This window comes from Psychrilyobacter atlanticus DSM 19335, from assembly GCF_000426625.1.
Taxonomy (GTDB): Bacteria; Fusobacteriota; Fusobacteriia; order Fusobacteriales; family Fusobacteriaceae; genus Psychrilyobacter; species Psychrilyobacter atlanticus.
The window spans coordinates 115,343-166,480 of the sequence record NZ_KE384547.1 but is presented as its reverse complement, the minus strand read 5'-3'; the positions used below and the strand labels follow the sequence as shown (position 1 = coordinate 166,480).

General features: G+C 33.2%; 38 protein-coding genes, 12 tRNA genes, 3 rRNA genes, 2 riboswitches and 1 other annotated feature (1 of these 56 running past the window's edge). Of the genes, 22 read left to right on the top strand and 31 right to left on the bottom strand.

Features of this window, described 5'->3' with window-relative positions; translation table 11 throughout:
- Nucleotides 1–456, bottom strand: a sequence feature (16S ribosomal RNA rRNA prediction is too short).
- Between the two features lie 991 nt (nt 457–1,447).
- From K337_RS0101255 to rpmH, 23 genes are all read right to left on the bottom strand, one after another.
- Nucleotides 1,448–1,524 (bottom strand) — tRNA-Asp (locus K337_RS0101255).
- 21 nt (nt 1,525–1,545) lie between these two features.
- Nucleotides 1,546–1,621: transfer RNA gene (locus K337_RS0101250), tRNA-Val, on the bottom strand.
- A gap of 5 nt (nt 1,622–1,626) precedes the next feature.
- Nucleotides 1,627–1,702: transfer RNA gene (locus K337_RS0101245), tRNA-Phe, on the bottom strand.
- Nucleotides 1,703–1,711: 9 nt separating this feature from the next.
- Nucleotides 1,712–1,799 (bottom strand) — tRNA-Ser (locus K337_RS0101240).
- A 24-nt stretch (nt 1,800–1,823) separates the two neighbouring features.
- Nucleotides 1,824–1,898, bottom strand: a tRNA-Glu gene (locus tag K337_RS0101235).
- A gap of 18 nt (nt 1,899–1,916) precedes the next feature.
- Nucleotides 1,917–1,992, bottom strand: a tRNA-Thr gene (locus tag K337_RS0101230).
- Between the two features lie 14 nt (nt 1,993–2,006).
- A tRNA-Lys gene (locus K337_RS0101225) sits at nt 2,007–2,082 on the bottom strand.
- A gap of 15 nt (nt 2,083–2,097) precedes the next feature.
- Nucleotides 2,098–2,173, bottom strand: a tRNA-His gene (locus tag K337_RS0101220).
- Between the two features lie 14 nt (nt 2,174–2,187).
- Nucleotides 2,188–2,264 (bottom strand) — tRNA-Arg (locus K337_RS0101215).
- An 18-nt stretch (nt 2,265–2,282) separates the two neighbouring features.
- Nucleotides 2,283–2,358, bottom strand: a tRNA-Gly gene (locus tag K337_RS0101210).
- A gap of 24 nt (nt 2,359–2,382) precedes the next feature.
- A tRNA-Pro gene (locus K337_RS0101205) sits at nt 2,383–2,459 on the bottom strand.
- A 5-nt stretch (nt 2,460–2,464) separates the two neighbouring features.
- Nucleotides 2,465–2,540 (bottom strand) — tRNA-Asn (locus tag K337_RS0101200).
- A gap of 10 nt (nt 2,541–2,550) precedes the next feature.
- Nucleotides 2,551–2,667 (bottom strand): 5S ribosomal RNA (gene rrf, locus K337_RS0101195).
- A gap of 151 nt (nt 2,668–2,818) precedes the next feature.
- A 23S ribosomal RNA gene (locus tag K337_RS0101190) occupies nt 2,819–5,762 on the bottom strand.
- Nucleotides 5,763–6,050: 288 nt separating this feature from the next.
- Nucleotides 6,051–7,569, bottom strand: a 16S ribosomal RNA gene (locus tag K337_RS0101185).
- Together the 16S, 23S and 5S rRNA genes with 12 tRNA genes alongside form the textbook arrangement of a ribosomal RNA operon.
- A 410-nt stretch (nt 7,570–7,979) precedes the next feature.
- On the bottom strand, nt 7,980–9,158 hold the full coding sequence (locus K337_RS0101180; RefSeq protein WP_028854980.1) for a cation:proton antiporter domain-containing protein: 1,179 nt from the start codon (nt 9,156–9,158) through the stop codon (nt 7,980–7,982).
- Nucleotides 9,159–9,214: 56 nt separating this feature from the next.
- A riboswitch (Fluoride riboswitch) is annotated at nt 9,215–9,292 on the bottom strand.
- Nucleotides 9,293–9,394: 102 nt separating this feature from the next.
- On the bottom strand, nt 9,395–11,245 hold the full coding sequence (mnmG, locus tag K337_RS0101175; RefSeq protein ID WP_028854979.1) for a tRNA uridine-5-carboxymethylaminomethyl(34) synthesis enzyme MnmG: 1,851 nt from the start codon (nt 11,243–11,245) through the stop codon (nt 9,395–9,397).
- A 129-nt stretch (nt 11,246–11,374) separates the two neighbouring features.
- Nucleotides 11,375–12,742, bottom strand: a complete 1,368-nt coding sequence (mnmE, locus tag K337_RS0101170) for a tRNA uridine-5-carboxymethylaminomethyl(34) synthesis GTPase MnmE (protein ID WP_028854978.1) — start codon at nt 12,740–12,742, stop codon at nt 11,375–11,377.
- Between the two features lie 4 nt (nt 12,743–12,746).
- Nucleotides 12,747–13,382 carry an RNA-binding cell elongation regulator Jag/EloR gene (gene jag, locus K337_RS0101165; RefSeq protein ID WP_028854977.1) on the bottom strand — a complete coding sequence of 212 codons (636 nt, stop codon included), beginning with the start codon at nt 13,380–13,382 and terminating at the stop codon, nt 12,747–12,749.
- A 1-nt stretch (nt 13,383) separates the two neighbouring features.
- Complete coding sequence (locus K337_RS0101160) at nt 13,384–13,980, bottom strand: YidC/Oxa1 family membrane protein insertase (protein WP_051251735.1); 597 nt, start codon at nt 13,978–13,980, stop codon at nt 13,384–13,386.
- A 73-nt stretch (nt 13,981–14,053) separates the two neighbouring features.
- Nucleotides 14,054–14,263: a membrane protein insertion efficiency factor YidD gene (gene yidD / locus K337_RS0101155; RefSeq protein ID WP_028854975.1), complete on the bottom strand. Its 210-nt coding sequence runs from the start codon at nt 14,261–14,263 to the stop codon at nt 14,054–14,056.
- Nucleotides 14,260–14,598, bottom strand: a complete 339-nt coding sequence (rnpA, locus tag K337_RS0101150) for a ribonuclease P protein component (protein ID WP_028854974.1) — start codon at nt 14,596–14,598, stop codon at nt 14,260–14,262. The genes yidD and rnpA overlap by 4 nt, the downstream gene beginning before the upstream one ends.
- Nucleotides 14,599–14,648: 50 nt before the next feature.
- Complete coding sequence (gene rpmH, locus K337_RS0101145; RefSeq protein ID WP_028854973.1) at nt 14,649–14,789, bottom strand: 50S ribosomal protein L34; 141 nt, start codon at nt 14,787–14,789, stop codon at nt 14,649–14,651.
- A 756-nt stretch (nt 14,790–15,545) separates the two neighbouring features.
- On the opposite strand from rpmH, the gene K337_RS0101140 reads away from it, so the two are divergent.
- The 7 genes from K337_RS0101140 to spoVG all read left to right on the top strand — a co-directional run bounded on the left by K337_RS0101140 (nt 15,546) and on the right by spoVG (nt 24,304).
- Nucleotides 15,546–17,417: a replication initiator protein A gene (locus tag K337_RS0101140; protein ID WP_028854972.1), complete on the top strand. Its 1,872-nt coding sequence runs from the start codon at nt 15,546–15,548 to the stop codon at nt 17,415–17,417.
- Nucleotides 17,418–17,863: 446 nt separating this feature from the next.
- Entirely contained in the window at nt 17,864–20,824 is a 2,961-nt protein-coding gene (mfd, locus tag K337_RS0101135) for a transcription-repair coupling factor (protein WP_037029039.1), read from the top strand.
- A 13-nt stretch (nt 20,825–20,837) separates the two neighbouring features.
- Nucleotides 20,838–21,698 carry a peptidylprolyl isomerase gene (locus K337_RS0101130; protein WP_028854970.1) on the top strand — a complete coding sequence of 287 codons (861 nt, stop codon included), beginning with the start codon at nt 20,838–20,840 and terminating at the stop codon, nt 21,696–21,698.
- Nucleotides 21,699–21,849: 151 nt separating this feature from the next.
- Entirely contained in the window at nt 21,850–22,602 is a 753-nt protein-coding gene (mazG, locus tag K337_RS0101125) for a nucleoside triphosphate pyrophosphohydrolase (RefSeq protein ID WP_028854969.1), read from the top strand.
- 98 nt (nt 22,603–22,700) lie between these two features.
- Nucleotides 22,701–22,970, top strand: a complete 270-nt coding sequence (locus K337_RS0101120; RefSeq protein ID WP_028854968.1) for an RNA-binding S4 domain-containing protein — start codon at nt 22,701–22,703, stop codon at nt 22,968–22,970.
- Nucleotides 22,971–23,105: 135 nt separating this feature from the next.
- Nucleotides 23,106–23,975: a 4-(cytidine 5'-diphospho)-2-C-methyl-D-erythritol kinase gene (ispE, locus tag K337_RS0101115; RefSeq protein WP_028854967.1), complete on the top strand. Its 870-nt coding sequence runs from the start codon at nt 23,106–23,108 to the stop codon at nt 23,973–23,975.
- Between the two features lie 26 nt (nt 23,976–24,001).
- Entirely contained in the window at nt 24,002–24,304 is a 303-nt protein-coding gene (gene spoVG / locus K337_RS0101110) for a septation regulator SpoVG (RefSeq protein WP_028854966.1), read from the top strand.
- A gap of 62 nt (nt 24,305–24,366) precedes the next feature.
- On the opposite strand, the gene K337_RS0101105 is transcribed toward spoVG, so the two are convergent.
- The 4 genes from K337_RS0101105 to K337_RS0101090 all read right to left on the bottom strand — a co-directional run bounded on the left by K337_RS0101105 (nt 24,367) and on the right by K337_RS0101090 (nt 29,020).
- Complete coding sequence (locus K337_RS0101105; RefSeq protein WP_084140754.1) at nt 24,367–25,614, bottom strand: glutamate-5-semialdehyde dehydrogenase; 1,248 nt, start codon at nt 25,612–25,614, stop codon at nt 24,367–24,369.
- 18 nt (nt 25,615–25,632) lie between these two features.
- Nucleotides 25,633–26,754: a glutamate 5-kinase gene (gene proB / locus K337_RS0101100; protein ID WP_028854964.1), complete on the bottom strand. Its 1,122-nt coding sequence runs from the start codon at nt 26,752–26,754 to the stop codon at nt 25,633–25,635.
- A 145-nt stretch (nt 26,755–26,899) separates the two neighbouring features.
- A complete protein-coding gene (locus tag K337_RS0101095; RefSeq protein ID WP_037029037.1) occupies nt 26,900–27,964 on the bottom strand; it encodes a YeiH family protein in 1,065 nt (354 codons plus the stop codon).
- A gap of 177 nt (nt 27,965–28,141) precedes the next feature.
- Nucleotides 28,142–29,020 carry a LysR substrate-binding domain-containing protein gene (locus K337_RS0101090; RefSeq protein WP_028854962.1) on the bottom strand — a complete coding sequence of 293 codons (879 nt, stop codon included), beginning with the start codon at nt 29,018–29,020 and terminating at the stop codon, nt 28,142–28,144.
- A gap of 226 nt (nt 29,021–29,246) precedes the next feature.
- Between K337_RS0101090 and K337_RS0101085 the strand changes: the two genes are divergently transcribed.
- From K337_RS0101085 to K337_RS0101055, 7 genes are all read left to right on the top strand, one after another.
- Nucleotides 29,247–30,098, top strand: a complete 852-nt coding sequence (locus K337_RS0101085) for a patatin-like phospholipase family protein (RefSeq protein WP_028854961.1) — start codon at nt 29,247–29,249, stop codon at nt 30,096–30,098.
- 173 nt (nt 30,099–30,271) lie between these two features.
- Nucleotides 30,272–30,700: a hypothetical protein gene (locus tag K337_RS0101080; RefSeq protein WP_028854960.1), complete on the top strand. Its 429-nt coding sequence runs from the start codon at nt 30,272–30,274 to the stop codon at nt 30,698–30,700.
- Nucleotides 30,701–30,747: 47 nt separating this feature from the next.
- A complete protein-coding gene (locus K337_RS0101075) occupies nt 30,748–32,094 on the top strand; it encodes a glucose-6-phosphate isomerase (RefSeq protein WP_028854959.1) in 1,347 nt (448 codons plus the stop codon).
- Between the two features lie 198 nt (nt 32,095–32,292).
- Nucleotides 32,293–33,090 (top strand): MerR family transcriptional regulator, encoded by a 798-nt coding sequence (locus tag K337_RS19030; protein WP_051251551.1) that lies wholly within the window; start codon nt 32,293–32,295, stop codon nt 33,088–33,090.
- Between the two features lie 205 nt (nt 33,091–33,295).
- Nucleotides 33,296–34,285, top strand: coding sequence for a DMT family transporter (locus K337_RS0101065; RefSeq protein ID WP_028854958.1), 990 nt, complete (start codon nt 33,296–33,298; stop codon nt 34,283–34,285).
- Between the two features lie 42 nt (nt 34,286–34,327).
- Entirely contained in the window at nt 34,328–36,907 is a 2,580-nt protein-coding gene (locus K337_RS0101060) for an FAD-dependent oxidoreductase (RefSeq protein WP_028854957.1), read from the top strand.
- Nucleotides 36,908–37,039: 132 nt separating this feature from the next.
- Nucleotides 37,040–37,525: a Spy/CpxP family protein refolding chaperone gene (locus K337_RS0101055; RefSeq protein WP_028854956.1), complete on the top strand. Its 486-nt coding sequence runs from the start codon at nt 37,040–37,042 to the stop codon at nt 37,523–37,525.
- Nucleotides 37,526–37,569: 44 nt separating this feature from the next.
- Here K337_RS0101055 and K337_RS0101050 read toward each other — a convergent pair whose 3' ends face one another.
- Nucleotides 37,570–38,184 carry a metal-sensing transcriptional repressor gene (locus tag K337_RS0101050; RefSeq protein WP_211226074.1) on the bottom strand — a complete coding sequence of 205 codons (615 nt, stop codon included), beginning with the start codon at nt 38,182–38,184 and terminating at the stop codon, nt 37,570–37,572.
- Nucleotides 38,185–38,557: 373 nt separating this feature from the next.
- On the opposite strand from K337_RS0101050, the gene K337_RS17410 reads away from it, so the two are divergent.
- The 4 genes from K337_RS17410 to K337_RS0101030 all read left to right on the top strand — a co-directional run bounded on the left by K337_RS17410 (nt 38,558) and on the right by K337_RS0101030 (nt 44,985).
- The gene (locus K337_RS17410) at nt 38,558–40,282 is read left to right on the top strand and encodes an FAD-dependent oxidoreductase (RefSeq protein ID WP_051251550.1); all 1,725 of its coding nucleotides are present in this window, start codon (nt 38,558–38,560) and stop codon (nt 40,280–40,282) included.
- A gap of 118 nt (nt 40,283–40,400) precedes the next feature.
- Nucleotides 40,401–41,699: a YeeE/YedE family protein gene (locus K337_RS0101040; RefSeq protein ID WP_028854954.1), complete on the top strand. Its 1,299-nt coding sequence runs from the start codon at nt 40,401–40,403 to the stop codon at nt 41,697–41,699.
- Between the two features lie 160 nt (nt 41,700–41,859).
- A riboswitch (Lysine riboswitch) is annotated at nt 41,860–42,034 on the top strand.
- A 125-nt stretch (nt 42,035–42,159) separates the two neighbouring features.
- Nucleotides 42,160–43,896 (top strand): Na+/H+ antiporter NhaC family protein, encoded by a 1,737-nt coding sequence (locus tag K337_RS0101035; protein ID WP_028854953.1) that lies wholly within the window; start codon nt 42,160–42,162, stop codon nt 43,894–43,896.
- Between the two features lie 96 nt (nt 43,897–43,992).
- The gene (locus K337_RS0101030) at nt 43,993–44,985 is read left to right on the top strand and encodes a glycosyltransferase family 9 protein (RefSeq protein ID WP_425414004.1); all 993 of its coding nucleotides are present in this window, start codon (nt 43,993–43,995) and stop codon (nt 44,983–44,985) included.
- 48 nt (nt 44,986–45,033) lie between these two features.
- Here K337_RS0101030 and K337_RS0101025 read toward each other — a convergent pair whose 3' ends face one another.
- The 3 genes from K337_RS0101025 to rpmB form a co-directional block, all read right to left on the bottom strand.
- Nucleotides 45,034–45,450, bottom strand: a complete 417-nt coding sequence (locus tag K337_RS0101025) for a DUF2721 domain-containing protein (protein WP_028854951.1) — start codon at nt 45,448–45,450, stop codon at nt 45,034–45,036.
- Nucleotides 45,441–45,830, bottom strand: coding sequence for a DUF2721 domain-containing protein (locus K337_RS0101020; RefSeq protein WP_028854950.1), 390 nt, complete (start codon nt 45,828–45,830; stop codon nt 45,441–45,443). Before K337_RS0101020 ends, K337_RS0101025 begins: the two co-directional genes overlap by 10 nt.
- Nucleotides 45,831–45,970: 140 nt before the next feature.
- Complete coding sequence (gene rpmB, locus K337_RS0101015; protein WP_028854949.1) at nt 45,971–46,228, bottom strand: 50S ribosomal protein L28; 258 nt, start codon at nt 46,226–46,228, stop codon at nt 45,971–45,973.
- 172 nt (nt 46,229–46,400) lie between these two features.
- Between rpmB and K337_RS0101010 the strand changes: the two genes are divergently transcribed.
- The 4 genes from K337_RS0101010 to K337_RS0100995 form a co-directional block, all read left to right on the top strand.
- Nucleotides 46,401–48,743, top strand: coding sequence for an endonuclease MutS2 (locus K337_RS0101010; RefSeq protein WP_028854948.1), 2,343 nt, complete (start codon nt 46,401–46,403; stop codon nt 48,741–48,743).
- Nucleotides 48,719–49,423: a 2-C-methyl-D-erythritol 4-phosphate cytidylyltransferase gene (gene ispD / locus K337_RS0101005; protein ID WP_028854947.1), complete on the top strand. Its 705-nt coding sequence runs from the start codon at nt 48,719–48,721 to the stop codon at nt 49,421–49,423. Before K337_RS0101010 ends, ispD begins: the two co-directional genes overlap by 25 nt.
- Nucleotides 49,424–49,446: 23 nt before the next feature.
- The gene (locus K337_RS0101000) at nt 49,447–50,262 is read left to right on the top strand and encodes a nitrilase-related carbon-nitrogen hydrolase (protein WP_028854946.1); all 816 of its coding nucleotides are present in this window, start codon (nt 49,447–49,449) and stop codon (nt 50,260–50,262) included.
- Nucleotides 50,263–50,337: 75 nt separating this feature from the next.
- Nucleotides 50,338–51,138: the 5' portion of a hypothetical protein gene (locus K337_RS0100995; RefSeq protein ID WP_028854945.1), read on the top strand. It continues 468 nt past the right edge of the window; only the first 801 of its 1,269 coding nucleotides appear in the window; the start codon lies at nt 50,338–50,340; the stop codon falls past the right edge of the window.

The window sequence follows — 51,138 nt, the reverse complement described above, 5'->3', positions numbered from 1 at the left end:
GGTACCGTCACTTTCTTCTTCCCACCTGAAAGCACTTTACAATCCGAAGACCTTCATCGTGCACACAGAATTGCTGGATCAGACTTTTGGTCCATTGTCCAATATTCCCCACTGCTGCCTCCCGTAGGAGTAAGGGCCGTGTCTCAGTCCCCTTGTGGCCGTTCACCCTCTCAGGCCGGCTATCCATCGTCGGCTTGGTAGGCCATTACCCTACCAACTACCTAATGGAACGCAAAGTTCTCCTTCAGCGCATATAGCTTTCATAAGTCCTTGATGCCAAGGTCTCATAATATCCGGTATTAGCTAACCTTTCGATTAGTTGTCCCAGTCTGAAGGGCAAATTCTTTACGCGTTACTCACCCGTCCGCCACCGTACTATCTTCCGAAGAAGAATTCCAGTCGACTTGCATGTGTTAAGCATTCTGTCAGCGTTCATCCTGAGCCAGGATCAAACTCTACATTCAAATTTATATCCTAACTTCATAAATGAAGTTTAGCTATCTATTAAAAGATAATTATTTTTATAGTGGTTCATTCCACTGTACACCTTAATCGATTGTTTAAAACAAAGTTTTAAACGACAATTGAGTTTTTAATTTACACTTTCTTTCTCTATTTAATTGCTAATGTCCTTTTGTTGGCTTCAAAGATGTTTCTCTGATGCACAAGAAGAAGTATACCGCGTTTACAGCTTTTCGTCAAGGATTTTTTTGTTTTTTTATTGTATTTTTTCAAAACATTTTCTAACCCCCAACTAAAAAACTAAACACCTCTATTTAACCACTAGTTTTATTGACTTGCAACCAATAAAACACATACGTTATTATTAAAAAAAAATTTTATAAGCAACAAATACCTTCAAAATAAAATAACACATCTGTCATCTTATTCTTTTAAATAACCTAATTTTTTTCATTTTTACCATGTCTCTCTCAAGGAGACGAGCATTAAAAAATACTAGCAAAAAGAACTGCAGTTTCTCTATGGCAGCGAGTTACAAAGTAGAGGTATGAGAGTTAACTTTAAAATTTTCATACTAGTTGAATAAAGCTCGCTTCTAGACTCCTATTTCAAAGTTTAATAGTCGTTATACTTTCTCTATAGTGGTTTTGGAATAACAATTGTTAATTATTCCATCCCCCCTATTATAGTTTTAACCTCTCTTTAATATTAAAACTATAAAGTAAAGAGGTAAACCTTTAAAATAAAATTATTTTATAGATAAGTTCATTATTAATTTTAAACTAAAAGAGGGTAACTTAGATAGAAAGTTTACTTATCAATTCCCCTTTTAGTTATACCTATTTTGAAGACTAACTCATTTTATTAGAGTTAAGTTTTTTCTATTTTATTATTATATATATACATAGATCAAGACTTGATTTAAAAGCTATATATATAATTTTATAAAAAAAAAGTCTCAAAAGAGACTTTAAAAATTTTTATATGGCGGGAGTGACGAGACTCGAACTCGCGACATCCTGCGTGACAGGCAGGCACTCTAACCAACTGAGCTACACCCCCATATAAATATTAAGTTTTAAATGGTGCTCACAACTGGACTTGAACCAGTGACCCCCTGCTTGTAAGGCAGGTGCTCTCCCAACTGAGCTATGCGAGCATAAATGGTGCCTTGACGCGGAATCGAACCACGGACACGAGGATTTTCAGTCCTCTGCTCTACCGACTGAGCTATCAAGGCATATATGTATGGCGATGGGACTGGGACTCGAACCCAGACCCCTTGCGGGTTCACCGGTTTTCAAGACCGGCTCCTTAGCCAGTTCGGACATCCCACCGTATACATATAATATTTTTAAATATGGTACTCCGTAGGGGAGTTGAACCCCTCCCGCTTGAGTGAAAACCAAGAATCCTAACCGATAGACGAACGGAGCATACTTAAAAATTATTTGTGGTGCCGCTTATCGGAGTCGAACCAATCACCTACTGATTACAAGTCAGTTGCTCTACCAGATGAGCTAAAGCGGCATATTTTGTTTTTATGGTGCGCCACACAGGGTTTGAACCTGTGACAACTCGATTAAAAGTCGAGTGCTCTACCAGCTGAGCTAGTGGCGCATAAATATTTTTTATTGGGGTGGCTGACGGGACTTGAACCCGCGACAACCAGTACCACAAACTGGCGCTCTACCAACTGAACTACAACCACCATATTTGTTTAAATGGTGAGCCTGAAGGGATTTGAACCCCTGACCCACGCCTTAGAAGGGCGTTGCTCTATCCAGCTGAGCTACAGGCTCTTTTTTAAAAAGAAATTTTGGAGCGGGAAACCAGGTTCGAACTGGCGACATTCAGCTTGGAAGGCTGACGCTCTACCAACTGAGCTATTCCCGCGTATCTTGGTATATTTTATTTAAATGGTCGGAACAATAGGATTCGAACCTATGACCCCCTGCTCCCAAGGCAGGTGCGCTACCGGGCTGCGCTATGCTCCGTTAAATGGCGCTTCTTACAGGACTTGAACCTGTGACAACTCGATTAACAGTCGAGCGCTCTACCAACTGAGCTAAAGAAGCATTTTGAAAGACTTGGCAAGTTCCTATCCTCCCAAGGGGCTGCCCCCTAAGTACTTTCGGCGTTTACGGACTTAACTTCTGGGTTCGGAATGTGACCAGGTGTACCCCCGTAGCTTTTCTTACCAAGCTTACTTTCTTATTGAATATTGTTATCACAAAACCCTTGATTTATTAAATAAATCTTAGTGTTTTGGTGATGACCTTTACGGTTAAACATTCAAAACTATATAATAATGTTTTTTCTAAATTAACTCTTTTCTTCTAAATCAATTTTACTTTAGGTAAAGTGTTCGTCATATTAGTATTGGTCAGCTAAAGACTTCACAGCCCTTACACCCCCAACCTATCAACCTCCTAGTCTCGAAGGTGACTTATCAATGATAGAATACTTATCTCTGAGTTGGCTTCCCGCTTAGATGCTTTCAGCGGTTATCCATTCCAAACGTGACTACCCAGCTATGCCATTGGCATGACAACTGGTACATTAGAGGTTTGTCCATCCCGGTCCTCTCGTACTAAGGACAGATCTCATCAATATTCTTACGCCTACAGTGGATAGGGACCGAACTGTCTCACGACGTTCTGAACCCAGCTCACGTACCGCTTTAATGGGCGAACAGCCCAACCCTTGGGACCTTCTCCAGCCCCAGGATGCGATGAGCCGACATCGAGGTGCCAAACTTTGCCGTCGATATGGACTCTCGGGCAAAATCAGCCTGTTATCCCCGGGGTAGCTTTTATCCGTTGAGCGATGGCCCTTCCATTCGGAACCACCGGATCACTATGTCCTGCTTTCGCACCTGCTCGATGTGTCTATCTCACAGTCAAGCTCCCTTATGCCATTGCACTCTTCGGTTGATTTCCATCCAACCTGAGGGAACCTTTGAACGCCTCCGTTACTCTTTCGGAGGCGACCGCCCCAGTCAAACTACCCACCTAGCACTGTCTCCATGATTACACATCACAGATTAGAATCAAAATGTTATATGGTTGGTATTCCACCAGCGACTCATATGCAGCTAGCGCCACACATTCACAGTCTCCCAACTATCCTATACACATAACATCTCAACCCAATACCAAGCTATAGTAAAGCTCCACGGGGTCTTTCCGTCCTACTGTAGGTAACCGGTATCTTCACCGGTAGTACAATTTCACCAGGCCTCCCGCCAAGACAGCATTCGAGTCATTACACCATTCGTGCAGGTCGGAACTTACCCGACAAGGAATTTCGCTACCTTAGGACCGTTATAGTTACGGCCGCCGTTCACCGGGGCTTCAATTTGAGTCGCTAAACCCTCCTCTTAACCTTCCGGCACTGGGCAGGTGTCAGCCCATATACATCGCCTTTCAGCTTAGCATAGACCTGTGTTTTTGCTAAACAGTTGCTCGAATCTCTTCACTGCGGCCATCAAAAGCTCAAGAACGCGTGTTTCTATCACCTTTAATGGCACCCCTTCTCCCGAAGTTACGGGGCCATTTTGCAGAGTTCCTTAGCGAGAGTTAGCCTGTACGCCTTAGATTTCTCATCCTAACCACCTGTGTCGGTTTACGGTACGGGCACTATAATTCTCAATAGAAGCTTTTCTCGGCAGCGTGGGATTTGTACCTTCGTGTTCATTACAAACACTCCGCATCACACCTCAGATCTAAAACCGTGGATTTTCCTGCGGTTCCATCCTACATGCTTACACAGACATATCCAACAGTCTGCGCACATACCCTTCTGCGTCCCTCCATCTCTCAAACAAATTATAGTGGCGCAGTAATATTAAACTGCTTTCCATTCGCCTACGCAATCTAGCCTCGGCTTAGGTCCCGGCTTACCCAGAGAAGACAAGCTTTACTCTGGAAACCTTGGTTTTCCGGCGAGAGGGATTCTCACCCTCTTTCTCGCTACTCATTCCTGCATTCTCACTTCCGATACCTCCAGATTGGGTTACCCCTTATCCTTCAACGGCCTACGGAACGCTCTCCTACCAGTCTACACATAGTGTATACTCCACAACTTCGGTTTATATCTTAGCCCCGTTACATTGTCGGCGCAGAGACTCTCGACCAGTGAGCTATTACGCACTCTTTAAATGTATGGCTGCTTCTAAGCCAACATCCTGGTTGTTTCAGAATCTCCACCTCCTTTCCCACTTAGATATAATTTGGGACCTTAGTTGGTGGTCTGGGCTGTTTCCCTTTTGACCATGGATCTTAGTACCCATAGTCTCACTCCTGATCTCTTGAAATATGGTATTCGGAGTTTGATTGATTTCGCTAAGCAATATGCCCGCTAGACCATTCAGTGCTCTACCCCCATATTTAAACAATCAAGGCTGCACCTAAATGCATTTCGGAGAGAACGAGCTATCTCCTGGTTCGATTGGCTTTTCACCCCTATACCTACCTCATCCCCCGGCTTTTCAACGACGGTGGGTTCAGACCTCCACTGTGTCTTACCACAGCTTCATCTTGGACAGGCATAGATCACCAGGTTTCGCGTCTACAACCAACGACTAATTCGCCCTATTCAGACTCGGTTTCCCTTCGGCTCCGTTATACTTAACCTCGCCATTGATCGTAACTCGCAGGATCATTCTCCAAAAGGCACGCCATCACACGCCCGAAGGCTCTGCTCTGACCGCTTGTAAGCACACGGTTTCAGGTTCTATTTCACTCCCCTCCCGGGGTTCTTTTCACCTTTCCCTCACGGTACTATTCACTATCGGTTAGTAAGAGTATTTAGCCTTACGAGATATGGTCCTCGCTGATTCACACAGGGTTTCTCGTGTCCCGTGCTACTTGGGATTACAGTGACTTGCTAACATAAGTTCCCTATACAGGACTATCACCTTCTACGGTTGAACTTTCCAGTTCATTCTAGTACCTCTGTTAGTCAAGCGCAGACTTTGCAGATCTGCTACTCTGTATCCCACTACCCCCAACAAGCAACGCCTGCATGCTATGACACTTGTTCGGTTTGGGCTCTTCCCCGTTCGCTCGCCGCTACTTAGGGAATCGTTTTTACTTTCTCTTCCTCGGATTACTTAGATGTTTCAGTTCATCCGGTTCCCGTTTCCACACTAGTTCTTCAAACTAGTAGGTTTACCCATTCGGAAATCTAAGACTATTACGCTCAATTGCAGCTTGTCTTAGCTTATCGCAGCTTATCACGTCCTTCATCGGCTCTTACTACCAAGGCATTCTCCGTGCGCCCTTAATTTCTTAACCTATTATTAAAATAGAATTTTAATATTTTTTGCTTAATTTGTTTTTAGAATTTTTGAAATCTAATTTACGTTCAGTTATTTCTAACTCTTCGTTAATTATCGTTATGCTCTCACATAACTTGAAGATCTAATAAAATTGTTAATTTATTATTTCATTACTATATAGTTTTCAATGTCCAACTGGTATTTTCTCTCAAAAAAAAGAGAACATTACCAAATAAATAGAGAAAGAGACGTGTAAATATTCTTTATATAGATCAGTAAACTGATCTCATAAAGTGCTCCTTAGAAAGGAGGTGATCCATCCGCACCTTCCGGTACGGATACCTTGTTACGACTTCACCCCAATCGCTAATCACACCTTAGGAACATCCCTCCATAAATGGTTAGGCCTGCTACTTTAGGTGCAACCAACTCTCGTGGTGTGACGGGCGGTGTGTACAAGACCCGAGAACGTATTCACCGCGACATTGCTGATTCGCGATTACTAGCGATTCCAACTTCACGCAGTCGAGTTGCAGACTGCGATCCGAACTAAGATTGGCTTTCTGAGATTTGCTCCACCTCGCGGTATTGCTGCTCTCTGTACCAACCATTGTAGCACGTGTGTAGCCCAGCACATAAGGGGCATGATGACTTGACGTCATCCCCACCTTCCTCCTGCTCGTCGCAGGCAGTCTCGCATGAGTCCCCAACTTAATGATGGTAACATACGATAGGGGTTGCGCTCGTTGCGGGACTTAACCCAACATCTCACGACACGAGCTGACGACAGCCATGCACCACCTGTATCAACGTTCCACCGAAGCGGCACCAAGTCATCTCTGACGAGTTCGTTGTATGTCAAGTGCTGGTAAGGTTCCTCGCGTTGCGTCGAATTAAACCACATGCTCCACCGCTTGTGCGGGTCCCCGTCAATTCCTTTGAGTTTCACACTTGCGTGCGTACTCCCCAGGCGGTTCACTTATCGCGTTAGCTTCGGCACAGAGGTTCGACCCCCTACACCCAGTGAACATCGTTTACGGCGTGGACTACCAGGGTATCTAATCCTGTTCGCTCCCCACGCTTTCGAGCTTTAGCGTCAGTATCTGTCCAGTGAGCTGTCTTCACTATCGGCATTCCTACAAATATCTACGAATTTCACCTCTACACTTGTAGTTCCGCCCACCTCTCCAGTACTCTAGCCTGCCAGTTTCAAACGCAATACGGAGTTGAGCCCCGCATTTTCACATCTGACTTAACAAGCCGCCTAGACTCGCTTTACGCCCAATAATTCCGGATAACGCTTGCGACATACGTATTACCGCGGCTGCTGGCACGTATTTAGCCGTCGCTTCTTCTGGTGGTACCGTCACTTTCTTCTTCCCACCTGAAAGCACTTTACAATCCGAAGACCTTCATCGTGCACACAGAATTGCTGGATCAGACTTTTGGTCCATTGTCCAATATTCCCCACTGCTGCCTCCCGTAGGAGTAAGGGCCGTGTCTCAGTCCCCTTGTGGCCGTTCACCCTCTCAGGCCGGCTATCCATCGTCGGCTTGGTAGGCCATTACCCTACCAACTACCTAATGGAACGCAAAGTTCTCCTTCAGCGCATATAGCTTTCATAAGTCCTTGATGCCAAGGTCTCATAATATCCGGTATTAGCTAACCTTTCGATTAGTTGTCCCAGTCTGAAGGGCAAATTCTTTACGCGTTACTCACCCGTCCGCCACCGTACTATCTTCCGAAGAAGAATTCCAGTCGACTTGCATGTGTTAAGCATTCTGTCAGCGTTCATCCTGAGCCAGGATCAAACTCTACATTCAAATTTATATCCTAACTTCATAAATGAAGTTTAGCTATCTATTAAAAGATAATTATTTTTATAGTGGTTCATTCCACTGTACACCTTAATCGATTGTTTGAAAACAAAGTTTCAAACGACAATTGAGTTTTTAATTTACACTTTCTTTCTCTATTTAATTGCTAATGTCCTTTTGTTTGTCTCGCTTCAAGTCGCTTTCGCTTTCCCTCGCGGACAAGAAGAAGTATACCGCGTTTACAAGTTTTCGTCAAGGATTTTTTTGTTTTTTTATGACTTTTTTTTTGTTTTTTTGTTTTTTGTTTTTTTGTTTTTTATAAAACCTTAACTATCGTTTATTTTATTGGCTTAGAAGCGGAAAACTTATATGTTATCAACATATGATGTTGATAACATATTTTTTTATTAATCAATTTATTTTTCCAATAATTTATCTGCACTTAACCTTATTCCAATAGCTCCTACTGGCGCTGTTATGATTACACTTAAAATTGCCATGGCTTGTATTAACTCTCCTCCTACAACACCCATTTGAAGTGGTATACCGGCTTTAGCTGATTGAACCGTTGCTTTAGGTAGATAAGCTATTACACAGAACAATCTTTCTTTCATATTTAAATCTGTACCTATTAAAGCTATTAATACACCAATTGACCTTACTATAAGAGATATAAAAACTATCATACTACCTATATAGAATATATTTCCAACAAGTGAAGGATCTATAGCTGTTCCTACTAATGTAAATAAAAATACTGCTCCAATAGACCAAGCCTTTCCTAATCCATCCATTATATTGTTTCCTAACCACTCATAATAGTTAGTTATTACATAACCTACTACCATTATCCCTAAAAGTGAATTAAAGTATCTCAGATGATATGTAGTTTCAATTATCCTCATTCCAACTGCCATTCCTCCTACTAATATAGTTTGGAAGATCTCAGATTTTATTTTTTTAGAAATTTCTCCAGCTATTATAGCTACTAAAACTCCTACTACTATTCCTATTACTGTAGAGATTGGTATAGTTATTAAATTTTTTAATATACCACCACTGGTACCTAAATACATCCCCATGAAAGATGTAAACATCGCAATAGCCACACTATCATCTGCAGAAGCTCCTGTGAGCAGCATTTGAGGTATAGCTTTTTTTTCTCCTAAACCTCTCTTTATTAGATCCACCATAGCAGGAACTAATACTGCCGGACTCACTGCTGCTATTATAAATCCTAATATCCCAGCTTGTATTGTTGGTAAGCCTAATATCTTTATAGATAAATACATAACCATCAATCCCTCTACAGATACAGGTATCAAACTGAGTAATACCGCTGGTCTACCAACTTTTTTTATTTGTTTTTTTCTTATACCTAAACCTGCTATCAATAGTACTACAACCAAAGCTAGATTTTTTAAAACACCTCCAAACTCTAAGGCTACAGGATCTATTATTTTTAGATATACATTTGCTAAACAACCAAATGCAATCATACCTATTAATTTGGGCAGATATAATTTTTCAACTAATTTACCAACTATCACTCCACCTACAAATAAAATTAAAAACGAAACCAAAACATTTAACATAACTTTCCTCCTAAATATATATAATAAAAAAACTTCTACACCAATACAAAAATTGTATCGATGTAGAAGCCATTAACTTTTTACAAGTAGTTTTAGATCCCAGACCTAAGGAGAGCTTCATCTCCTAGATAAATTATATCATAAACAATATTTAAAAGTAAATATATATAATTCAACTTTATTTTTGTCTGTATACATATTTGTTAATAGATCACACTTACATAAAATCTAAAATTTTATTTGATATTCTCTAAATTTGTAATAAGTATTGCTATATCATTTCCAGTTACTCCACTTATCCTTGTAGCTTCTCCAATAGACATAGGTTTTATTTGCTCTAATCCATCTCTAGCTATATTAGATAACCCTGCTATAGTTTCAAATTTAAATCCTTCTGGTATTTTCATACTCTCTAATTTTCTAAATTTTTCTATTTGCATTTTTTCCCTTTCAATAAATGCATTGTACTTAACTATAGTTTCAATTTGATTTTTAACAAATACAGGCAACTCTTTAATTTCTATAATTAATCCTAAAGAATCATAGGTAACTTCTTTTTGTTTTAATAATTCAGATAATTTTACCCCTTTACCAAATCTATCCTTAGCATCTACACTTTCTAAAACTTCATTTGCTCGTTTCATGGAGATACTTATTTGATTTATTCTTTCAACTTCGTATTTTACCGTCTCTCTAGCTTCCTCTAAAAATTTAATCTTGTCCTCTGAAACAATACCTATCTCTTTAGCTTTGTCTATTAATCTCATAAATGCATTGTCAAATCTAAGAGTTAATCTGTATTCTGCTCTCGACGGTAACACTCTATATGGTTCTGGAGTTTTTTTATGGATTATATCATCGACTAATACCCCTAGGTAACCCTCTGTTCTATCTATTATAACAGGTTCTTTCCCCAATACTTTTCTACTGGCATTCACTCCTGCTAAAAATCCTTGAGCTGCAGCTTCTTCATATCCAGAAGTTCCATTTATCTGTCCTGCAAAATAAAGATTTTTTATCTTTTTACTCTCTAAACTAGGATATAATTGATAAGATGGTGCATAGTCATATTCTACTGCATAACCATACCTCATTATTTTAGCATTTTCCAATCCTGCTATAGTTCTCATCATCTTTTCTTGAGCAAATGGCGGCATAGCTGTTGTCAGACCATTTACATAAAGTTCATTCGTTTCTTTTGATTCCAACTCCAAGAAAATTTGATGATTTGTTTTCTCAGGGAAGTTTAATACTTTTCTATCTAGTGACGGGCAATGTCTCGGCCCGTGAGTTTCTATAATCCCACTTACTATTGGTGAATACTGTAACAGATCTTGAGCTACTTTTACAGTTTCAGGAGTTGTGTACGTCAACCATGTAGGTGCATTATTATTTTTTTCCTTCTTAGTAAACAATGAAAAATATTTTGGATTATCTTCTCCGTGCATTTCCTTCATCTTGCTAAAATCCACAGTTCTCATATCTAATCTTGGTGGAGTAGCAGTTTGATATCTATCCAGTATTATTCCATTTTTAATCAATGCATCAGATAGTTTTTCAGCAGACTTCTCGCCTATCCTACCTGCAGGATATTTTACATCTCCAATAACTACTCTTCCCTTTAAGAAAGTTCCTGTTGCTAATATTACTGAATTGGCTCCATATTTAATTCCTAGGTCTGATATAACACCTTTTATTTGTCCATTCTCAATAATAATGTCCTCGATTGTTCCTTGGATACTATCTAAGTTAGGAGTATTTTCTATCATCTCTTTCATTTTTACCCTATACCAATATTTATCTGCCTGTCCACGAGTAATCCTGGCTGCAGGTCCTTTACTGGTATTTAAATGTTTTAATTGTAAATTATATTTATCGGTATGTTTTCCAATTTCTCCACCTAATATATCTACTTCTGCAACTATATGACTTTTTCCTGGTCCACCTATAGAAGGGTTACACGACATCATAGCTATGGTATCTAAATATATTGTAAATAGAGCTGTTTTTAATCCTGATCTTGCTGAGGCTAGTGCAGCTTCACATCCAGCGTGTCCTCCACCTACAACGATTACATCATAATTCATAAATTCTCCTTTTTTTAACTTTATTTTTGTTAGTATACATCTTTTCTATCTTTATCACATAAATATTATATATTAAAAAGAAAAAAATACTGCAGAAATATCTGCAGTATTTCATATTTTTTTTATAATCTATTTTCCTACACAAAAATTACTAAATATATGATCTAAAACATCTTCCGATGAGATCTCTCCAGTTACTTCTGATAGTGCATCTAAAGCTTCTTTTAAATCTACAGCTATTAGATCCATTGGTAATCCTATATTTATTGTTTCAAATATATTTTCTATAGCTTCCTTTGTTTTAACTAAAGCAGATCTGTGTCTGATATTAGTTATCACTAAAGTTTGCGATGAATCTTCAACTTTCCCCGATACAATATAAGAATATATTTCTTCTTCCATATTCGCTATACCAATATTTTCTTTAGCTGAAACTTCGATCCATCTACCTACTTTATCTAATTTAGATAGGTCTACTTTTTGTTCCATATCTATCTTATTTAATATCCCGACAACTTTTTCTGCCTGAATACTGTTGTGTACTCTAAGGTCCTCTTCACTAAGTTCTCTAGAACCATCCACAACAAATAAGATTAAATCTGAATCATTTAATAATTTCTCAGATTTTTCCACTCCAATACTTTCTATTATATCATCTGTATTTCTAATTCCCGCAGTGTCAGCCAGAATAAGTGGTATTCCCTTTATGTTTACAATTTCCTCTATTACATCCCTTGTTGTTCCAGGAATATGAGTTACTATTGCTCTTTCTTCTTTTAATAAAGAGTTTAATAAACTGGATTTTCCTACATTAGGTTTTCCAACTATTGCCGTCTTCACTCCCTCTTTAATCATCTTTCCTTGAGCATAAGAGGCTGATAATCTATCTGAAGTTTCCAAAACTTCCTTTAAATTATCTACTAAACCTTCTGGTAATGGATCATCAATTCCCTCTTCAGGATAATCTAAAACCACATTTATATGAGCTACTACGTCTAAAAGTAGTTTCTTTAGATGTAATATCTGGTCTTTTAAATCCCCTCTTAATTGATCCAATGAAAGAGATAAACTTTTTTCTGTTTTACCATGAATTAAATCAATTATAGCCTCTGCTTGTGTAAGATCTAGTCTTCCATTCATAAAAGCTCTTCTTGTAAATTCACCCTGCTCAGCAATTCTAGCTCCACTAGACAAAACTAACTCCAATACTTTTTCAGTCATAAGATATCCACCATGGCAGTTTATCTCTACTATATCTTCCTTAGTATAAGTTTTAGGACCCTTCATTATACTGACCATTACTTCATCTACTAATTTTTCACCTGAATACAGATGTCCGTAATTAATAGTGAAGTTTTTTAATTCTTCTACTTTTTTGTTAGATATCGGTCTAAATATTTTTGAGAGAATGTTTATAGAGTCTCCTCCAGACATTCTAACAATTCCTATTCCACCTTCTCCTCTAGGAGTAGATATTGCCGCTATTGTATCAAACATAGTTTTACCCCATTCTTTTTCTTTTAATTACAATATATCTCTTAGGATCTCTTCCTTCACTGAAAGTATCAAGTTCCTTATATTTATTCACTATTTCATGAATTATCTTTCTTTCTCTCGGTGGCATTGGATTTAATTTTACTATTTTATCAGTATTTAACGCTTTTTCAGCCATTTTTCTAGCTAAATCTCTAAGAGTTTCTGCTCTTTTAGCTTTAAATCCTTCTACGTCCACTTCTACCTTTACACTTTTACATAAAGAATTTAAAAGGTATTCAAAACTATTTAAAGTTTTACCTTTTTTTCCTATGATTATTCCATTATCTTCACCAGATAAATTAATTAAAACATAATGGTCTCTAGCTTCTAAAACATCTACATCTAAAACTAATCCCATATTGTTTAACAATTCATTGGCTCTTTCTACTACTACATCTTCTATTTTAGCCTCTACTATCTCAACTGTTTTTTCCATTTGAATCTCGTATTCTCCATCTTTTTTAAAAAAACCAAAAAATGAAGTTGCTTTTGATATTTCAATAACTTCTACGATTTTATTCTTATCAATATTATGGTTTTTTACAGCTTTGATTATAGCTTCGTCTTTTGATTTAGCTTTAATTTGATAAGTTAAGTTCATTTTATGCCTCATCCCTTCTACTCATTATATAATATTGTTGCGCTACTGAAGCCAAACTAGATACGAACCAGTACAATTGTAATCCTGACGGCATCTTGTATGAGATAAATATCATCATTACAGGAAACATATAAGTCATCATTTTCATTTGTGGGTTAGAAGATCCTTGACTTGCACTCATTAATTTTTGTTGGAAATAAGATACAGCACCATTTAATAATGGTAATAAGTAAATTGGATCTGGTTGAGATAAAGTTAACCAAAGGAATTTAGATCCATCTGCGATAACTCCTCCATCTGCTCCTGTTTTTCTTAAAACTCCAAAAAGTGCAAATAATATTGGCATTTGTAACAATATAGGCAGACAACCACTTGCAGGGTTTACCTTATGTATTTTATATAGTTCAATTGTTTTTTGATTTAATGTTTGTGGATCGTTTTTATATTTCTCTTTAAGTGCTTCTAACTCTGGTTGCAATTTTTTCATAGCACCCATTGATTTGTCCTGTTTTAACGTAAGTGGTAATAATACTAATTTTATTAAAATAGTTATACCAATTATAGCTAATCCATAATTTCCAAAAATATTATACATCATTTCTATCGCACTTTCTAAAACTCCTTGAAGTGCTCCGTATACAGCTCCGATCAACTTTGTTCCTCCTCATAATTTAAGGTACTGGGTCATAACCACCCTTATAAAAAGGATGACATTTTGATAACCTTTTAAGACCTAGATATACACCTTTTATACTTCCATACTTTTTTATTGCTATAATCATATAAGTAGAACAAGTAGGTTGAAATCTACAATTTTTTTTTAAGACTGGTGAAATAAACCATTGATATAATTTTACAAAAAATATTAAAAGATATTTCATAGAAATATTTTGGCTCTTTTAAATATTTTTATACTGTCTTTTTCAATCATGGATAAACTCAGAGTCTTAAATTGTTCTCCTGCATTTTTCTTAGCTATAAAAACTATATCATATCCTTGTTTTAAATTTTTTTCTTGTTTTCTAAAATTTTCTCTAAAAAGTCTTTTTAACTTATTCCGACAAACAGCATTGCCAGTTTTTTTACTAGCTACTACTCCTAATCTATTTTCTTGTAAATTATTTTTTTTAAAATAGATCAACTGAAAATAACCAAAGTGTTTTTCTCCTTGGTTATATACTTTTAAAAATTCAGATTTTGTTTTTAATTTCAACATAAAATCTCCTTAAGATATTTTTAAAAACCCGGTGATATAAACACCGGGTTTTATGCTGATAATTTCGTTCTACCTTTAGCTCTTCTTCTTTTTAAAACAGCTCTTCCTGCTTTAGTTGCCATTCTCTTTTTGAATCCGTGTTCTTTCTTTCTTTTTCTATTATTTGGTTGAAACGTTCTCTTACTTGCCATCTTTGATTACACCTCCTAATTGCTTTTAAAAAATTTGTCATTTCAGTTTATAATTCTAATATATAAGTTATATTTTGTCAAGATAATTTTAAATAAGTTTTTTATAAAAGTAACCAAAAAGAGTATTTGTTTTTTGTAAGATGTAGTAAAAGTAAAGCCAATATTTGTTATAAAGAAAATCTATATTTTTTAAGGGCTAGAAAAGAAATAAGCTATTATTTATTATTATTGTAGATATACACTTACTGGAAGCCTTTATTTTAAAGGTTTTGTATTCCTAAATATAATTTAACCTCAATAAATACGTTGTTTTTATTTGATATATATTATTATTGTGGGTATACATAGCTAAAATTCCTTATTTTAAAGGGTTTATAATATCGAGATGGTTTTATACTCAATAAATTCAATAAATTCAATATAATGTAATTATTATTGTGTGTGTACATAGTTTAAAACTAGGTTTTTCAACGCTTATTTTTTAGGATCTCAATATAATCAAGATTTAGAAGCATATATAGTTTATTAATGTTCATATACATAATTTATTATTAATTTTTCAAAGTTTAATAAAGTGATTTTTTTTAGATTATTATATTAATAAAAAAAAGTGAAGGAAACGAGTTATACCCCTTTAAAATATAACAGATGGTATGTATACTTTCAAAAATAAAGATTGAATTTATTTAATTTTGATGATACTATGAATGACACTAGGATTATTATTGTGAATGGACAAAAATTAATGGAGGAGTTATGTCAAAGGAAGCAAATGTAGGTTTAATAGATAAATTTAATTTAAATAAAACTGGATCATTGTTGACTGACTTAACTAAAGTTGATATAAAAATGAGTGAACTTCCTGAGATAGAAGTTCGAGAAGTTGTCATCAAAGAAACTGGAAATTTTTTAGATTTAAAAGAAAATATAATTAATATACCAATAGAAATGATAGTTTTTCCATTTTTTACACCTCAAAAACAAAATAAGAAAATAAACTTTAAATATTCTTTTGAAGATTTAGGAGTAACAATGTATTGTACATTAGTTGCAAAGAATTCAGAAGATAAGATATACCAACCATCTATTTTTGAAGAGAAAATCTACACATATCTGATATCTCTCTATGAATTAAAAAAGGAGACCAATGATACAGATGAATATATAAAGTTTGAAATCTCAGACTTTATAGTTAATTTTTTAGGGAATAAGATGAATAGAAATTATTATACTAAGGTAGCTCAGGCTCTTAAAAATTTGAAGAGTACTGAATATCAATTTGAAGTATCTAACCATAGTAAGTTAGGGAATTATCAATTTGAAGATGAAGAATTCAAACTGTTAACCTATCAAAAACTTAAAGTGGGAACAAAGGTATACTATAAAGTAACTTTAAATAAGAATATTAGAAATAAAATTAAAGATAAAAGATATATAAAATATAATTCTAAAGCTTTGATTGAAATAATGGAAAAGGACCCTATTGCTGCAAGGATCTATAAATATATAAGTAAAATTAGATATTCCAAGCAGGAGGATTCTATAAATATTAGAACTTTGGCTGCTATAATTCCATTAAAAATGGAACAGGAAACAGAAAGAGTTAATAAAACTGGTGAGAAAAGAACCTATGTATTAAGCAGGGTAAAGCAGGTATTAAAGAGAATAGAGAAAGCGTTTTCACTTTTAGAAGAGTTGGGATATATGGAATATTTTAATTCTGAATTTGTTGCCGAAGAGGATAGTTATTATATAAACTATAGATTTAATCAAGATAAAGATGGAACTTGTCATATATCTAGTTATCTAAATGGAGCAGAAAAACAAGTTGAATACAAAGGTAAATGGGATGCAGTAAATGCTGCGAAGAAAGCGAAGAAAGAAAAATCATTTATAACTAAGGAAAAAATAAAGGATAAAATAAAAGAGATAGAAATTAGAGATGACAATGAAATAATAGATGCTGAGATAGTTACCGGAAAGGTTGATAAGAATAAAACTAATGAAATTAACCTATCTGAAGATGTAAAAGAAAGATTAAAAGATTTCTCAGAGGAACTTCAAAGTAAGATAATCAAGTGTAAAAGAAATATATTCGTTTCTAGAGCTTGGAATAAGAGAGTAGATAATAAATTTAAAAAGATTATAAGGGAAGATGGAGAAGAGGTTGCTATTGATATATTAAATCTTTTATATAAACGTCTTAACTCAGAGATAAAATCTACCTTAGTTCAATATATTAATGGAATACTCCGAAATTTAAGAAAGATGGATAGAAATGCCAGAAAATCTAATAAAAATAATTTGACGTTATTTAACCAGGTAACTAGGGAAAAACCTTTAAAAAGTAAGAAACAACTAAAGAAAGCAAGAAAACATCTAAAGAATCCAGAAATAACAAATATAAAAGATGTTATTGAAGAGGCTCCAAAACACGATATTATGCAGGATTATCATGGGTTAGATGAATTTGAAAAATTGATAATAGAAGAAAAAGCACTGGAGTTGTGTTCTCAATATGAGGATATACCAAAAGAATTTTTATATAATTTGAGAAAGGTATCCAAAAGAGTATATTTTATAACATTGAAAAAATATATAGGGATAGCTTTAAAAGATGGGAAATAATAAGAAAAAAGATCGCGAAAGTGATCTTTTTTTATTTATTGATACTTTATTATTGAGTATATACATATATATAATTTATTTTATAACTATAATCAATTATTTTTTTTAGGATAAAAAAAGTATAAAGGTATCTGTTTATTTTTGTACGTAGACATAACTAAAGTTGAATTTTATGACTTAGATATGTACATTAATGAAAATAAAGTCTTAAATTTTATTTGTTTGTAGATAAAAGAATATTATTATTAAGTATATACATAAATGATATAATATTATTCCACATCTTTTAACGGAAAATTAAACCTAAAAAAAGTTTATTGTGTTTTTCATTTAAGATGTGTGATAAAATCTCTATATATAAATAAAGATGAAAAAAAACATCCTATGAGTGGACCATTAAAAAATATAAGGTTAAAATGTATACTAACAAAAATAAAGGGGTATTTATGAAGTTTGAATCAACAATTAATAATGGGAAACTATATAGGGGAGGAGTTCCCTATTTTTTGGAATCTGAGAAGGATCAGGTAATATATATATCCTCTTCTAATAAAAATATAATCGACTACTATTTTACACTAAAGGAAGATATAGATGTTTTAAAGATAGAAAATTATAATTATACAGAGGAGGAATTTGATTGTATAACCTTTGAACTCTTGGAAAAATTAAAGCTAAATAATTCAAAGATATTGATATCTATTGAGAGTATCTTTAAAAAATACTTTATAAATTCCGAAATGCTAGAGTTTTGTGTGGGAAAAGAATATAAATTAAAAAAGATAATAGAAAAATTGGAAAAAAGTGGATTTAGAAAAAATTATTTAGTTGAAAAAAGAGGTGAATACAGCCTTAGGGGAGATATCTTAGATATATTTTCTTTTGACGGAGAACATCCAATTCGTTTGGAATTTTTTGATGATCTCTTGGAAGAAATTCGTATATTCAACGCAGAAACCCAGAGATCAATGAAGAAAATAGATCAAATTCAAATGTATATAAACAAAAATAAAGATGAAAATTATACCTTTTTAGATCTGTTGGATAAGTTAAAGAATGACAAAAGAAAAATCTATTTAGAGAATGAAGAGATATTAGATTATAAGGTAGAGGAATATATTTTAGATAAAAGACAGGATGAGGAAGAGATCCGGCTGGAATATTCCAAGATAAAGAAAATATCGAAAAAGGTAGAGTTGGTAAGATTTAAAGATGAGGAGATAGAAAATTATAAAAATTATGATTATATAAAAAAATTATCCAAAAAGAAAAATATAACAATTCTGACAGAGGAAAAAAGACGATATACTGAAATATTTGACGGTACATCTATCGATATCCATAGAAATGCTCACTATGAAGGATTTAAAAATAAAGATAATCTTATTCTGACAGACAGGGAATTAAAGGGGATAAGGGTAAAGAGAAGTGAGAAAAGAACAGATGGAATAAAATTTAAAAAAATAGACCAGATGCTTCCGAATGACTATATAATCCATGAAACTTATGGTGTAGGAATTTATCTGGGGGTAGAAGATATAAATGGTGCAGACTATCTAAAGATAAAATATGCAGATGAGGATAAACTTTTTGTGCCGATAGCTAGTCTAAATAAAATAGAGCGGTATATATCTGAACCTGGGATAGTACCTGATATATTTAGATTGGGTAGAAGAGGGTTTAGAAAACGACAGGAAAAAATAAAAAAAGAGATAGCAAAATTTGCCATTGAACTTTTAGAAATACAGGCTAAAAGAGCTATGAATGTCGGTTACTCATTTACTAAAGATACTATTTGGCAGGAGGAATTTGAAGAAGGATTTCCGTATAATGAGACCAAGGATCAACTAAAAGCTATATTAGATGTAAAAGAGGATATGGAATCGCCATCTGTAATGGATAGAATTGTCTGTGGGGATGTTGGATATGGAAAAACTGAAGTAGCTATGAGAGCGGCATTTAAGGCTCTTATGGATGGAAAGCAAGTTGTAATATTAGCTCCAACCACAGTTTTAGCTACCCAGCATTTTGAAAGATTTAAAGAAAGATTTCAAAATTTTCCGTTAGAATTAGAATTGCTGTCAAGATTAAAAACTCCCAAAGAGCAAGGTGAGGTAGTAAAAAAAATAAAGGATGGTGTTATAGATCTTGTTATAGGAACTCATAGATTATTATCTAAAGACATAAAGTTTAAAGACCTGGGGCTGGTTATAATAGATGAGGAGCAAAAATTTGGAGTAAAGGCAAAGGAACATTTAAAAACCATGAGGATCAATGTGGATATGCTGACATTAACAGCAACCCCAATTCCTAGAACATTGAATTTAGCTCTTTTGGGAATTAGAGATATATCTATCATTCAAACTCCTCCAACCAATAGAATACCGATAGAAACTTATATCATAGAAAAAAATAAAGGTGATATAAAAAATGCCATAATGAAAGAGGTCGCAAGGGAAGGGCAGGTTTTTTACCTGTATAATTCAGTTAAGGGAATGAAGGTTAAATTAAAGGAATTAAAAGAGATAATTCCTGAATATGTTGTAATAGATTATATTCATGGTCAAATGCCTTCAAACGAGATAAAGTATAAGATAAATTCCTTTGAAAATGGGGAGATAGATGTACTTCTTACAACAACAATTATAGAAAATGGTATAGATATAGAGAATGCCAACACTATTCTAATAGAAAATTTTGATAAATTAGGGTTATCCCAGGTATACCAACTTCGTGGTAGGGTAGGTAGAAGTAGTAAAAGAGCTTATTGTTATCTGTTGGTAGATTCTTTAAAAGGGGGAACCGAGAAAGGAAAACAAAAAAGAGAATCAATAAAGGAAATAAAAGATCTAGGAGCAGGATTCCAGTTATCTTTGGAGGATATGAAGATAAGGGGAGCCGGAGAAATATTGGGAGATAAGCAGCATGGAGCATTAAAAATGTTTGGCTATGATATGTATCTCAAGATGCTAGATGAAGAGATAAAAAAGATAAAAGGAAAAGAAGTTACAGTAGAGGATATCGACTTAGAGATAGGAATTCATGGATATATACCTAGTGAATATATAGAGGAAGTAGAAAAAATAGTAGTATATAGAAGACTAGTCAGTATAGATACAATCTCTGAATTAGAGGAAATGAAAGGTGAGATAAAAGACAGATTTGGACGATTACCAAAAGTTGTAGAAGACCTGTTTGAATATATGACTATAAAGATTATAGCTCAGAAAAATCATATTCAAAGTATAAAAATAGAGGATGGATCATACAGGATAAAATTTATAGAGAATAAAATAAATATTGAAAAAATTCAAGAATTAATCCTGTCTAAAAAGATAAGATACCTTCAAAGAGAGGGAGCTATTGAGATAGATAGTATAAAAGGATTCTTTGAAGATTATAAATAAAAGGAGGAAAAAAATGAAAAAAATGGCAATAGTATTGATCATAGCCTCATTGGCATTGACAGCTTGTAATAAAAAAGAGGGAGGGGTAAAAACTAAGGATGAATCAAACGTAATTATGGTTATCGGGAATGAAAATTTAACTGAAGCAGAATTACAGGAAAAAATAGATACCCTGCCGGCTCAATATAAGGAGTACTCTAAATCTGAAAAGGGTAGAGCAGCTCTAATAGAGGAAATAAGTGTAAGAAAGATGTTAAAACAGGAAGCTGTAAAAACAGGAATTGAAAATACAGAATCTTATAAAAAAGATTTAGAAGGAATTAGAGAAGATCTTTTAATCAGTCATGTGGTTAACAAGAAAATAGTAGAGGGTGTAAAGTTAACAGATTCAGAATTAAAGGCTGAATATGAAAAAAATAAGGAAAATTTTAAGACACCAGAACAAATAAAAGCCGCTCACATATTAATAAATGTAAGTGATGATATGACTGAAGCTCAAAAAAAGGATGCTAAAAAAAGAGCTGAAAAAATATTAACAGAAGTTACACCATCAAACTTTAACGAGATGGCAAAAAAATATTCTGAAGGACCTACATCTGAAAATGGAGGAGAACTTGGATGGTTTGATAAAACTTCTATGGTAAAAGAATTTGCTGATGCAGCCTTTACAGGAGTACCGGAAAAAATATATGGAACTGTTGTTAAAACACAATTTGGTTATCATATAATATATATTGAAGATAAAAAAGAGGCTGGATACCTAAGTTTTGAAGATGTAAAACCATCTTTAGAAAAGGAATTATTAAATAAGAAAAGAGCTGAAGAATATAGAGCTTGGGTAGAAGACTTAAAGAAAGATTATATAAAAAAATAAAAGGTTATATAGAAAATAAAATAGGTGGCTTAGCCGCCTATTTTATTGCATTTTTTAGAGAAATAAAATACTATTAAAACTAGAAGTAAAATATAAAAGTGTAACTTTATTATTGAGTGTATACATATTAGATATTTTTTGGAGGAAAGAGATGAATGAATTTTATAAGTTAGTAGATATAATGAAAAAATTAAGAGCTCCTGATGGATGCCCGTGGGACAGGGAACAAACTATTGAAAGTTTAAAACCTTATTTATTGGAGGAGACCTATGAAACTTTGGAAGCTATGGATATAGGCGGAGAGGAGTTAAAGGGTGAGTTAGGAGACCTTCTTTTAAATATTATCTTTCAATCTTTAATAAAGGAGGAGGAAGGGGAGTTTACAATTGATGATGTGGCTAAAAAAGTCAGTGAAAAATTGATTAGAAGACATCCTCATATTTTTGCCGATGTAGAGGTAGAAGGAACAAAAGATGTTGTGAGGAACTGGGATGAGATAAAGAAAAAAGAGAAGGAACACAAGGGTAGAAAATCTGTCTTAGATGGAATTCCCAAAATTTATCCACCTTTAGCCAAGGCATATAAATTACAGGTTAAAGCTGCTAAAGTCGGTTTTGACTGGGAAGATGAAGTAGGAGCATTAAATAAATTAGAGGAAGAATTAGGTGAGATGAAAGCAGCCTATGAAAAAAAAGACAGGGAAAATTTAAAGGAAGAGATAGGAGATGTGGTTTTTACATTGGTAAATATTGCTAGAAAATTAGATATAGATATAGTGGATTCAGTGATGAAGACCAACAATAAATTTGAAGACAGATTTAGATATGTGGAAGATAACTGTGATCTAGGGAAAAGTACATTAGAAGAGATGGATAGATTATGGGATGAGGCTAAAAAGAGATAACCTTAAAAAATATTTAATTTGGAGAGGAAGAAAAAATATAGTATAAAATATTATGGAGTAGTACCTTTTTTGTAAAGGTATGGGAATTAGGAGGAACGATGCGTTTAGATAAATTTTTTAAGGTCTCTAGAATAATAAAGAGAAGACCTGTAGCGAAGACAGTATTAGATAATAAGAAGGTAAAATTAAATGGGAAAATAGCCAAGGCAGGAACTACAGTAAGTGTAGGGGACATAATTGAGCTGGAATATTTTAGTAAATATATGAAAGTTGAAATTTTAGAAGTACCTAGTGGAAATACTAAAAAAGATGAAGCTGAAGAATTGTTTAAAATACTAGAGGTAAAAGAAATAGAGATAGGTGAATAGTTATCTTCTCCTTCGATCCACGAGTATTAGTTTATTCTCAGTTGAGAAAATCTGAAATGTGGTTAAAGGAAAGATCAGCCTATAAAATATAGTAGAAAATAGTTTATTATTGAATGTATACATAAAGGAGTACCAGTGATTGTTGAGTTAGAATCAAATGCTAAGATAAACTTAGGATTGAATATAGTCGGAAAAGCAGAAAATGGATATCATCTTTTGGATATGGTCATGGTTCCTATATCCCTTTCGGATGAATTATCCATAAATTTTAAAGAGATAAAAGGAAATTTAAAGATAAATACGAATATGAAAGAAATTCCTGTTGGAAAAGATAATATAATATCTAAAATTTATATGGAATTTTACAGGGAAACAGGATTAGAAAAACAGATGATAGAGGTATATCTAAAAAAGAATATCCCATCTCAGGCCGGCCTTGGAGGAGGAAGTTCTAATGGTGCATTCTTCTTTAATGCACTGAATGAATATTATGGAACTCCTATAAATTTTCAAAGGGCAGTAGAGATAACCAAGGGAATTGGTGCAGATATTCCATTTTTCCTTTTAAACAAACCTAGCAGGGTAGAGGGAATAGGAGAAAATTTAGAAGTAATAGAAAATAATATAAAAGATAAAATAATTTTGATAAAACCAAATTTTGGTGTGAGCACTGTAGTAGCATATAAAAATTATGCTAAATTAGAAAACAAAAAAGATGCTGATATAGATAAGATTATAAAAGGAATGAGATCTGGTAATTTAGACGAGCTAGAGAATTACCTGGAAAACCATTTGGAACAGGGACTGTTATTAGAGGATAAAAATATAATCGAATTCAGAAAAAATTTAGAAAAATTAGGAAAAGCTCAAGGTATAAAGTTTCATATGTCTGGTAGTGGTAGTTGTTATTATACTTTTGTAGAAAAAGATAATATAGATCGAATTTATGACAAAATAAAAACAACAATGGAGGGCTGCAAAGTTGAAATATGTAGTTTTCTTTGAATAAACTAAAAAGGAGAGTACTAAAAATGAATATTACAGATGTAAGACTGAGAACGGTAAAAAATGAAAACGAATTAAAGTTAAAGGCTTATGCAGACATCACATTGGATGGAAGTTTTGTTATTCATGGGTTGAAGGTTATCGATGGTCAAAAAGGTATGTTTGTGGCTATGCCATCTAGAAAGATGCCAAATGGTGAATTTAAGGATATAGCTCATCCTATTACACCTGATTTAAGAAGAGTTTTAACAGAAATCGTTATAAAAAAATACAATGAAACTATGGAAGAGATACAACATAAAGAGGAAATAGATCCTGTAGAGGATTAGAAAAAATAAATAAAAAAATGCCGAAATTTATCGGCATTTTTTTATTTTAATTGGAATTCAGATTATCTAACCTGTCCATCTCCTCTAATTATGTATTTAACGGAAGTCAGTTCTTTGATTCCCATAGGTCCCCTTGCATGGAGTTTTTGAGTACTGATACCAATCTCTCCTCCAAATCCAAAGGCTCCTCCATCGGTAAATCTTGTAGAAGCATTTACATAAACTGCTGCAGAATCTACTTCCCTCAAAAATTTCTGAGTATTTTTATAATTTTCACTGATGATTGCTTCTGAATGTTTTGTAGAGTAGGTATCTATATGTTTTATTGCTTCATCTATAGAATCTACAGTTTTAATAGATAAAATAAGATCTAAATATTCGGTATTCCAGTCACTATCAGTTGTAGGGATTGCGTTGGCCAAGTATTTTATAGATCTTTCATCAGCTCGAATTTCTACTCCTAAATCTCCTAATTTTTCACCTAAGCTGGGTAGTAATTTAGAGATGCTGTCACTATGAACCAATAGAGTTTCCATAGCATTACATACTCCAGGTCTGGAAGTTTTGGCATTGACAATAATATCGATGGCCATATTTAAATCTGCATTATGATCAACATAGGTATGACACAGACCTGCACCTGTTTCTATAACAGGAACACTAGCTCCTGCAAGGATAGCTTTTTTTAAACCCTTACCGCCACGTGGAATAATTACATCGATAAGATCATTCATGGTAATCAATTCGGTTACACAGTTTCTGTCAGTATTTTCAATTAATTGAATAGCTCCATGAGGCAGACCTAATTTTTTACCTGCTTCAGTAATTACCTTAGCCAAAGCCATATTTGAGCAAAGAGCGTCTGAGCCACCCCTTAAGATAATTGCATTTCCAGATTTTAAACTAAGAACAGCTGCATCTACAGTAACATTTGGACGAGATTCAAAGATCATTCCGATAACTCCTAAAGGAACACGAATCTGTGATATTTCCATCCCGTTTTCATGTCTGAACCCACTCAAGGTTTCACCGATGGGATCATCTAAACCTATTATTGTTCTAATTCCTTGGGCCATCCCATAGATTCTTTCTTCAGTAAGAGTCAATCTGTCTATAAAAGCAGGTGTAAGTCCATTTTCTTTACCTTTAATCAAGTCTTTTTCATTTTCTGACCGTATAAATTCTATATTATTTAAAAGTTCCTTAGCCATCTCTTCCAAGATGTTATTTTTAGTAATGGTATCCATTTGAAGTAGTTTTTTCGAAGCTTTTTTAGCCAAGATACCCATATCATTCATATATTTTTTCATAATTATATATCTCCTCTATTAAAAAATAAACATGTTATCCATATGTATAACTTCATCATAATCTTTGTGTCCTAAAATATGATTGATATCAGAAGAATTTTTTCCTTTGATAAGATCTACCTCAACCTGACTGTAGTTAGAAATTCCAACGGCAATCTCAAATTCATTGCTGTCACAGATAGAAACAACTTCTCCCCTATGGAAATCGCCTTCACACTTTACAATTCCAATAGAAAGAAGGCTATTATGACTTTTGAGAGCTGTGATGGCTCCATCATCTATAAAAATCTTACCTGTTTTTGTGGTTCCATAAGTTATCCAATGTTTACGAGCATTTAATTTTATCTTAGTCTCTAAAAATAATGTTCCAATTTCCTCGCCATCCATGACATCTCCTATAATTGAAGGATCAAATCCTTTGGCGATAATCATAGGGATTCCGGCAGAAGTAACTATCTCACCAGCACTTATTTTAGTAGCCATACCTCCAGTTCCAAACTTACTTCCAGCTCCAGTAGCTATAGTTTTGATATGGTCATCGATCTCTTTAACTGTATTAATAAGGGTGGCTTTGGGATCGGTCTTTGGATTACCTGTATATAAACCATCTATATCAGATAGGATAAGTAACAGATCTGCATCTATCAAGGTAGATGTAAAAGCTGAGAGGGTATCGTTGTCCCCTACTTTTATCTCATCTACAGCTACCGAATCATTTTCATTTATAACCGGGATGATTCCCATGGAAATCAATCTCAGACAAGAATTACGAGCATTTAGATATCTTCCACGATTGGATATATCTCCCTTGGTCAAAAGCAGTTGTCCTATCTGCTTTCCATATTCAGAGAATAATTTCTGATATAGGTGGATAAGGGCAACCTGTCCTACAGATGCAACAGCCTGTTTATCTGGGAGAGTTTTAGGTCTTTCTTTTAACCCCAAACTACCCATCCCAGCTCCGATAGCTCCTGAGGTAACTAATATAATTTCATATCCTTTGTTGTGAAGGTTAGCCAGCTCACGGACTAATTTGTCTATTCTAGAAAGGTTTAATAATCCATTTTCAAATGTAAGGGTAGATGTTCCTACCTTTACAACCAATCGTTTTGTGTCTTTTAAATAATCTTTTCGAGTCATAAAATACCACCATCCAAATTGTAATTTTCTTTAAAGTATATCACAGTTTTGAATATTCGTTAAAAGTAAAAAAACCTAAAAATAACTGTGTTATTTTTAGATTTATTAATTTTATATCTTTAGAAGTTTAACCCATACATGATCTTTAGAAGTTTAACCCATACATGATCTTTATAAGTGTTATAGCAGCAACTACCTGTATTATTCCAATTGCTAATCCATATGTTATAGCTTTGGGTCCCTGGCTAAAGAGAGTACTTAATTTAACTCTCATTCCTATTCCTGCAAGAGCGATTATCTCGAATTTGGAACTTATAAAATGAAATATATTTGAAAGATCTCCGTTGAATATCCCTAAAGTTTTTAGAGTTGTAAAAATGAAAAATCCGGTAATATACCAAGGGATATTTAATTTTTTAAAGCCATTTTTTTTAGACCCTTCTAAAGTAGCTTCATTTACTTCTACCTCAACCTCAATTTCTACTTCTTTTTCAAGTTCAGCCATCTTACTGTCAGCAGAGACTTTTTTTCCTAAATAAGTAACCAAGACTACGATAAATATAATTCTTATTATCTTAAATATTGTAGCTAACTCTAATACCTCGTTATTAACTAATTGACCTGCTCCAATAACTTGCCCCACCGATTGAAGGATCCCTCCTATAAGAGCTGAGGTCATAACTGTGTCTCCATGAAATATTACTCTAGAGATAAAAGGAAGTAAAAACATCAATACGGTTCCAACTAAGTTTACTATTGTAATAGATATTCCTAGATCACTTTTTTCTGGTTTTACAACAGGAGAGACAGCTCCAATTGCCGATGACCCGCATACTGCGTTTCCGCTTCCCATCAAATATGTAAATTTTTTCTCAAATTTCATCTTTTTCCCAATCCATAGAGCAGCAGCTACAGTTATGACCATTTGAAGGATAATAAAACTTACTCCTTTAACTCCTACACTAAAAACACTATATATGTTGAGAGTTCCACCTAAAAGAACTATTGAATAAGATAATAGATTCGACTCTGAAAAAACAGATCCAGCAGCAAATTTTTCATTTTTGACTAAAGTATTCCCTAGAATAATTCCTAGTATAATAGCAAAACTTGCACCTCCTAATTTTGGGAATATCCCACCTAAAACACTTCCGATATATGCAATCACAGAACAAACAATAAATCCTGGTATAATTTTTTTTATATTCATATCTTTCACTCCCTTTATCAATATAGTTATATTTTAAGCTAACTTTAATAATAAGTAAAATACTAATTATTGATATTTAGCATAGGTTATAACTTATATATTAAAAAAAAGAGACCTCATAAGGTTAAAGTATTATAAGAAAAATAATTACTTACCCAATGAAGTCAGCATATATATTTAATTTTTAGATAGATTATATCCTTTTGAAAACTCTATAAATTTTTCTATCAATCTGGAAAACTCTTTATCCTTATGGTAGAGCAGCTTTAGACACCTCTTTATCTCTAAATTTTTTATTCGGCTCACGGTTATTTCTTTTCTTTTCTCCTCTTCTCCTATAGTTAACTTTGAAACACAAGCTACTCCCAGATCTTTTATCACTGCTCTTTTTATTGCTTCTGTTCCTCCAAATACAAAGACGTTTTTATCTCTTATTCCCATAGCATCTTCGTAAGTTTTTCTGCTTCCACTCCCTTTTTCCCTGAGTATAAAAGTTTCTTCTTCTAATTTTTTACGGTCTATTACTTTTTTCCATTTTTTATTGGGAGACGAAATTATTATAAGTTCATCTTCCCAAAGATCCATTGTTTCTAGTTCTTCTATTACTATTTTTCCTTCTATTAATCCTATATCTATATTGTTTTTTAATAAATCTTCTGATATTTCCTGGGTATTTGTAATATATAGTTCTATATCAACTTTAGGATATTCTTGTTTGAAGTCGGCTATTATATCGGGTAAAAGATATGTTCCTATAGTTGTACTAGCCCCTATCCTCAGATTTCCAGACCTGACTTCCCGCATGTCTTCCATTACTTTCTGTGATTCTTCATATAAATTTAACATTCTCAATGCATATTTTTGAAAGACCTTTCCCTCTTCTGTTATATAAAGTTTTCGCCCCAGCCTCTGAAATAATTTAACTTTCATCTCTTCTTCTAATTCTTTTATAACCTGACTTATGGAAGGCTGGCTTATATAAAGAACCTTAGCTGCCTCTGTCATATTAAGCATCTCAGATACAGTATAATAGATCTCTAATTTTCTTATAGTCATAATAGTTCCTCCTTATTAATAGGTTTATACCTATTATTTATATAGAATATAAATATTTAACTTATTCTTAATTTTAATTGTAAGATAAGTTCTGGCTCTTCAGTGAATACTATATTTAAAATATATCATTCAAAGAGCCTTTTAGTAAATAATTTAATATTAAAAATCAAGAAATATATAAGTTATTTGAGTTTAATTATTATAGTTTTAAAAAGAGAGGTTAGACATGAAAAATATTGGGTTGGTATTAGAAGGTGGAGGAACTAGAGGGGTTTATAGTACAGGTGTTTTAGATGCATTTTTAGAATATGGAATAGAAGTTCCGTATGTTATAGGAGTTTCTATAGGTGCTTATAATGGTGCAGCATATATAGCTAAACAGAAAAAGAGAAACTATAAAGTTTATACAGAATATATCAATGATGAGAGGTTGATTAATTTTAAAAGATTGATCAAAGGTGAATCTGTTCTAAATTCTAGGTTTGTTTTTGAGTTTATCAATAGAGATAAACATTTTTTCAATTATGATAATTTTTTTAATAGTAAAAATACTTTTATAAGTGTGAGTACAGATTGTATTACAGGAAAACCCGTATATTTTGAAAAAGATAAATACGAGAAAACAGATGTTGATGATATCATTAGGTCTTCTTGTTCTCTTCCTTTTTTAAGTGAGATTGTAAAATATAAAGATCAAAATTTTTTAGATGGAGGGATCGCTGATTCAATTCCTGTAAGAAAAGCGATTTTAGATGGAAATAAAAAGATAATAGCTATCCTTACCCACCCAAAAGGATTTGAAGAAAAACAAGGTTGGTATCATAAAATTTCTTCTTTTTGGTATCCAAAATTTCCTAACTTAACTAAAGCTATAAAATATAGATATCTATATTATAATGAATCGATACAAATTTTAGAGATGTTAGAAAAACTGGGGAAAGCTTATATTATTAGGCCTAAAAATATAAATGCTTCCATGATAGAGCATGATATAGATAAATTAAATAAATATTATAAGATAGGTTGGATGCAGGGTGTAGATGAGATACAAAAAGTTAAAGACTTTTTAGGGGCTTAAAACCAATCTAGATATTTTATAGAACTTTAATCTAAACCTTGATTTGTCAAGAGGAAGATTGGTTTTGTTTTGCAACTTTTCAGTTTTATTTTGCACTTTGAATGGAATTGCGAACTAAAAAAACATATGCTATACTCAAAGTACAGACTAAAGTTATTGTATGGAGGAAAAAGATGAAAAAAATATTATTAATATTTATAACTGTGACCTCTATTACTTTTAGTTCACAGATGTATGGAGATATATCCAATGAACATTGGGCATACAGAGCGATCGAAAATCTATATATAAACGGAATACTGCCTAAAGATTCTACAAGTTTTGACGGAGATAAAAATATCAATAAATATGATTTGGTTTATTATCTGTCTAAAACTTTAAACAAGATAGATGAAACAAAAGCCAGTCAGTCAGACCTATTGATACTAGAACATCTGGTCTATGATTTTTCTAACGAATTGAATAAGATGGGATTTAATACAGACCTGTATATAAAGAAGATAAAAGCCAATGAAGACAATATAGAGATGTTAAATCAAAGGGTTCGGAGTAACGAACTTGAGATTGAAAAATTAAAGTTGGAATTGGAAAAGGTGAAATAATAGATATATTGTTTATTTAGAATTAAGAAATTATAGGAGGACAAAAGATGAAAAAATTATCATTTGATTTTTCTAATAATGACCAGTTTTTTGGTGGTCACGAATTAGAATTTATGAATACTCATATTGAAACAGCTGAAAAAGCGTTGATGGAAGGTACAGGAGCAGGAAACGATTTCTTAGGATGGGTAAACTTACCATCAGATTACGACAAAGCGGAATTTAACAGAATAAAGGTCGCTGCTGACAGAATAAAAAAGCAATCAGAAGTTCTAATTGTAGTTGGAATAGGTGGATCTTATTTAGGAGCTAAATCTGCAATAGAATTTTTAACACATACATTCTACAATGAATTACCAGCGGAAAAAAGAGATACTCCAGAGATATATTTTGCAGGAACAAATATTTCAGGAACTTATTTAAAGCATTTAATAGAGTTAATTGGAGATAGAGATTTCTCAGTAAATGTAATATCTAAATCAGGTACAACTACTGAACCGGCAATAGCATTTAGAGTATTAAAGAAATTACTTATAGAAAAATATGGAAAAGATGAAGCTAAGGATAGAATCTATGCTACAACAGATGCAGAAAAAGGAGCATTAAAAAAATTAGCTACAGGAGAAGGATATGAAACATTTGTAGTACCTGACAATGTAGGAGGAAGATTCTCTGTATTAACAGCAGTAGGATTATTACCTATAGCAGCTGCAGGAATAGACATAGATGCACTTATGACAGGAGCAGCAGATGCAATGGCAGATTACAAAAAGCCATATGCTGAAAACGACTGTTATAAATACGCAGCAGTAAGAAATATTCTTCATAGAAAAGGTAAAGACATAGAGTTATTGATAAACTATGAACCTAGATTACACTACATCGCAGAATGGTGGAAGCAGTTATACGGTGAATCTGAAGGAAAGGATAATAAAGGATTATATCCTGCATCAGCAGACTTTACTGCAGACCTGCATTCTTTAGGACAATATATTCAAGATGGAAAGAGACATCTTTTTGAAACTCTTATCAATATAGAGACTCCGGAACTAGATATGGTTATTGAAGAGGATGATTTAAATTTAGACGGGTTAAACTATTTAGCTGGAAAAACTATGGATTATGTAAATAAGATGGCAGCAGAGGGAACTAGATTAGCTCATAGAGATGGAAATGTACCTAACTTAACTATCAACTTACCTGAAGCTACCCCTTATCACTTAGGATATATGTATTACTTCTTTGAGAAAGCTTGTGCAATCAGTGGATATCTTTTAGGAGTAAATCCTTTTGACCAGCCAGGTGTAGAAGCTTATAAGAGCAATATGTTTGCATTATTAGAAAAGCCAGGATTTGAAAAAGAAACTGAAGAAATTAAGAAAAGATTAAAATAATATTATAACTTTAAATAAAGAACATAAGATTAGAGACTCACTACGGGTTTACTGGTCTTATGTTTTTTTATTGATTAAAAGGCTGTATATTTTTTTGTATTATATTGTTATAATTATAGAGATTACACTTTATAAAAATTAAATTGTATAGATCTATTTTTATAACATTTTATACTTAAAGAAACAAGGAGGAAAAAGATGAAAGATTTAATTAGCATAACTGAAGTATCTAAATATTTAGGAATAACAACGAGAACAATTAGATATTACGAAGAATTAGGTCTTATAACTCCTATTCAAGAAGGAAGAGGCAAAAGGAGTTATTCTAGAGAAAATATAAAAAAATTAATGTATATAAAAGAACTCAAGGAAAAAGGATGTCCTTTAAAAGAAATTCAGGAGTTATTTGGTGGTAAATGCTGTCATGAAAAATTTAATATTTTAAGAGCAGTACATGATGAAAATGTTAAGAAGATAAAGGAGTTAAAGGAGCAGAACAATAAAATCCAGGAAGAACTTCAGATAATAGAAAAGCTAGGAGATAAAAATGATGCTTTTGAAATAAAGAAGTTTAAAAAGAAAAAATATAGATCCTTGAGAGAGAGGATACCAATTGATATAGATAGAGAGATAGAAGCTATCTGGGATTTTGGTCACAATAATAGTGTCTCAATAGGGCATTCAGGAGCTGAAATAATCTATGTAATAGAGGAAGAGAATTTCAAGCAGAAAAAATGGGAACTATTTGATTATATATATTTAGATCAAGGAAAAAAAAATAATGAGATAGAAGAGGGAAATTATCTTGTTATGTATACAAGAAATGACATTCATGGAAGAAAAGAAAGTATGAAGCTTTTTGTAGATTATATAGAAAAAAATAAGCTTGAAATAGAAGGACCGTTTTATATGGTTCCAAAAGCAAATATTCTTTGTAAATCTGAGCAGAAATTTTTAGTTATTTCAGAGTTTAGAATAAAACTTTTAAAAAAGTAGCAGAAATGCTACTTTTTTTTATGTATATTTTTATTTGTTAAATTGACTTAGGGTTAATTAAAAAATAAAAACAAATCATTGGAAGTGTTATTTTGATTAATTAATATAAGCTTTTTAGTTTACGTAGGGTAAGTTTTGTTTGACAAAAAAACAAAACTTACATATAATGCTCTTGAGAATTAAATAACTATAGAGGAGAGTAAAGATGAATAATAATGTAAAAAAAGGATTGTTTTTTGGGATCTTAGTAGGGTTTGCGTGGGGATTGGATACAGTATTGATGGGGATGGTTGGACAAAACCCAATATTGCAAGGGTTTAAATCAAGTGCATTGGTATCGGCATTCTTGCATGATGGATTTTGTTTTTTTTGGTTAGCAGTTGTTATGTTTTTCAGAAAAGAACTTATGGGAGTTTTTAAGTTATTGAAAACTAAAAAAGGTAAGGTATCTCTTTTGGCGGCAGTAGTTGGTGCTCCTATAGGAATGAGTGGTTATGTTATAGGGATTAAATATGCTGCACCGGCTTATGCGTCTAGTATCTCAGTTATTTATCCAGGTGTTGGAGCTATCTTATCTTACTTTATACTAAAAGAAAAGCTTTCTATGAGGGCAGTAATAGGAATAACTATCAGTTTAATAGGTTCGGCGGCTCTCGGATATTCAAAAGTAGATCTTTCACTATATCCCAATTTTTATAAAGGGATGGCATTTACCTGTATAGCTGTTCTTGGATGGGCATTCGAAGGGGTTATTATTGGTTATGCTATGAAAAAAATAAAAGATGAAGATAACATAAAGGCGTCACCTCAGCAGTTTCTTACGGTTAGATACCTTACATCTTTTGCGGTATATGCTTTAGTAATTATGCCGGCAGTCGGCGGATATCCCGTCGTTGCAAAAATTGCCCAGAGCAGAGATATATTATATTTTGCCGGAATAGCTATTTTAGGAGCTACAACATACCTTTCATGGTATAAGGCAGTGGATTATATTGGTGCTGCAATGGGAACAGCTCTCAACAGTACAGCAGCATTTTGGGCAATTATATTCAGCTGGTTAATATTGGGAACTGAAATAACACCTTATTTAGCAATATGTGGAGCAATAATAATTGTAGGAGTGTTTATCTTTGCTATAAACCCTAATGATTTTAAAAAGAAAAAGAATCTTGAAGTTAAAATTGAAAATAACTAAAAAATCATAAAAATTAGATATAATTTTAAAAGGAGTAAAAATATGTTAAAAAAAGATATAATTGATAATATGCAGAATATTGTTGAAAATTGTATGGGAGACTCTAAACCAGCATGTCAGTCAGCATGTCCAATGCATACCGATATAAAGAAATACGTAAGATTGATAGGAGAAGGAAATGGAGAAGAAGCTATATCTGTAATTAGAGAAAAACTTTTTTTACCAAAAATATTAGGAAGAATTTGTGCCCATCCATGTGAAAGCGGCTGTAGAAGAGGGGATGAAGATAACCCTATATCTGTTGCAAATCTTAAAAGATATGCAGCTGACAACTTCGATAACCATGAAAAATGGGATATCTCAAAAAAAGCTGAAACAGGAAAAAAAATTGCTGTTATTGGATCGGGACCAGCTGGAGCACAGGCAGCTACAGACTTAGCTAGAAAAGGTCATAGTGTAACAATTTATGAAAAACTGGATGTAGTTGGCGGAATGATGAGAGTAGGGATTCCTGAATACAGACTACCCAGACATATTATAGATGAAGAATATTCTTTACTTGAAAAATTAGGAGTAGAGATCAAACTTGGGGTAGAAATCGGAGTGGATATAGAATTTGAAACTCTTAAGAAAGAAAATGATGCTGTGATTTTAGCTGTTGGAAAACATGTAGGAAGGGTAGATAGAAGGTTAGAAAATTATGATGCTGAAGGAATTTATTCTGCAGCAGAGTATTTAAAAGAGATTTCTTTAATAAAAGATGTTAGGGGTGCAGGAAAAAAAGTAGCGGTTATTGGTGGCGGAGATGTTGCCATGGATTGTGCCAGAGCGTCTCTTAGAATTGAAGGAGTAGAAGAAGTTTATGCTGTATGTCTAGAATCTACTTATGAAATCATGGCTTCATCTACGCATGAAATCAAAGGTGCATTAACAGAAGGTGTTAAGATAAATCTTGCTGTAGGAACTAATAAGATAATTGCAGATAAGGATGGAAGAGTAAGCGGACTTGAAGTTAAAGAGTGTGTATCTATTTTTGATGAAGATAAAAGATTTAATCCGAAATTTAATGAAGAAAATAAAAGAATATTAGATGTAGATACAGTAATATTTGCTATAGGACAAGGTGTAGATTCATCTTTTGATAAAGAAGATAGAATAGCTAAAAAAGGTAATGGAACATTTGAAACCGATGAATTTACATTACAATCAGTAAGTGATGAAAAAGTCTTTGCAGCAGGGGATTGTGCTTCGTCATTTGTAGTAATTGGAGCAATGTCAGAGGGAAGAAGGGCAGCTACTTCTGTAGATAGATTTTTAAAAAAACAGTCTATATCTGAAGGAAGGATAAAAGAGGAAGAGATGTCGTGTGAGACAAAACTTTATATACCTACTGAATACCTTTCAGAAGGATGGGATTTGGCTGAAAAAGTAGAAAGAGTATCTGTAAATGAATTAAACCCATTAGAAAGAATAAAATCTTTTGATGAGGTAGAATTTTCTTTTACAAAGGAGCAGGCAGAAAATGAAGCCAACAGATGCCTTCAATGTGAATGTAAACTTTGCATGAAGGAGTGTATGATGATGGGAGAATATACATCGTGCCCGAAAGAACTATTTGAAGAATACCTGGAAAAAGGATATGAAAACATGGATATGAATATAGCTTATTCATGTAATGAGTGTAGTCAATGTACTATAAAATGTCCAAATGATTTTAAAATCAGGGAAAATTTTATGGATATGAGAAAAGGTTATGTAAAAACTAATGATGGTCTTTCACCACTTTCTGGACACGATGCTTTAGATGATGGACAGGAGTTGGAATGCAGTAAAAAGTATTCGGTAACAATTAAATCTGAAAAGAAAACTAAATATGTATTGGTACCTGGATGTACAGTATCTGCGTCACTACCAGAACATATCGAAAACACACTCCTACATATGAAGGAAGTATTGGGAGAAGAGGTAGGAGCAGTACTTCAATGTTGTGCAAAACCAACTCTGATAATTGGAGAGGAAGAACTATTTGAAGAGAGATTTTCTCGTGTACAAAACGAAATTGACAGCACAGGGGCAGAAATAATAGTAACATTATGCCCATCTTGTTATATGACTTATGATGAATGTGCAACTCAAGAAGTTATTTCTTATTGGGACCTTATGAAGGAAAAGATAGGTGTTCCAAAAGAGCAAAAGAAAGTAGGGGAACCTTCAGATGTAATATTTAATATTCACGATGCCTGTCCTACAAGAAATATTGGATCACATCACGAAAGTGTTAGATGGATATTGGAGGAATTAGGCTATAATTATGAAGAGATGAACAACATCAAAGAAAACACAAGGTGCTGTGGTGTAGGTGGAATGTTAGGTTGTATAAATGAAAATCTCTATAAAGATATAGTAGATAGAAGAGTTAACGATGCTACCCAAGATCATATTATTTCTTATTGTGGTTCATGCAGAGGATCTATGGAATTAGGCGGGCTGGATTCACTTCATATATTGGATTTAATTCATGGAGATTGTTATATGAAGAGAGATGCAAAAAAAAGAAGTGGTAACTATGGTTTTCATAATAGATTAGATGCGAAGAAGAGATTGAAAAAATATACAAATTAAAAACTAAAAAAAGTTCTCTTAGGAGGACTTTTTTTTTTAGAATTTTTTTATTCTTCACATTAACTTCACAAAGGTCGGTTATTATATCTATATAAAGAGAAGTAAAAAAAATTAAATCAGGGAGTGATTAAAATGAAAAAGAAAATAATAGTAGGTTTATTAATGGTATCAGCACTATCTTTCGGAGCTGGAAATAATAACGTAAAAAATATTAATAACAATGGACAAAGAGGAACTTACCATACTCAAATGATGAGTAACTTATCGGAAAAACAACAAACAGAATTAACTAAGACGATGGAAGATAGAAGGGAAGCTAACTACAAAAAAGGTTTGGATATAAGATCTAAACAATTGGAATTAGAAAAACTATTAGCAGAAGATAAGGTGAATTGGAAGAGTGTAGAAAGGGTAAACAAGCAAATATCGGATATGAAAGCTAAGCAAAGATTGGATGGTATGAAATTTAGAAGTGATATAGAGGGGAAATATGGAATCTCTATGGGTCATAAGGGAATGAGAGGTAACTGTGGATCTACAGGTGGGAAACATATGAAGAACGGGCATATGGGAAATGGCAACCACATGAATGGTGGAAATGGATACAGAAATAACTAAGATTAAATAAATAAAAATAGGAGCTCTCAGGGGCTCCTATTTTTTTATCCCATTAATTTTTTCAAATATTTGAAAAAATCCTTCTTATGTTCTTCAGATGTGATACAGACATTGGAAAACATCTCCATAATCTCTTGGTTAGTACTGTTAAGAGCTGATTTTACAGCCAGGGATTGATTTAATATATCGCCACAATATTCTCCATTTAGGAGCATTTTTTTCATTCCTTTTACCTGACCTTCAATTTTATTTAATCTGGTAATAATACTTTTTCTGGCTTCTATTATCTCCTCGTCATTTAATTTTGAGATGGTACAGATCAGATCAAGATCCTGTTGCCAAGATTTTAATCCACCTTTCATTTCAAAGATATTTTCAAACCCTAAATCAGTCATCTCGATACATGCCTCTTTACTTATATGTCCAACGGCACAATAAATAAGATATGTTTTTTTTCTGTCTAGTTTTTTAATTTCTCTTTTGAAGATACGTGGTTTTTCAAAGTCTATCAAGATAGCACCATCTAACCTTCCTTCGTATAAAAATTCCTTTTCAGTCCTCACATCGATGATAACAAGGTCACTTTCTTTTGTTATCAGTTTTTTTGTTTCTTGAGGGGTAATAGAGTTGTATATAGTTGTCATTGTTTCGTTTTTCATAGATAAATACCTCGTAAATTAGATTTTAATAATAAAGATATTATAACCTCAGGATTACTTTCTGTCAATTTAATGAAAATTAAAAATAATTTTAAAGATTGTTAAAAAAATCTACAAGGCGCTTTTATTCTGCAAAATAGTAAACCAATATAAAAAAATCTAAATTTAAAAACCTTTGTTTTTATCAGTGTTTTGGAGAAAGTTGAGTACTGAAAAAGGAAAAAATGAACTAATTCAATATACATATGTATAAATCATAGTAAATACGCTTGACTCTCTATTTCTAATTTGATATACTGGTAGAGGGTATAATAAATTAGAAAAAGTTAATATAGATGTGAAAAATAATACAATGAAAAGCAGGAGGAGTACAATGAGCAAAAGAATACTAGTAGTAGGTGGAGTAGCAGGTGGAGCATCATCAGCAGCAAGATCAAGAAGATTAGATGAAAATGCAGAAATAATAATGTTTGAAAGAGGTCCGGTAGTATCGTTCTCAAACTGTTGTTTACCATATCATATCTCTGGTTTAGTTGAGCAGGAAGAAACATTAATCTTAATGACACCAGAAAAATTTAAAGGTCAATATAAGATAGATGCAAGGGTAAACAGTAATGTTATATCTGTAAATACAGAAGCTAAAACAATTGAAGTAGAAAATACTTTAACTAAAGAAATAACCACTGAAAAATATGATGCACTAGTAGTATCTCCTGGAGCAGATGCCATCGTACCTCCGTTCAAAGGATTAGATAAAATAGATAATTTTGTATTAAAGACAGTACCTGACGTTTCTAAGATAATGAAGTTTGTAAAAGCTAAAAACCCCAAGCATATCACTGTAGTAGGTGGAGGATTCATAGGGTTAGAAGCAGCTGAAAACTTGAGAGAAACAGGGATCGAAGTTACTTTAGTAGAGGGAACTGATCAAATAATTCCATTTGTAGATAAAGAGATATCTTATTTTGGACAAGCTGAAATGGTAAAGCATGGAATCGAAGTAGTGTTAGAAGATCTTGTAGAAGGTTTTGACACTAAAAAAGTATTGTTAAAATCTGGAAGAGAGATAGAAACTGATGGAGTAATCTTAGCTATAGGAGTAAGACCATCTACTGGATTCTTGAAAGATTCAGGAATAGAATTAACTGATAGAGGATATATAGTAACTAACGATAACTATGAAACAACAGCAAAAGATGTCTATGCAGCAGGAGACGCAATATTAGTTAGAAACCAGTTAACTGGAAACTTATGTCCATTGGCAATGGCAGGTCCTGCTAATAAGCAGGGAAGATTAATTGCTGACAGAATAAACGGTAGAGAAATAAAAAATAATGGTTATATCGGGTCAGGAGTAGTTAAGTTATTTGATATGAACATAGCTTCTACAGGATTATCTGAAAAGATGTTAAAAGACTCAGGAATCGACTATGAGGTAGTATATGCAGCACCTCCAGGAATAGTAGGAATAATGCCAGGGGCACATTTAGTATTCTCTAAACTGTTGTTTGAAAAGAAAACAGGAAAAGTATTAGGAGCTCAGTTCGCAGCAACAGGAGCACCCGATAAGAGAGCAGATGTAATAGCAACTGCAATAAAAGCTGGTATGACAGTAGAAGATCTATTTGATTTAGAATTAACTTATGCTCCTTCATTTGGAACTGGTAAAGATGTAGTAAACAAGATTGGATACATCGGTTCAAACTTAAATGAAGGTGCGTTTAAGCAGGTAACGTTTATGGAAGTATATGACTTATTAAAAGCTGGAGAGCAGGTTATTGACGTTAGAGAAATTTGTGAATATGAAGAAGGACACGTAAAGGGAACTGTAAATATTCCTATGAGTGTTATGAGAGACAGATTAGATGAACTGGACAAAACAAAGACAGTATACGTTCACTGCAGAACAGGTGAAAGAAGTTATAACATGACATTGATGCTTCAGGCAAATGGTTATGATGTTAAGAATGTTGCAGGAAGTTATGAATTCATAAAGATGTATGAAGAGGTATCTTGTTATAACGATAAAGCAAGGGAAGAAATTATGATAGGTGACTGTGTTGATTGTTGCGGAACTTTAGAAAAAGCAAAGTTATAATAAAAATTATTGGTTTGAATAAATAAAATAGGGGGAAGGAAAACCTTCCTCTTATATTTTATAATATATAACGTGAAAAAAAATACAAAATTTAATTATTATTTTAGGAGGTTTGAAAATGAAAAAGGGTCAAAATTTGGCAGGATTAATAGTACTAATACTAATGTTAATTGTAGGTAAAACAATGCTAGGAAGCTCAATGTTATTTTTTAGATTATTGGCGGGAGCTGGATTTGGATATGCATTAACTAGAGGATTTATGGGGTTTGCAGGATCTGTAAACAGAGCTTACAATACAGGTTCAACAAAATTAATGAGAATATTAGCTTATATGTTCTTAGGTACATCTATTTTATCGGCAGCATTTCTTTATAATGCAGATGCCAGTTCATACGATCTTTGGGTAAACCAAGTTAACTCTGGGTTAATCCTTGGTGGAATCATGTTTGGATTTGGTATGACATTCTCAGTTTGTTGTGCATCAGGAGTTTTAACAGACGTTGTTACAGGATTTTCAAGAGGATTCATTACTCTTATCTTCTTCGGTATGGGTGTTTTCTTAGGATTCCCTTTCCAAAGAGCTGCAACTTGGGTAAAAGAGGCTGGAATTTCAACAGATTGGATCAGAAAATCATGGTTTACGTCTGAAACAGGTGCAAAGTTGTATAATGGAGTTTATTTCCCGGATTTATTTAAATGGGATGGATTAGACGGGTATTTAGGAGCGGTTCTATTAACTTCACTACTTTGTGGAATAGTAGTATATATGTCTAAAAAATATGAATCTTCTAGAAGAGTATCTGGAACTTTTACAGGGGTACCTAGTGAATTAGAGCAAGTTAAGATCGCCACACAAGATAAAGATAGTAATAAAGAGTTCAAATTATTAAGTGAAGAAACATACACAAGATTATTTGTTACACCGTGGTCTATGAAAGTAGGAGCAGCGGTAATAGCTGTTATATTCACATTATTAATGGGTGTAACTAAAGCTGGATGGGGAGCTTCTACACCTTACGGATGGTGGTTCGGAAGATTCTTAATGGTATTTGGAATATCACCTGAATCATTATCTAACTTTACTAATTTCCCGGTAAAATTCTATACAATGCCATTTTTCGATCATCCAATCAATGTTCAAAATATTGGAATTATGGTAGGAACAATAATTTGTTTACTTTTAGCTGGAACATTTAAGAGTACAGCAACAAGCGAGATCAAAATCACATTTAAACAAGCGGCTCTATATGCTATGGGTGGAATATTAATGGGATTTGGAACTAGACTTGCAAATGGTTGTAATGTAGGAGCATTATATACTCCAATTGCAAACTTCTCACTATCTGGATGGGTTTTCTTTGCTGCTTTAGTAGGTGGAGGAATCTTAGGAAACAGAGTTGCAGTAAAAATAAAATAGTATTTTATTCATTCATAGTGAATGAGTAAAGACTATATAAAATCTTGACCCTAGTCAGGATTGCAAGATTAAAAAATAGCAAAAAAAATATAAACTATAAAAAATATGTTTGACAAATATAACTGAAATAGATATACTAGTCTCAACATAAAAATATATGAATGAAGATAGAGGTTGCAAACCTTAGGAGTATTTTGGAGGAGTCGGATAGATTTTGAAACCAAAAGAAAGGAAGTTTTGCCGAAATTTAAGATTTGTCGAAATCTTAAGTTGGGACTATGGATAATATCTGTGGTACTGTCATTATCAGATGATAATGGGGAGCTGTCGAATGATTTTAAGATAAAGACCTATTATACATAATTGTAGGTTTATAAATTAGAGTTATCGGTAGAGATCCGATAACTCTTTTTTTTGAGTTAAAAGATCTCCTTTCTTCAAAACACTTAGGAGGAAAGATATGAGAGGTATAATAATTGTATTGTTGTTAGGAGTTATGAGTAGTTTAGGATTTGGAGCAGATTCATCAGAGGCGGCGTTAAACTTAGGAGCGTGGACACTTCTGCCACCAATTATAGCTATAACTTTAGCTTTTATAACTAAAAATGTAATTTTGTCATTATTTATAGGGATCTATTCAGGGTCATTCTTATTGGGGATAACTCAGGGGAAAAATTATCTATTTAGTTTAATAGGAGGTTTTTCCGATATAACCAATAGAATAATCGGATCTATGGCAGATTCATGGAATGCAGGTATAATCTTACAATGTTTAACTATCGGTGGATTGGTAGCATTGATCTCTAAGATGGGTGGAGCAAGAGCTGTAGCAGAATCTTTGGCTAAAAGAGCTAAAACTCCTAGATCAGCTCAATTGATCACTTGGGTTATGGGGTTATTTATCTTCTTTGATGACTATGCTAACGCACTTATTGTTGGGCCGATTATGAGACCTATAACAGACAAGATGAGAATATCGAGAGAAAAATTAGCATTTATAATAGATTCAACAGCAGCACCTATTGCAGGGATAGCACTTATCTCTACCTGGGTAGGATATGAGATATCAGTAATAAAAGACGGATATTCACTTATAGGAATGGAAAATATAAATGCATACAGCATCTTCGTACAGACAATTCCATATAGATTTTATAATATTTTGATGCTGGTATTTGTGGCATCTACAGCATATTTCTTGAGAGAATTTGGTCCTATGGCTAAGGCTGAAAAGAGAGCCAGAACAACTGGTCAGGTGACAAGTGGTTCGGCAGCTAAAGTTAGTCCAGAGGAAGCTAAGATGATAGCTCCTAAAGAGGGAGTAGTACTTAACATATGGAACGCTATCATACCAATTATGGTATTGATCATAGGTTCATTTGTAGGTTTCTATCTTAATGGAAAGGGTTACTTAGAGGGAGCGGTACTTGAGACTGTAAATAATTCTCCACTATCGTTCTATGCTATCAGAGAAACTTTCGGAAATGCAGATGCTTCATTGGTAATATTCCAGGCAGCATTATTCGCATCCATCGTAGCTATCGTTATGGGAATATCTAAAAAAATATTTAAGTTTTCAGAGGCTATCGATACTTGGGTACATGGAATGAAATCATTGGTAATAACAGGAGTTATATTATTATTAGCTTGGTCATTGACTTCTCTGATAAAGGAATTAGGAACATCTGTATACCTGGTAAATGCATTGGCTGGAACTATACCAAAAGCAATTCTGCCATCTATCATATTTATCTTGGGATCGGTAATTGCTTTTTCTACAGGAACATCATATGGAACTATGGGAATATTGATGCCGCTGGCAATACCATTAGCTAATGCTATCGGTGGAGCTGCTGGGTTATCGGGAGAAACACTATCATCATATATAATCATGAGTATAGGAGCGGTTCTTACAGGAGCTATCTTCGGGGATCATTGTTCACCAATATCTGACACGACTATTCTTTCATCTATGGGAGCTGAATGTGATCATATAGAGCATGTAAAAACTCAAATTGTATATGCACTTGTAGTGGGAAGTATCACAATATTATTTGGATATTTACCAGTTGGAATGGGAATATCGATCTACGCTGTTTTACCTGTATCTATAATAGCTACTATACTTGCTGTAAGATTTTTAGGTAAATCTGTAGAGGAAGTGTCGGAGACAAGAGAAGAAGTGGAATTAGTATAAAATTTAGCAGACCTAGTCGGAGTTCCGACTAGGTTTTTTTTATTTTGAATGATAATTATGGTATAATAAAATGATAAAAAACTAGTGTAATATAGATTGGGGGAAAAAATGAGGATATTAATAATAAGGCTGAGTTCTATAGGGGATGTTATATTAACCACCCCAATCCTAAAAAAATTAAAGGAAAAAAATAAAAATTTAAAGATTGATTTTATAGTTTTGGATAAATTTAAAGATGCTATAGAGGGGAATCCCAATATAGATAATCTGATTATCTTTAAAAAAGATACAGATGACGGAATAAAAAATATAAGGCATTTTTCAAAGATATTGAAAGAAAATAAATATGATTATGTATTTGATCTGCATTCTAAGATAAGATCTAGATTGATCACATTTTTTTTGGGAGAGAAAACTTTCAGGTATATAAAAAGATCATTATATAAAACTATCCTTGTAAAATCTGGATTGATTAAATATAGAGCTGATAATACCATAGTGAAAAACTACTTTGATGCCTTCAAAGTTTTAGGGATAGATTACAATGGAGAAGATTTGGAGTTTAATTTTTCTGAAAAGGATGAAGAAAAAGTAGAGAGCTATAAAAATTATGTGGTGTTCGCACCGGGAGCTTCTAAAAATACTAAAAAATGGACTGTAGAAGGATTTGGTAAACTAGCTCAATTGATAAAAGAGAGATATAAGACAGAGATAATTCTGATCGGAAGTCCTAAAGAGAAGGAAGAGTGTGAGGAAATTAATAAAATAAGTGGGAACATCTGTATAAATCTGGCTGGTGAATTAAGCCTGAAAGAGAGTGGAGCATTGTTATCCAAAGCTAAATTTTTAGTGACCAATGATTCGGGACCATTTCATATCGGACGTGGAGTTAAGACCAAGTCCTATGTGATATTCGGCCCTACAGATCCAAATATGTTTGAGTATGATGAGTTAGGAGTTTTGATCTATGGAAATGAACCATGTTCTCCGTGTTCATTACATGGAGATAAAAAATGTCCTAAAGATCATTTTAATTGTATGAAAAATATAAGTGCTGAAGATATAATAAAAAGAATAGAAAAAAAATAAAAATCGAGGAATTCCCTCGATTTTTTTAATAGATATTAAATTACTTTTTTATTTTACTATTTTACATTGGTCTCCTATGCATTGGCTTAACTCTATATTCAGTGCTTTTACAGAGATATTTATCTCTATAGCGGAAAGAGATAGCGAGATCATTAGTAAAATTAAGCTTCCTGCAAAGACAAATTCTGCTAGGACAATCTGTTGTAAAAATATTAAAAACATGGAAAAAACACAGAAAAATAGAGAAATAATCCCTATTAGCTGCATATTTTTTATGATTTTTATCCTTAATTTTAAATTCTCTATTTGAGGCAGGAGTATGTCGACTCTATTTACCTCTTGGGTCGCCTGGTTATGAAGAGATCTAATAAGGTTACTTAGAGCCAGAAATCTACTTGTATAGGCTAAGAGTAGAAGTGAAATAGTAGAAAAAATTAATGCTGGGGTTGTAAGTGTTAACTGCATCTTGGGTCGCCTCCATCTTTTAAGGAAATGTTTAAAGCTATTGTAGAAATTTTAATTTCTAAGGCAGAAATAATGAGAGATATTAAAAAACTGATTATGGAAAAAATAAATAAAGCCCATCCTATCTGAATATATTCAAAAAAAATAGTAAATGTAGAAAGGGTCGCTAAAAACAATGAAAATACAGAAAAAAATTGTATCCATTTAATATATTTTACCCGTAGTCTAAAATTTGAAATTTGGGCTTTGATATTACAATCTTTATCTGGATGATTATGAAAATCTCTGATCAACTTAGATAGATTTAAATATCTAATTGTATAACCATTGAAAAACATAGAAATTCCTGAAAATAATAACGCTGGAATGGCATAGTTCATAGAGTGTCCTCCTTACTATAAATTACTCATCTATTATTGAATGATAATTTATTTTATCAAGATAGATGGGAATATACAAAATATTTATTTACAAAAAATAAAAAAAGACAGATCCTTAATGGCTGTCTTTTTTTATGCTATTACTTGCTTAAAACCTTGTTTATTCTTGGGCTTAAAGTAGCGGCATTTTTCTTTAAAATTCTAGCAATTTCAACTGAATCTGCAGCTTTTAAAGATCTTAACATTTTAACACAAACTTTTACTTTAGTTAATTGACCGTTGATTTCAACTTTAACTGTTTGTAAGTTTGGCTTCCATATTCTCTTGTTCATGTTATGAGCATGAGAGATACTGTGTCCGAAAGTAATTCCTTTACCAGTGATTTCACATCTTTTCATTATATTGCACCTCCTCTTTATTAAAACATCGGCTTAAATTTTAGCATAAAGCAAGTAAAAAAGCAAGGTTTTTTCTACAATAAAGATATAGTTTTCTGTAAAAAAAAAAACTCTTATGATATAATAGAATGTATAAATATAGATAAAAGTCGAATATTAAAGAGGTAGTAAAATGAATGAACATAGTTTAAGCGTATTAGAGTTTGATAAGGTAAAGGAAAACATAAGTGGATATGCTATTTTAGATGAAACTAAGGGGAAAATATTAGATGTTGTTCCCATGAAAGATATAAATAGTATAAAGAAAGAATTAGAGAATGTGCAAGATTTTATGGACATGTTGAAGTATGATGGTGGTATTGAACTATCAGAGATAAAAAATATAGTGATGTATTTAAAGAAGACCAGTCTGATAGGAACTTATTTAGATGTAGACGATCTCTATCATATTGCTAGGAATTTAAGAGTATTTAGAGTTATAAAAACTAAATTTCAAGAATTAGAAGTGAAATACAGAGGACTGCATATGAGGTTTAAAGATACACCTACATATAAGGGAATAGAAGAGTTGATAGAGGCGGTTATAGATAATCAAAAAGAAATAAAAGACACAGCCTCTCTAGATCTAAAAGATATTAGGTATAGTAAAAAGCTAATTCAAAATAATATTAAAAGAAAATTTGATGATCTTATTTCAAATCCTACATATGCTAAGGCTATCCAAGAAAAAATAGTTACAGTCAGGGATGGTAGAAGTGTAATACCTGTAAAAACAGATTTTAAAGGTCAGATTAAAGGAATAGAGCACGACAGGTCATCTAGTGGTCAGACGGTATTTATAGAGCCTATAAGTGTAGTTTCGTTGAACAACAAGATGAGAGAATTAGAGGTAAGGGAAAGAGAGGAGATAAGAAAGATCCTGTTGAGGCTTACCGACAACCTGAGAGCGAACTTAGATGGATTGATGGAAGTAGGAGAAGCTCTTTTAGTTTTAGATTATTTAAATGCTAAGTGTAGTTATGGATTGGATAATAAATGTATAATCCCTAAATTAAATCAGAGGGAATATATTTCCATTGTAGAAGGTAGACATCCACTTATCAATCCTAGAGAAGTTGTACCTTTAACTTTTGAATTAGGAAAAAATTATAACAGTTTATTGATTACCGGGCCAAATACCGGTGGTAAAACAGTAGCTTTAAAAACAGCAGGATTATTGACTGTGATGACGTTATCCGGAATACCTATTACAGCTAGTGATAAAACAGATATAGGATACTTTAGTGGTGTCTATGCTGATATAGGTGATGAACAAAGTATTGAACAGAACCTGTCATCTTTTTCGGCACATCTAAAAAATATTCAAACTATCCTGGTAGGAGTTACTAAAGCTAGTTTAGTACTGTTAGATGAGTTAGGTTCAGGAACAGACCCTATAGAGGGATCGGCATTTGCCATGGCAGTTATAGATTATCTCAAGGAAAAAAAGTGTAAATCAATGATATCTACCCATTACAGTGAAGTAAAAGCTCATGGATATAACGAGGATGGGATAGAAACAGCCTCTATGGAATTTGATCCTGAGACGCTGTCACCTACTTACAGATTACTTATGGGAATTCCAGGGGAGAGTAACGCTCTTACTATTGCCAAAAGATTGGGAATACTTCCAGAAGTAATTGAAAAAGCAAAAAGTTATATCAGTGATGAGGATAAAAAAGTAGAGGGAATGATAACTAACATAAAGGAACAATCAGATGAGTTGGAAAAAGCTAACGAAGAGGTAAAACAGTTAAAATCGGAAGCTGAAAAACTAAAGGACCAGTATGCTGAAAAGGTAAGAACATTGGAAAAAGAAAAAGAGGAGATACTGGAAAAAGCATACAAAGAGTCGGAGCAGATGATGAAAAATATGCAGGCTAAGGCAAAAGCTTTAGTTGATAAGATTCAAAGGGAAGACAATAAAAAAGATGAGGTAAAGGATGTTCAAAAAAGTTTGAATATGTTGAGAAACTCTATGGTGGAAGAAAAAAAGAGAAAATTAATGATGAAACCAAAAGTTGTCAGAAAGATATCTTATGGGGTAGGAGATAAGGTCTTTGTAAAGAGTTTGAAACAGCATGCAGTGATCCTTCGTCTATTTATGAATAAGGATCAGGCTCAAGTACAGGCAGGAATCTTAAAGATGGTAGTTTCATTAGAAGATATAGGAATAATGAAAGATGAGAAGAAAAAAACATATACTAAGATGCACAGCCATAAAGGAAGCAGTGCGACCTATAAGATCGACCTAAGAGGTCAGATGGTAGATGAAGCAATCAATGAATTAGAAAATTATATGGATAGAGCCACATTGAACGGCTATACCGATATTCAGGTAGTTCATGGAAAGGGAACTGGACAGTTAAGAAAAGGGATCCAGGAGTACCTTAAAAGTTGCAGATATGTAGCTAGTTTTAGAGATGCAAATATGAATGAAGGTGGATTAGGATGTACAGTAGTAACTCTGAAATAGATTATTATTATATAGTAGCAGCAGCAGGGGTTGGTAAGAGGATGGGGCTTGACTACCCCAAACAATTTTTAGAGGTCGATGGGAAACCTATATTTATAAAGACTCTGGAAGTGATTGAAAAAAATCAGAGAGTAAGAGGAATTGTAGTTGTAACCAACGAAGAGTATATATCCGAAGTGAAAAAGATATGTGAAGCCTTTAAAATAGATAAGGTAATAGATGTAGTTAGCGGTGGAAAGGAAAGACAGGATTCTATCTATAATGCATTGGAGCAGATCCCAAAAGAGAGTATAATTGGAGTTCAAGATGGAGTAAGACCTTTTATACAGGATAGATATATAGAAGAGTCTTATACCAAACTGATGACGGAAACTAATTTGGATGGTGTAATTATAGGAGTACCTGTAAAAGACACTATAAAGGTAGTTAATTCAGAAGGGAAGGTAGTGGAGACTCCTAAAAGAGATTGTCTCTTTGCAGCCCAGACTCCTCAAGTGTTTAGAGGAGAAATCCTGCATAGAAGTTATGAACAGGCTAGGCAACAAAGGTTTTTAGGGACAGATGATTCATCTTTGGTGGAAAAAGCAGGGGGATCTGTGGGGATTATCTTGGGAAGTTATGAAAATATAAAGATAACTACACCAGAAGACCTATTGATTTTTTCTAAGAAAATAAATTAGCGGCAAAATAAAAGGAGTAGAGCATGAAATTAGCAGTAGCACAAATAAATCCAACACTTGGGAATGTAGAAAAAAATAAGATAAAGATGATATCATATATAGAAGATGCTATAAAAAATGGAGTGGAACTGGTAGTTTTTCCAGAACTATCTTTGACTGGATACCTGTTAGAGGAATTGACATATGATGTGGCAGGAATCCCGGAAGAATTTTATGAGCTGAGCAAAAAAATAAGTATTTTATTTGGTGGTATAGAGGAAAGCAAGGATTACTATTACTATAATTCGGCTTTCTATTTAGAGGATGGAGAATTACAACACACCCACAGAAAAATATATCTGCCTACCTATGGTCTTTTTGATGAGGGAAGATACTTAAAATCTGGAAATGAAGTGAAAGCATTTGATACGAAATTTGGTAGATTTGGTGTCTTGATCTGTGAAGATGCTTGGCATCTTTCAAATCCTTATGTATTGAGCATGGATGGAGCTGACTATGTTTTTACCTTGGCAAACAGCCCGTCAAGGGGAGCTCAGGGAACAAAACTATCTCCTAATCAAACTTGGGATGAGATGATGAAGACTTATTCTAAATTACTCACAAGTTTTTATGTCTTTGCCCACAGGGTAGGATATGAAGATGGGGTAAACTTCTTTGGTGGATCTAGAGTGTATTCTCCCAATGGGGATGTTTTAGGCGAAGCTAAAACTTTTGAGGAGGAAATGATAATAACAAATTTAGATAAGAGAGATTTAAGAAGAGCTAGGATAAATAACCCTGTGATGAGAGATGAAAAACCAGAATTAGTTATGAGAAGTTTAAAGAATATAATTGGATAATTATTAAAATGATAAAAAAATTGTGAATTTACCTTTATTAATTTTAAGTTTGCCGTTAGGCACGGAGGTTATATTATGAACAAAATTTTAAAAAATATAATAGGAGCTGCAGTTTTAGTAGTAATATTATTGGTTTTTTATCTCCTAACTTTTCAACTGTCCCACGAGAGGTTGGTAATAAAGGAAAGTAAAGCGGTTATATCGGTTGGAGATTTGAACAGCAAGAAAGTAAATGCTTACTATGAGTTATATGAAAAAGCTACCCAAACAGATCTTGAAGAGGCTAAAAAGTGGACAAAATATATAAAGGGAATGGACCTTATCTATTACAATGACTCTAACGATGAAAATCAAAGTGAGGACAAGGAGATAATGGTTGTAAACCTAGGATGGCTATATCCGATTGCTAAATTTAAACAAGGGGAATATTTTGATGATCTGGGAAAAAATTATTTTTCTTTAAAAGAGGTGTATCAAAAACAACTTGAAGAAGATTATGATGTGGATAAAAAAATCTATATGACCAACTACAAGGGGTATTATTTTGTATCAGATGATGTGATGAAGCTATCTGATTACATGAAACTACTTGTAAAAAAAGAGATCAACAAAAATATATCTTCTAAGATGAAAGGCGATACTTTAGGAGAAGCAGTAATAGATTTAGAAGAGTTCACTCAAGGATTAGATGCTATAAAGATAAACGTGGATTATGAAAAGAATAAATTATCTATGAATGGATACCTATATGGTGATTTGGAATTTTCAAAATATCTTAATGGGATAGAGAAAAAGGATAGAAAATTCACTAAATATATGGGTAAGGATAAGATCTATATCACTAATACCGATTTTAAAGGTTTGGCTGTATTCATG

Excerpts from the sequence above, each read along its gene's own strand:
- K337_RS0101180 (WP_028854980.1), bottom strand. The coding sequence starts at position 9,158 with ATGTTAAATGTTTTGGTTTCGTTTTTAATTTTATTTGTAGGTGGAGTG.
- mnmG (WP_028854979.1), bottom strand. The coding sequence starts at position 11,245 with ATGAATTATGATGTAATCGTTGTAGGTGGAGGACACGCTGGATGTGAA.
- mnmE (WP_028854978.1), bottom strand. The coding sequence starts at position 12,742 with ATGTTTGATACAATAGCGGCAATATCTACTCCTAGAGGAGAAGGTGGA.
- jag (WP_028854977.1), bottom strand. The coding sequence starts at position 13,382 with ATGAACTTAACTTATCAAATTAAAGCTAAATCAAAAGACGAAGCTATA.
- K337_RS0101160 (WP_051251735.1), bottom strand. The coding sequence starts at position 13,980 with ATGATGTATAATATTTTTGGAAATTATGGATTAGCTATAATTGGTATA.
- yidD (WP_028854975.1), bottom strand. The coding sequence starts at position 14,263 with ATGAAATATCTTTTAATATTTTTTGTAAAATTATATCAATGGTTTATT.
- rnpA (WP_028854974.1), bottom strand. The coding sequence starts at position 14,598 with ATGTTGAAATTAAAAACAAAATCTGAATTTTTAAAAGTATATAACCAA.
- rpmH (WP_028854973.1), bottom strand. The coding sequence starts at position 14,789 with ATGGCAAGTAAGAGAACGTTTCAACCAAATAATAGAAAAAGAAAGAAA.
- K337_RS0101140 (WP_028854972.1), top strand. The coding sequence starts at position 15,546 with ATGTCAAAGGAAGCAAATGTAGGTTTAATAGATAAATTTAATTTAAAT.
- mfd (WP_037029039.1), top strand. The coding sequence starts at position 17,864 with ATGAAGTTTGAATCAACAATTAATAATGGGAAACTATATAGGGGAGGA.
- K337_RS0101130 (WP_028854970.1), top strand. The coding sequence starts at position 20,838 with ATGAAAAAAATGGCAATAGTATTGATCATAGCCTCATTGGCATTGACA.
- mazG (WP_028854969.1), top strand. The coding sequence starts at position 21,850 with ATGAATGAATTTTATAAGTTAGTAGATATAATGAAAAAATTAAGAGCT.
- K337_RS0101120 (WP_028854968.1), top strand. The coding sequence starts at position 22,701 with ATGCGTTTAGATAAATTTTTTAAGGTCTCTAGAATAATAAAGAGAAGA.
- spoVG (WP_028854966.1), top strand. The coding sequence starts at position 24,002 with ATGAATATTACAGATGTAAGACTGAGAACGGTAAAAAATGAAAACGAA.
- K337_RS0101105 (WP_084140754.1), bottom strand. The coding sequence starts at position 25,614 with ATGAAAAAATATATGAATGATATGGGTATCTTGGCTAAAAAAGCTTCG.
- proB (WP_028854964.1), bottom strand. The coding sequence starts at position 26,754 with ATGACTCGAAAAGATTATTTAAAAGACACAAAACGATTGGTTGTAAAG.
- K337_RS0101095 (WP_037029037.1), bottom strand. The coding sequence starts at position 27,964 with ATGAATATAAAAAAAATTATACCAGGATTTATTGTTTGTTCTGTGATT.
- K337_RS0101090 (WP_028854962.1), bottom strand. The coding sequence starts at position 29,020 with ATGACTATAAGAAAATTAGAGATCTATTATACTGTATCTGAGATGCTT.
- K337_RS0101085 (WP_028854961.1), top strand. The coding sequence starts at position 29,247 with ATGAAAAATATTGGGTTGGTATTAGAAGGTGGAGGAACTAGAGGGGTT.
- K337_RS0101080 (WP_028854960.1), top strand. The coding sequence starts at position 30,272 with ATGAAAAAAATATTATTAATATTTATAACTGTGACCTCTATTACTTTT.
- K337_RS0101075 (WP_028854959.1), top strand. The coding sequence starts at position 30,748 with ATGAAAAAATTATCATTTGATTTTTCTAATAATGACCAGTTTTTTGGT.
- K337_RS19030 (WP_051251551.1), top strand. The coding sequence starts at position 32,293 with ATGAAAGATTTAATTAGCATAACTGAAGTATCTAAATATTTAGGAATA.
- K337_RS0101065 (WP_028854958.1), top strand. The coding sequence starts at position 33,296 with ATGAATAATAATGTAAAAAAAGGATTGTTTTTTGGGATCTTAGTAGGG.
- K337_RS0101060 (WP_028854957.1), top strand. The coding sequence starts at position 34,328 with ATGTTAAAAAAAGATATAATTGATAATATGCAGAATATTGTTGAAAAT.
- K337_RS0101055 (WP_028854956.1), top strand. The coding sequence starts at position 37,040 with ATGAAAAAGAAAATAATAGTAGGTTTATTAATGGTATCAGCACTATCT.
- K337_RS0101050 (WP_211226074.1), bottom strand. The coding sequence starts at position 38,184 with ATGAAAAACGAAACAATGACAACTATATACAACTCTATTACCCCTCAA.
- K337_RS17410 (WP_051251550.1), top strand. The coding sequence starts at position 38,558 with ATGAGCAAAAGAATACTAGTAGTAGGTGGAGTAGCAGGTGGAGCATCA.
- K337_RS0101040 (WP_028854954.1), top strand. The coding sequence starts at position 40,401 with ATGAAAAAGGGTCAAAATTTGGCAGGATTAATAGTACTAATACTAATG.
- K337_RS0101035 (WP_028854953.1), top strand. The coding sequence starts at position 42,160 with ATGAGAGGTATAATAATTGTATTGTTGTTAGGAGTTATGAGTAGTTTA.
- K337_RS0101025 (WP_028854951.1), bottom strand. The coding sequence starts at position 45,450 with ATGCAGTTAACACTTACAACCCCAGCATTAATTTTTTCTACTATTTCA.
- K337_RS0101020 (WP_028854950.1), bottom strand. The coding sequence starts at position 45,830 with ATGAACTATGCCATTCCAGCGTTATTATTTTCAGGAATTTCTATGTTT.
- rpmB (WP_028854949.1), bottom strand. The coding sequence starts at position 46,228 with ATGAAAAGATGTGAAATCACTGGTAAAGGAATTACTTTCGGACACAGT.
- K337_RS0101010 (WP_028854948.1), top strand. The coding sequence starts at position 46,401 with ATGAATGAACATAGTTTAAGCGTATTAGAGTTTGATAAGGTAAAGGAA.
- ispD (WP_028854947.1), top strand. The coding sequence starts at position 48,719 with ATGTACAGTAGTAACTCTGAAATAGATTATTATTATATAGTAGCAGCA.
- K337_RS0101000 (WP_028854946.1), top strand. The coding sequence starts at position 49,447 with ATGAAATTAGCAGTAGCACAAATAAATCCAACACTTGGGAATGTAGAA.